The organism is Lentzea sp. NPDC055074, from assembly GCF_053608005.1.
In genome coordinates, this window is record NZ_JBSGUQ010000015.1 from 112,994 (window position 1) to 170,115 (window position 57,122).

Below are 57,122 nucleotides of genomic sequence, written 5' to 3' on the forward strand. Positions count from 1 at the left end.
GATCGTCGACCGCGAGGAACCGCTGGAAGACGCCGTCCGCGTTCTCGGCACGGTCGGCGTGCCCCGCCGGGACGGCATCGCGTGTCTCTCGACCGCCGCGACCACCGGCTCGACCGCAAACCCGAACGTCTCGCCGCGCCGGCGAAGCTCGCGGCCGACGGCGTGGTCGAGCCCGTCGTCGGCCGCGAGGTGCCGCTGGAGGACGCTCTGCGCGAGGTCAGGGGGACGCTGGGGACGACGGTGCTGCGAGTCGCTGCCTGATCTCGGCCTTCAGCACCTTGCCCACCTTGGACCGCGGCAGGTCGGGCCAGATCTCGACCTGCTTCGGCGCCTTCACGCTGCCGATCTGGTCCTTCACGAACGCGATCAGCGCGGACGGGTCGGCGTGGCCCGCGGCACGCAGCTGCACGACCGCCGTCACCCGCTCGCCCCACTTCGTGTCGGGCAGCCCCACCACCGCGCTGTCCTGGACCGCCGGATGTGCCCGCAACGCCTGCTCGACCTCGGCCGAGTACACGTTGAAACCGCCGGTGATGATCATGTCCTTGGCACGGTCGACGATGAACAGGTAGTTGTCGTCGTCGAGGTACCCGATGTCCCCGGTGTGGTGCCAGCCGAACGCGCTCACCTCGGCCGTCGCCACCGGGTTCTCGTGGTACCCGGCCATCACCAACGGACCGCGGACGACGATCTCGCCGCGTTCACCCGTGGGCAGCAGCGTGCCGTCCGCCGCCATGATCGCGACCTGGGTCAGCGGTGACGGCCTGCCCGCCGACGACAGCCGGTCGGTGGCGATCGACCCGTCCGGCAGGAAGTGGTCCGCGGGGGAGAGCGTCGCGATCATGTTCGGCGCCTCGGTCTGCCCGAAGAGCTGTCCCATCACCGGACCGATCCGTCGCAGCGCCTCGGTGAGCCGTACCGGGGACATCGGAGCGGCGCCGTACCAGAGGCACTGCAGCGAGCCGAGGTCCGTCGAGTCGAGCGCGGGGTGGTCGAGCAGGCCGTAGATCACGGTCGGCGGGAGGAACGCGTGCGTGATCCGGTGGCGCTCGATCAGCGCCAGGAACTCGCCGAGGTCCGGCGCCGGCATGATCACCGTCTCGCCGCCGAGTGACATGATCGGGAACGTGAGCACGCCCGCCGAGTGCGTGAGCGGGGCGAGCGCCAGGTAGCGCGGCCGGTGGCTGAACGGATAGCTCATCAGCGTCAGCGCGGTCGCGGTCTCCAGGTTATGCCCGGTCAGCCGCACGCCCTTGGGTCGTCCCGTCGTGCCGCCGGTGCCCGCCAGCACGCAGAGGTCGTCGTCCGCCACCGTCACCGGGTCCGGCTCACGTCCGTGCTCGGCGAGCCAGGCGTCGAACGTGACCGCGCCCTCCACCTCACCGTCGAGGCACACCAGCGTGGTCAGCGCCGGCAGGTCGCCCCGGATGCGGTCGACCAGAGGGGCGAACCTCGCCTGGAAGAACAGGCAGCGGCACCCGAACAGGTCGAGCAGCTCGCGGTTCTCCGCCGCCTCGTTGCGGGGGTTGACCGGGCACCACACCGCCCCGGCCCGCGAGATGCCGAACACGCAGGTGAGCGCCAGCGGGTCGTTCGCCGACAGCACCGCGACCCGGTTACCCGGCGCGATCCCGCTGCCCTGCAGCGCTCCCGCGATCTCCCGGGAACGCCGCTGGACCTCGGCGTAGCTCTGCGTCGAGCCGCCAATGGTCAGGCAGGGCGCGTCGCCCCCGAGCGACGCGCCCTTGTCCAGGTAGTCGCAGAGGCGCATCAGCGGTGCACTTCGACGATCGGGTCGAGGACCAGGCCGAACGACCGCAGCGCGCCCAGCAGCTCCCGGTGCCCGAACGCCTGGCAGCCGGACGCGAACCCGACGCGGCGAGGCGCGTCCTGCAACAGGTGCACGGCGGCGTGGACGTTCAGCAACGCCGTCTGCTTGTAGTTGCAGTTGCCGTGGATCACGCAGCTCGCCCGGCCCAGCGGACCCGAGGCGTGCACGGAGTCGAGCGAGATGTTGATCCGCGGGTTCTCGCGCGGTGGCATCTCACTGCGCACCTGGGCGGAGAACGCGTCGACGATCTCGTACTTCTCCTTGTCCGACTTGCCCTCCATCTCCTGGAGGGCCGCCGCGACGATCTGCGGCACGCCGAGCATCAACGGCCGGTTGAACACGCCGCCGAGCGCTCGCACCGACGCCACGCGCGGATCCCTCTTGAACCACACGGGATGCGCGGTTCCGCCCCACGGCAGCGCGAGGCCCAGTTCGTGCTGGCCGGGCACGACGAGCTCGTAGAGCCCGGCGTCGGCCGGCCACTCCACGTACTCGTTCTGCTCGAGGTAGTACGCCTTGGAGAACGCGGCGTTCGTGAGGATGGTGTTCGTGGAGGCGACGGTGGGATACCCCTTCCAGAACACCCCGATGTCCAAAGTGTCCAGTCCGGGCTGCTCCAGGCAGATCTGCGCGGCGATCTCGCCCACCGTGTACATCTGCGCGATGCCGGGGGAGATCAGCAGGCCTTCCTCGGCGAACGCGGCGCCGTACTGCGCGTCGGCGTCGATCATCCAGTCCTGCTCGCCGTTGGTGTCGGTGTAGTGCGCGCCGACGTTCAGGCTCGCCCGCACCGCCTCGTGGCCGTAGCGGGAGAACGGGCCGACGGTGTTGAGCACGACCTTGGCGCCGGTGAACGCCTCGGTCAGCGCTTCCTCGGTGTGCTCGACCTCGAGGACGTCGTAGGAGACGGTGTCGATGCCGGGCACCGCGTCGACCGCTTCCTTGACCCTCTTGCCGTCGCGGCCGACGGCGAGGAACGGGATGCCGTACTCGCGCAGGTACTCGCAGATCAGCCGTCCGGTGTAGCCGGAGGCGCCGTAGACGACGACGGGCTTGTCAGTGGGCATCGGTCACATCCCCATTCCGCCGTCGACCGGCAGACCCGCGCCGGTGATGAACTTCGAGGCGTCGGACGCGAGGAACACCACCGCGTCGGCCATGTCGTCGACCTGGCCGAGCCGGCCGAGCGGCGTCAGTTCGACGACCGCGCCGACCGCCGCCTCGACGGACGGGAACAGGCCGAGCCGGGCGCAGTCGACGGCCAGCTGGTTGCCCATCGCGGTGGGCGTGAGGCCGGGGTAGATGCAGTTGACGCGCACGCCGTAACCGAGCTTGCCCGACTCCGCGGCCGCGACCCTGGTCAGCCGGTCGATGGCGGACTTCGTGGCCGAGTAGACGCTGATGCCGGGGAAGGCGATGGTCGCCGCGACGGACGCGACGCTGATGATCGAGCCGCCGTTGCCCGCGGCGCCGCCGGGACGCATGGCGCGCAGGCCGTGCTTCATGCCGAGCGCGGTGCCCAGCACGTTCACGTCCAGCATCTTGCGGACGTCCTCGGTCTCGAGCTCGGTGATCAGGCTGGTGATCTCGATGCCCGCGTTGTTCACGAGGATGTCGAGGCCGCCGATCGCGTCGACGGCCGTGCTCACCGCGGAGGCCCAGCTCGCGTCGTCGGTGACGTCCAACGGCACGAACTCCGCCGCCGCTCCCGAGTCGCGCAACGCCTGGGCGGTCTGCTTGCCCTCGTCCTCCAGGACGTCGCCGATCAGGACCGACGCCCCGGCCGCCGCGAGGGCCTGCGCCATGCCCGCTCCCAGGCCGCGCGCACCGCCTGTGACCAGCGCTTTTCGTCCGCTCAGCTGATAACTCGTCATTGAGTCGCCTCCTCGGTGAGTTGGCTCACACACTAGCTATTCCTTGACAGTCGTCAAGTTTTTCCTTGACGACTGTCCAAGATTTTTTGGACGAATGGTCAAGGTTTGTCGCAGTGAGCGGTAGGCTCCGGGGCGTGACAGAAGTCGCTTCGCGCAAGCAGGACCGCATCGCCCGCCGGCAGGTCGACAAGTTCGACGCCCGGCGGACCGAGCTCGCCGTGGCGACGCTGCACACGCTCGCCGAACTGGGGTACGCGCGGACGAGCCTGCGGGAGATCGCGCAGAACTCCGAGTTCTCGCACGGCGTCCTGCACTACTACTTCGAGGACAAGCGCGACCTGATCACCCAGGCGGTGCGCCAGTACGAGGTCGTGTGCGTGACGCGCTACGACGAGGTCGTGGCGACGTCGACGACGGCGGAGCAGCTGCGCTCCGGTTTCGTGGCGATGTTCTTCGACACCCTCGGCCAGGACGCGACGCTGCACCGCCTCTGGTACGACCTGCGCAACCAGAGCCTGTTCGACGCGTCGTTCCGCGCCGACGTGCTGGAGATCGACGGCCACCGCGAGGACATGGTGTGGCGGGTGGTCGGCCGCTACGCCGAGCTGCTCGGCGGCGTGCCCGCCGCGTCGTCCGGCACGATCTACGTGACGCTCGACGGAATCTTCCAGCGCGCGTTGCTGCACCACTTCACGGGTGACGCCGACACGGTCGCGCAGTTGCGCGCCGAGCTTCCGGGCGTGATCGACATGCTGGTGACGAAGGCGGAATAGCGCTGTATCGCGGGTGTGTCGAAAAGCGCATACCCGCTCGCAACGGCGTGCCTCGTTGACTGTGAGGCATGGCAACAGGCATCACGATCTACGGGTGCGATCCGGACGAGGAAGTCCTGTTCCGGGAAATGGCGCCCCGCTGCGGTGTCGCGCCGACCATCACCTCGTCGGCTGTCTCCGAGGCCACTGCTGAACTGGCGCGAGGAAATCTCTGCGTCAGCGTCGGCCACAAATCGCGGGTCACTGGTTCCGCTCTGCTGGCTTTGAGCCGTGCGGGCGTCCGGTACGTCTCGACCCGGAGTGCCGGCTTCGACCACATCGACGTGGAGCACGCCGAGAGCCTGGGCCTCACCGTCGGGAACGTCGCCTACTCGCCCGACAGCGTCGCCGACTTCACGGTGATGGCGATGCTGATGGCGGTGCGCGACGTGAAGTCCGTCGTCAGGCGCGCTGACCTGCACGACTACCGGTTGAACGCGACGCGCGGCCGGGAGCTGCGCGACCTGACGATCGGGGTGATCGGCACCGGGCGCATCGGCGTCGCCGTGCTGGACCGGCTGCGGGGCTTCGGCTGTGGCGTGCTCGCCCACGACAGCAGGCCTCGCAACTCCGCGGACTACGCACCGCTCGACGAACTGCTGCGGGTGAGCGACGTCGTCACGTTGCACGTGCCGTTGAATCCGGGAACACGCCATTTGCTCGACCGCGATCGAATCGCGCGGATGAAAGACGGCGCGATCATCGTCAACACCGGACGCGGCCCGCTCATCGACACAAAAGCTCTGGTCGAAGCGTTGGAAAGCGGGAAGCTCGGCGGGGCGGCGTTGGACGTCCTCGAAGGCGAGGAAGGAATCTTCTACGCCGATTGCCGGGCCCGGGACGTCGGCGGTGACCTGACCCGGTTGCAGGGAATGCCGAACGTGCTGATCACCCCGCACACGGCTTATCACACGGACCACGCCCTGAGCGACATCGTGGAGAACACGCTCGTCAATTGCCTGGGTTTCGAAGAAGGGGGAGTGCGATGACCAAGAGGAAGATCGGGATCATCTTCGGCGGGTCGTTCGAGGAGCATCCCGTCTCGGTGAAGTCCGCGCAGGAGGTCGCGCGGAGCCTCGACGAGACGACGTACGACCCGTTCTGGGTCAAGATCACGCGCGGTGGCGACTGGAGGCTGTGCTCGGGACCGGGCGCGGAGGACGGCCGCCCGGTCGTGCTCTCGCCCGACGGCCTGCTCGTCCTGGACGACGGGCGGTTCGAGACGATCGCCCTGGACGTGATCTTCCCGGTGCTGCACGGCAGGCACGGCGAGGACGGCGCGGTGCAGGGTCTGCTGGAGCTGTCCGGCATTCCGTACGTCGGCTGCGACGTGCAGAGCTCCGCGCTGTGCATGGACAAGTCGCTCACGTACCTCGTCGCCCGCGGTGCCGGGGTCGCGACGCCGCGCTTCTGGACGGACGTGCCCGACGCGCCCGCCAACCCGCTCTTCGTCAAGCCGGCGCGATCGGGGTCGTCGTTCGGCGTGACGAAGGTGTCCACCGAGGACGAACTGCGCGTCGCCCTGGAGGTCGCCCGGCGGTACGACTCGAAGGTGGTGATCGAGGAGGCCGTGGCGGGCAGCGAGATCGGCTGTTCGATCCTCGGCGACGGTGACGAGCTGGTCGTCGGAGAGCTGGACCGGGTGGCGCTGACCCACGGGTTCTTCCGGATCCACCAGGAGAACACGCCCGAGACGGGGTCGGAGAACTCGACGTTCATCGTGCCCGCGGACATCCCTGCCGAGTCGCGCGCGCTCGTCCGGGAGACGGCGGAGGTCGTCTACCGCGCGTTGGGCTGCACAGGGCTGGCTCGGGTGGACATGTTCCTGACTCCGGAAGGGGAAGTGGTCCTCAACGAGGTCAACACCATGCCCGGCCTCACCTCGTACAGCCGCTACCCGAGGATGATGGCCGCGGCCGGGCTGTCGCTCGGCGACGTGATCGACCGGCTGGTGTCCCTCGCGCTGACGGGAAAGCTCCGGTGAACGCCGACTTCGTCTTCGTGGACGTGCCGGGGATCCGCTGGGACGCCAAGTACGCGACGTGGGACAACTTCACCGGCAAGCCCGTCGACGGTTACCTCGTCAACCGCGTCGTCGGCACCCGCGCGTTGGTCGCGGCACTGGAGAAGGCCCACGAGAAGGCCGAATCACTCGGCTTCGGCCTGCTGCTGTGGGACGGCTACCGCCCACAACGCGCCGTCGACTGCTTCCTGCGCTGGGCGTCGCAGCCCGAGGACGGCCGTACGAAGGCGAGGCACCACCCACGCATCACCAGGGCCGAGATGTTCGAACAGGGTTACGTGGCAGCGAAGTCCGGCCACAGCCGCGGCAGCACCGTCGACCTCACGCTCTACCGCCTGGACACCGGCGACCTCGCGCCGATGGGCGGCGACCACGACCTGATGGACCCGATCTCGCACCACGGCGCCCTGGTCGGCGAGGCCGAGACGGCCAACCGCGAGCACCTCTGCTCGATCATGGAGGCCTGCGGTTTCCGGCGCTACGACAGCGAATGGTGGCACTACACGTTGATCGACGAGCCCTACCCGGACACGTACTTCGACTTCCCGATCGCCTGACCTGCTCGGCCGTCCGCCCGCGGAACCAGCACTCCGTCACGCGGCTCACCTCGGTCAGAGGAGGCTGGACACCACGGCACCCCGCTCGTCCAGCACGCGAATGCTCGGCACGTCCTGGGCGTCCACCGAGAGGACGATGCGCGGCCGGCCGTGAGAGTCGTTGAGCGCGAGCACGGCACCGTCCCCGGTGGACCAGACGAGCTCGACCCTGGTCGGCATCGGAGGCGTCTGCCCGACCGGTAGCCGCGGGTCCGGCATCTGCTTGAAGAACAACGCCGCAGCACCGTGCTCGCCCTCCCACTTCGTGCCGAGCGTGAGCGCCTGCGCGTTGACGTAGTCGAGCGAGAGGCTGGCCTCCGACGCCCCGGCGACGACGCCGCCGCGTTCGGAGCCGTTCTCGTCGTTGAAGATGAGGTAGGTGCCGCGTTCGGGACCTCGGCGCTGCTCGGCCGGGATGACCTCGCCGCCGGTGAGGACGGGCGGGCGCCGGGTGTCGGCGAGGACGCGTTGCCTGCCTCGGTTGTCGCGCACGGTGAAGGAGTCGCGGACCTCCCTGCCGCGGGACTCGGTGTGGGCGGCGGGGGTGGCGACGGCCGCGGTGGTGACGGTGACGGCGGTGGTGGTGGCGAGGGTGGCGGCGCGCAGGGCGGTGCGCCGGGACACGGGTGAGGTCATGCGGGAAGTCAACCGGGGTCGGCGCGGATGATCACTGGGGTGGGCCGGAGTGCTGGTGGTGGGGAAGGCCCCCGCGTGAGCCGTGCAGGGCTGGTGCGGCGGGCTTTCCGGTGTCGCGCCCGCCGCCGGCCGTTGAGCTGTCGGCCCGCCGGCTGTCACGGGTGTAAGCCCGGCCCCGGCTCCGTGCTCGGCGCGATCGGCGTAGGGCTGAGCGCCGTGTCGTCCTCGCCCTCCTCCAGCAACGTCGCCGCCGGCCCCACGATGCGGACGTCCGGGGTGCCGACCACCTCGAAGTCCTTGTCGTCGTAGTCGAAGCGGGCGAGGACGCTGCGCATCGCCTCGATGCGGGCGCGCTTCTTGTCGTTGCTCTTGACCACGGTCCACGGCGCGATCTCGGTGTCGGTGGACCGCAGCATCGCCACCTTGGCCTCGGTGTAGTCGTCCCAGCGGTCCAGCGACTTGATGTCGTTGGGGCTGAGCTTCCACTGGCGCACCGGGTCGATCTGGCGGATGACGAACCGGGTCCGCTGTTCGTTGCGGGACACGGAGAACCACAGCTTCACGAGCAGCACGCCGTCCTCGACGAGCATCTGCTCGAACAGCGGGGCCTGCCGCATGAACAGGTCGTACTCGTCCTTTGTGCAGTAGTCCATGACGTGCTCGACGACGGCGCGGTTGTACCAGGAGCGGTCGAACAGCACGATCTCACCGGCCGTGGGGAGCTCGCGGACGTAGCGCTGGAAGTACCACTCGCCGCGTTCGCGTTCGCTCGGCTTGTCGAGTGCCACGGTGCGGGCGCCGCGGGGGTCGAGGTGTTCGGTGAACCGCTTGATGGTGCCGCCCTTGCCGGCGGCGTCCCTGCCCTCGAAGAGGATCACGAGGCGTTGGCCCGTCTCGGCGACCCAGTGCTGGAGCTTGAGCAGCTCGATCTGCAGCACGCGCTTGAGGTGGTCGTACTCGGAGCGGGGCATCCGTTCGGTGAACGGGTAGTTCTCCTGCCACGTGAGCACCTCGCGGCCGTGCGCGTCCAGAAGGATCGGTTCGTCGGCGTCGGGGAACTCGGCGGTGTAGCCCTCAGCGAGCAGCTCTGCGGAATCGACGGTCACGAAATCGTACATACCCGACGTATCAAGGCTAAAACCGACTCGAACCGCTGTGCTGGCGTCGTTGTGCCGAAAAGACGTGAGGCGCCCGCCAGGGTGGTGGTCGGGCCCCGCAGTCGACACGTCCTCGGGGTCTCCGCAGCCACGGCATCTCACCGTCACGGGCTTCGCCGACGCCGAGACCGCCGCCCTCCGGCACCGCGAGATCTACGGCGCCTCCGTGCCCGCCGAGCGTTGCTCACGGCATGGATCGTCGGCCACCGCGGCCGTCCTGGTGGCGAAGGACCGCGTCAGGACCTCCGGAACAGCAGCTTCCACGGCATGACCGCGGACTCCACCTGCACCGCGAAGCTCATCTTCGACGCGCCCTCGGCCCGTTCCTCGAACCGGATCGGGACCTCGGCGATCCGCATCCCGCGCCGGACCACGCGGTGGTTCATCTCGACCTGGAACGCGTACCCGTTGCTGCGCACCGACGCCACGTCGATCCGCCGGAGCGTGTCGGCACGCCAGGCCTTGAAGCCGGCGGTGGCGTCCTTGACGCGCAGCCGCAGGACGGCGTTGACGTAGAAGTTCGCCCAGGCTGACAACGCCTTGCGGTGCCACTTCCACTCGTCGGCGACCGAGCCGCCCGGCACGTAGCGGGAGCCGATGACGACGGCGGCGTCGGTGGTGCGCAGCACGTCGAGCATCGCGGGGATGGCGCCGGCCGGGTGGGAGAGGTCGGCGTCCATCTGCACGACCACGTCGGCGCCGTCGTCCAGCGCCTTCAGGATGCCCGCCACGTAGGCGCGGCCGAGGCCGTTCTTCTCGGTGCGGTGCAGCACGGTGAGCGGGAGCGGGCCGTCGAGCGCCAGGTCGTCGGCGAGGGCGCCCGTGCCGTCGGGGGAGCCGTCGTCGACGACGAGGACGTGCAGGTCCGGCACGTCCAGCCCGGCGAGCAGGTCCACCAGCACGGGCAGGTTCTCGCGCTCGTCGTAGGTCGGCACCACCACGGTGACCTTCCGGTCCATCGTCATCCTCGCGAGTCGGAGTAGGAGCGCAGGGCGCGCAGGAAGTCCAGGTACCGGAAGCCCGGCCAGTGGACGTCGCAGAAGTGCAGTTCCGCGAAAGCCGCCTGCCACAACAGGAAACCGGACATCCGCACCTCGCCGCTGGTGCGGATCACCAGGTCGGGGTCGGGTTGCCCGGCGGTGTAGAGGTGCCGGGCGATGTCGTCCGGGGTGATGCTCGCGGCCAGCTCGTCGAGGCTCGTCCCGGACTCGAGCAACGAGCGCACCGCGTCCACCAGCTCGTAGCGGCCGTCGTAGCCCACGGCGATGGTGAGGTGGAACTCGGCGTCCCGGTCGCGGGTCTCCTCCTCGGCGAGCTTCAGCGCGTGCCGGGTGGTGTCGGGCAGGAGGTCCACGCGGCCGGCGACGTGCGTCTGCCAGCGTGCGGACCCGACGGCCCGCGGGACCACGATCCGCTCGACGACCTCCTCCATCAGGAACCGCATCTCGGCGTCGGCGCGCTTGTGCAGGTTGTCCGCGGAGGCGAGGTACACCGTCAGGTGGCGGATGCCCAGGTCCTCGCACCAGTCCATGACGCTCCGCAGGTGCTCGCCGCCGCGCCGGTGGCCCGCGCTCGCGTTCTCCAGGCCCTCCTGCCTGGCCCAGCGCCGGTTGCCGTCCATGATCACGGCGATGTGCCCCGGCAGCACGGCGTCCTCCAGCCGCTTGCGGAGGCGGCGCGCGTAGAGATCCTGCAGAACGGCACGCATGATCATCACGAAACGCACGCTAACACCGGCACCGAGGCGGCAAGGGCGGACTCGGGGCCGTCCGCCCGAACCTTCACAGATCCTCCACACCTCGCGGCATCGGGTGCGCCCGCGTCCAGTCGTCGACGTGGAACGGCGAGCCGCCGACCGCACGTGCCGCGTGCGAGACCACGGCGGACGGCAGCTCCCCGTCGGTCATGTCGAGCCGCTCGCGGTAGTCCGCCACGAACGCGGCGGCGACCTCGTCCGAGGTCAGCGCGGGTTCGTAGTCGGCCAGGCCCGCGATGGAGCTCTCCCGGAGGACGTAGCCGAGCGCCTTCGAGACGTCCGTGATCACGGCCCGCACCCGGTCCGAGACGGCGACCTGGACGACCGTGCTGAACAGCGACCCGGTGGAGGTCACGCGCTGCGCCGAGCCGATGACCTTCGTGTCGCCCCCGACGTTCACGCTGAACTCGCCGGGGCAGTACTCGCCCTCCACCTCGCCGACGCGGGCGTCGATGGCACCGAGCCCGCGCAGCACCAGGGCGTGGCTCTCGGCGTTCGCGGCGAACGTCGCGCTGCCCGCGTGCCGGATGTCCGTGGTGCTGTCGAGGTGGTCGATGACGACGGCGCCGCTGTCGTAGGCCACCATCCGGCCGCCCGGCGACCGGACCACCGGCTCGAACCCCGCCGCACGGGCGAGCGCGGTGGCCTCGGTGATGCCGGGCGAGCGGAGGTCCCGGCCGCTGAACGCGACGGTGGGACCGTCCGGCACGTAGACGTGGACGAGCTGGGACCAGGCCGCGCCGGGTGTGCGCAGCAGCAGCGCCGGGACCACCAGGTCGGTGACCGCGTGCCCGGTGGTCCCGGTGACCAGCAGGCGGGGGTTCGTCGCAGTTGACACGCCGTGATTCTCGGCCACGACGGATCAGCCCGCGGCGCGGTACGCCTCACCGGCCTCGTTCGGCGTGCCGCCTGCCTTGTAGAGGCCGGTGCCGGGCTTGCCCTCGTCGGGCAGCGCGAACCAGGCGTAGCGCTCGACGTAGGGGAGACCCTCCATCATCGCGCTGGAGCCGCGGGCGAACGCCGCGAGCTTGGCCTGGGTCGGGAACCGCGCGGTGCCGCCCGAGAAGTCGATCAGCGCGTACTCGGTCAGCCAGATCGGCTTGCCGTACCGGGCGTGCACCGCGGCCAGGTAGTTCTTCAGGTGACCGACGGCCGCGTCGCTGAAGTCCGAGCCGTACCAGTGCACCGCGATGAAGTCGACGCGCAGGCCCCGCTGGGCGGCCCCCGTCATGAACCGGTCGAGCCAGCCGCCGGCCTTGTCCCCGCTGTGCGCGACGGCGGGGCTGCCGAGCCGCAGACCGGTCGCCTGGAGCTTCGGCCACAGGTCGAGGGCCTGCTCCGGGGTCATGTTCGCCTGCTCGGGGAAGTCCGGCTCGTTGAACCCGAGCAGCACCTTGCCGTTCGCCTTGGCCTTCGCGAGCGTCGCGTCGTCGGTGGACTTCGTGCCCCAGATCATCGGCACGAACTCGACGTTCGGCGGCGTGGGGATGCCGTCCGGCTGCGCCGCCCAGTTGTAGTACCAGCCGGCGCGGACGTCGGTGAGCGCCTTGCCGACCCCGGTGAAGTTCCAGGTGCTGACGCCCTTCTTCACCGACGCCGTCACGGGTACGGCGGGCGGCGGCACGGGCTTGGCGGGCGCCGTGGTCGTCGAGGGCGGCACCGGCGACGAGGAGGTCAGGGTGGTGGTGGGAGCGGTGGTCGTCGTGGTGCTCTGGGTGGAGGCCACGGGGAGCGCGCGGGCGACCGGCTCCTCACCGGAGGGCAGCACGGCGATCACGACGCCCGTGGCCACCACCGCGGCCGCGGCCGCCGCGAGGGGCTTCACGAACGCGCCCTTCACCAGCAGGCTGAGCTTGCCGCCGGTGACGGGGGCGGAGGTGACCTGGGTGACGGCCACCTGCGACCCGGTCAGCGTCGCCGGGTCGAACCCGAGCGCGGCCGGCAGCGGTACCAGCGGCAGCCGCGCGAGCAGCCCCTCGACGGACGCGAGGTCCTGACCGCAGCGTGAGCACTGGACGCAGTCGCGGCTGTGCCGGGCGATCCGCTTGCGCCACAACGGGCTGGGCACGCCGTCCCACTCCGCGACGACGTAGGCCAGCTCGGGGCAGCGCGACGTGCGCTCCAACGTCCGCACGACGACGCGTGCGGCGTCGAGCTGGGCCTTGACCCGTTGCACGCGCACGGCGGTGTGCTGCGGGGTGAGCTCCAGCGCGTTGGCGACCTCCGTGCGGGTCAGCCGCCCGGCCGCCTCCAGCCACCACAGCGACAGCAGCTCGCGCTCGTCCTCGCTGAGCCAGCGGGTGGCCGCGACGACCTCGCGGCGCTGCCCGGACAGCTGCAGCCGCATGATCGTGAGGTCGACGAAGTCCGCGCCGGGGTCGGCCACGTCCTCCGGGACCGGTCCGGTGACCGGGACGCGCTGGTGGTCGCGGTGCCGCAGCCGGATCTGGTTCATCGCGATGACGACGAGCCACGACCGGAACCCGGCGGGGTCGCGCAGCCCGGGCAGCCCGTGCACGGCCCGCAGCATGGTCTCCTGGACCACGTCGTCGGTGTCCGGGTGGCCGCCGAGCGCGTGCCCGACGATGTTGTAGACGAGGGGCAGGTACCCGCTCACCAGGTCGTCCAACGCCCGCTGGTCACCGTCGCGCGCGGCCACCACCGTCGCGACGCCGGGTTCCTCGGTCATCGCCATGCCCACCTCACTCGCCAGTTCGGGTCCTCTGACCAGGAGATGTCCCGGGCGTCCGGCGATAACGGAAAATTTCGACCGGGTTGCACCCTACGGCGTGCGCCGATGTGTGCGGAGGCGATCACATCGGCGGTCGTGTGAAGGACCGGACGGAACCGGATTGAACCCCTTTCGTCCCTTGACGGGGGCCGGACCTGCGGCAACACTGCCCCGGACAACGACGACCGAAGCCAGGAGTGCTCTTTGCCCCACGCCTCCGAGCCCACGACGCCCGCGCCGAGTCCGGGGATCGTTCGCCGCTTCTGGTGGCGCAGCGGCCAACGGGCGAGGCTCGCGATCGCGTGCACCGGTGTCCTCGGGGTGCTCGCGGTCACGGGCGCGGCCGGCTTCAGCGGTCAGGACCGGCCCGGCGTGCTCGCTCCCGCCGCCGCTGCCGCCGTGCACCGGGGCGACTCGTTCGAGGTGACCGTCCGCGCGGTGTCCGACGTGGACTCCTTCGAGGGCGTGGAACCCGACACCGGACGTGCCTTCGGCGCCCGTGTCGCCGGGGTGAGCCCGGCGCCGTGCTGGCAGTCGCAGTCCCTGGCGGTCGCGGAGAACCTGCTGCGCGGCAAGAAGGTGCGGCTCACCGTCAAGAAGGAGGGCGAGACCGCGACGGATCGCCTGGTGGTCGACGTGCGGCTGCCGGACGGCTCCGACTACGCGAAGACGATCGTCGGCGACGGCACGGCGTCCGCGGACCTGGCCGCGCGCGGCGACCTCGCAGCGGACGAGACGGCCGCCCGCCAGCAGCGCCGCGGCCTGTGGTCGACCGGGTGCAAGGGCTACCAGGACGACCTGCTGGGGACGACGTCCAGTGTCCCGCTCACCTCGTCCACCACGCCGGTCCCGACGACCACCACGACGACCCCGCCTCCTCCGCCCCCGCCGACGCAGAAGCCCACCCCGAAACCGCCGCCGCCCCCGGAGACCACCGAGCCCGACGACGACGCCGAGTGGCTCGGGCGGTTCGTGGGCAAGCGGTGCTTCCTCAAAGGGGCGACCAAGACGTCGCCGAAGGGCTCCCAGGTCGTCTGCACCCGCGGCGCCCGGGATCAGCTGAGGTGGCAGCGTGCCGACTGAGGAGCACGTCGACCTGGTCACCGCGCGCGGTGGGACGGTCGGCCCAGCGCCCGCGCCGGCCGAGGAACACGACCTGATCACCGCGGCGGATGGGCCGGCAGCCTGGCCGACCGAGGAGCACGACCTGATCACCGCAGCGGAGTGGACGACAAGCTCGGCACCCGCGCGGCCCGAGGAGCACGTCGACCTGTTCACCGCACCGGACGAGACGGTAGTCCTCGCACCCGCGCCCGCGGACGACATGACCGGCCCCGCACCCGCCCTGGCGGACGGCGGACGGCCGCGCGGCCTCACCGAAGACGGCTGGGTGCGCACGACCGGCTGGCTGCAGGTCGGCGACCACCCCGTGAGCTCGGCCCTCCTGGCGACGCTCGCGGGCCTGCTGTGGGCACTGGTGGGAGCCGCCGCGCTGGTGACCGAGCGACCGGTCGCCGCGGGAGTCCTCACGTTGGCGCTCCCGGTGCTGTTCGGCACGTCGTGGTGGCTCCTCACCACCCGGCTGCGTCCCGCCTCGACGGCCCGCAACGTCGGCACCAGCCGGGCGGACGAGCTGGAGCCGGGCGATCTGGTCCGGCTGCACGGGTCGATCGGGCCCGTCGGCCGGGTGACCGACGTGTCGGTGGGGGAGGACGTGCAGGTCGTGTTCCACGGTGCGCGGCAGCGGCGCACGTGGCCTCGCGACCAGGTGGTCCACCTCGCCGAACTGCTCGCCTGAATTGCCGGTTCCGTCCCACGATCAGCGCTGCCACCAGCGCATTCCGCGAGCTAACGTAACGCGGTGTGCTGAGAACAGGTGGCGAGGTGAGGATCCTCGGTCCGGTCGAGGTGTGCGGCCCGCACGGTCGTGCGGTGCTGACCGGGACCAGGCAGCGCAGCATCGTCGCCGTGCTGGCCCTGCGCGCCGGCACACCGGTTCCCGTAGATCGTCTCGTGGACGTGCTGTGGGGTGAGGACCCGCCGCGCACGGCCGTGCGGTCGTTGCACAGCCACGTCGCGCGGGTGCGGCAGGCGCTCGCCGACTGCGGCATGCCCGGCGCGCTGATGACCAAGCCCGGCGGCTACCAGCTCGACGCGTCCGTCGACGCGGTGACGTTCGACCGGACCAGGGACCTGGGGCTGTGGCGGGGCGAGCCGCTGGAGGACGTGGAGCTGTTCGGCTGGGGCCGCGCGGAGATCGACCGGTTGCGGGAACAGCGGGTCGCCGCGCTGGAGTCGTACTGGGGTGAGCGGCTCGACCGGCGGAACGCGGTCGAGGAGCTGGAACGGCTGGTCGTCGTCCATCCGACGCGGGAACGGCTCGTCGGCCTGCTGATGCGGGCGTTGCACCTCGACGGACGGCAGGCCGACGCCCTGGAGGCGTTCCGAAGACTCAGACACCGGCTCGCCGACGAGCTCGGCGCCGACCCCGGACCGGACGTCACCGCCCTGCACACCGCGATCCTGCGCCGCGACCCGTCACTGCACAGCGCGAGACCCGCCCAGCTGCCGGCCCGCGCGGGCCACTTCACCGGCCGCGCCGCCGAGTTCGCCTCGCTCGCGGGCCTTCCCCCGATCGTCGTCGTCTCCGGTGTCGCCGGGGTCGGCAAGACCACGTTCGCCGTCGAGTGGGCCCGCCGCGTCGCCGACCGCTTCCCGGACGGGCAGGTGTTCCTCGACCTGCAACGGCTCACCCCGGCCCAGGCGCTCACCGAGATGCTGCACAGCCTCGGCGTGCCGGCCGACCGGGTGCCCGCCGACCCGGCCGCGACGTACCGGACCCTGTTGCACGGCAAGCGAGTGCTGATCCTGCTCGACGACGTGCGCCGCGCGCGGGACGTGCTGCCGCTCGTGCCGGGCGACCAGGGGAACCTGCTGCTGATCACCAGCCGGGACGCGCTCTCGGCGCTCGGCACGCGCCACGCCGTGCACACCGTCAGCCTCGGCCTGCTCAGCGAGCCCGAGGCGCACGACCTGTTCGCCGACATCCTCGGCGAGTCCAGGGTGCGCGCCGAGTCCGACGCCACCGCGGAGCTGGTGGTCCACTGTGGACGGCTGCCGCTCGCGTTGCGCATCGCCGCCGCCCGGCTCGCGATCCGGCCTGGCAGGCGGATCGCCGACCTGGTGCGGGAACTGACCCGCAACGACCCGCTGGACGTCCTGTCGGTCGACGGCGACGACCGCACGGTCCGCACCGTGTTCGCGAGCGCGCACCGCACGCTGAGCCCGCAGGCCGCCCGATTGTTCCGGATCCTCGGCGAGCACCCCGGCGCGAGCTTCCCCGCCGACCTCGCCGACGCGATGGGCCCGGGCCTCGACGAGCTCGTCGCCTCGCACCTCGTCAGCGAGATGGGCAACGGCCGGTACGCGCTGCACGACCTCATCCGGTTGTTCGCGCGGCAGAGCGGCGACATCGGCGACGGCGTGGAGCGCCTGCTCGACCGGTACCTCACGATCGCGCACGCGGCGGGCGAGGTCCTCAACCCGCGCCACGACCTGGTGGCGCGGCCGCGCTGCGACGACCTCCCGTTCACTGCGGACCGCATCGAGGTGCTGGCCTGCCTCGACGCCGAACGCGACAACGTGCTGCACATGATCCGGCTGGCCGCGCGCTCCGGCCTGCACCGCGAGACGTGGCAGCTGGCCTACCTGATGACGGCCTACTTCGAAGCGCGCGGCAACTGGGCGGCGCGCGTCGAGCAGTGCGAGCACGCCGTCACGGCCGCCCGCGCGCTCGGTGACCAGCGGGCCGAGGCGGAGATGTTGCGGGGACAGGGCATCGCGTTGCAGATGACCTCCCGCATCGCCGAGGCCATGGTGGTGCAACGACAGGCGCTCGCCCTCGTGCGCGAGGCAGGCGACCTGCGCGGGGAAGCCAGGCTGCACAACAACATCGCGAACGCGCACTCCGAGCTGCGCGAGTTCGACCTGGCGCTGGACTCGTACCGCGCGGCGATGGACGTGCACGGCGCGGCGGGGGACGAGGTGGGCGTGGCGCTCGCCCGGCGCAACCTCGGCTACACCTACGTCCGGATGGGCAGGCCCGAGCTGGCCACCGAGCCGTTGTTCGCGGCGCTGGAGACGTTCCGCGCCGAGGAGAACCTCCGGCTGGAGGCGGCGACGCTGATGTCGCTCGGCAACGCGCACCACCGGCTCGCCGACCTCGCACCGGCGCTGCGGTACTTCGGCGACGCGCTGCGGATCAGCCGCGAGGTCACCGACGACCGCTTCGAGGCCGACGCGCTGACCGGGCTCGGCGTCACCCACCTCGCGCTCGCAGATCCCGCAGCGGCAAGGGAATGCCTGAGCGCCGCTCTCGTCGTGTGCCGCGCGCTCGGTGACGGCCACCGCGAGGCCTCGACCCTGCGCGACCTGGCCGAGGCAGACCTGGCACTCGGGGACCTCACGGCCGCCCGCGAGCACCTGACGGCCGCGCTGGAGGCGAGGACCCTGGCACCGGACGAGTTCGAGCGGGCCAAGGTCCACCGCACGTTCGCCGACCTGGAGGGCCGGAGCGGGCGGTGGACCGAGGCTGCCCGGCACCTGGCTCAGGCCGTCACGCTGGTCACCTCTTGCCGGCGATCATGAACACGGCGACGCGCTTGCCGATCTGACCGGGCTTCACCGACGTGATCTCCAGCGTGAACGTCTTCTTCTCCGGTGTCACGAGCAGCACCTCGTACGGCACGAGCGCCTGGCTCTCGCCCGCCTTGATGGTGACCGTGCCGCGCGGCGTGGCCCTGTAGTCCTGGCCCTGCTTCGCGGTGCCGTCGACGAACCTGTAGGCGACCTCGACGTTCTGTTGTGCCGCCGCGGTCTGCTGGGCCGGTCCGTAACGCAGCTTCAGCACCGCTGTGTAGGAGTCCGCCGACTCGTGCACCGGCCCGTCGATCGCGTCCACGACGACCGGGCAGTCCGGCGGGTCGCAGTCCGCTGCTCCGTGCGCGGGCACGATCCCTAGCAGAAGCAGCAACAACACCATGATGGTCTTCATTGACAACCCTTTCGGTGGGTCCGTCTCCGCAATGCGGAGACGGACCCACCGGGGTTGATACTCAGTCCTTCTCGTTGATCAGGTATTGCGCTCCGCCGAGATCCGTGCCCTGCGCGTCGGTCTGGCGCACGTGCAGCTCGGCCGGACCGGTCTCCCTGTCGGTCGCGAACGTCAGCGCGGTCTCGACGCGCTCGTCACCCTTGAGCGTCAGGTTGTCGAACCGGGCCTTCGCGTCGGCGAGCTGGAACTGCGTCTCGCCCACCTGCTTCACGCCCGTCGCCCGGCCACCGGCGGCCTTCCACCGGGCCGTGAGCTCCTGGCCGAGGTCGATCGTGATCGTGCCGGCGAACGCGCGGGTCTGCTCGAGGATCAGGTTCTGCCGGGCGTCGGCGCGCTCGGGGTTGCCGATCGTGTACGGCACGCGGACGGGCTCGAACGGCCGCACCCGCACGGAGTCGACGTTGCGCCACGCGATGTTGTTGTTCCGCTGCGCGTTCTGCTGGGTGTTGCTGCCCTCGGCGAACGTCATCGGGTCGGCGTTCGACACCCACCGGGCGAGCAGGCAGAAGTGCGCCGGGCCGGGCACGTTCCAGCCGGGCCAGGTGATCATCACCGTCGTGCCGCTCACCGGCACGGTCGAGCCGGCGGTGCCGATGTAGGTCCAGCCGCCCGGCCACGCCGTGCCGCCGCCGAGGTTGCTGCGGTAGAGGTGGAGGCTGCCGTCGACGGTGCCGATGGCGCCGGCCTTCCGTCTCAAGGTGACGAAGACGTAGTTGTTCACGCCCACCACGGGGTTCTGGGACACCGCGCACGGCACCGGCGTCGAGCACACCTTGATGTCCGGGCTGTAGTAGATGCTGCCGGTGCTGGGCTCGTTCCCGACGTCGGCGACGTTGTCGCGGACGAACACGTCGCGTTGGAACGGCGTCGCGCTCACGGTGGGCGCGATCAGCGTCGCGACCGCCAGCAACCCGGCCAGCACCGTCGCCAGTTTGGCTTTCACCATGTCCTCCATCGGTTGAGGTCTGCCGAGGGAAGAAGTACCGGCGCGACGTTGTGGCGACGTTGTCGCGCGGTTGTCGAGCCTTGACCGGTTTGCCTCCTCCTGACCGGCCTGTCCGGAGCAGACGATCTAGGCTGTCGCGGTGATCACCGGGTGGCGGCACCCAGCCCGCCTCGTCGTCCTCGCCTTCCTGGCGGCCACCGCGGCCGGCACGGTGCTGCTGATGCTGCCTGTGTCGGCCGAGTCCGGGCAGGCCACCGGGTTCATGCGGGCGCTGTTCACGTCGGTCTCCGGCATCACCGGCACGGGGCTCGCCGTGGTCGACACCGGGTCGCACTGGTCGGTGTTCGGCGAGGTCCTGCTGCTGGTGCTGTGGCAGATCGGCGGCTTCGGCATCATGACGCTCGCGTCGGTGCTGGCGTTGCTGATCCAGCACCGGCTGGGCCTGCAGCTGCAGCTCACCGTGAAGACCGAGACGAACACGCTGAACCTCGGTCACGTCCGCGGGGTCGTCGCCGGTGTCGTCCGGATCAGCCTGATCGTCGAGGCTGTCGGCGCGGTGGCGCTCGCGCTGCGGTTCTGGCTCGGGTACGGCGAGTCGTTCGGGCGAGCGCTCTACTCGGGGGTCTTCCACTCGATCTCGGCGTTCAACAGCGTCGGCCTGTCGCTGTACGCGGACAGCCTCATGAGGTACGCGACGGATCCGTGGGTCTGCCTGCCGATCGTGCTGGTCTCGGTGACGGGCGGGCTGGGGTTCCCGGTGCTGTTCGAGCTCCTGCGCCGCAACCGCAAGCGGTGGTCCCTGCACACCAAGATCACCGTGCCGGTGTACCTGGGGCTCATGGCGTTCGGGATGCTGGCCATGCTCGTCTTCGAGTGGGCGCGCGCGGGCACGCTCGGGCCGTACGGGGTCGGCGAGAAGCTCCTCATCGGACTGTTCCACGGCGTCATGCCGGGCAGCGCCGGGTTCAACACCGTCGACGTGGCCCAGCTGCAGCCCGCCACGATGCTCGTCGGCGACGTGCTGATGTTCGTCGGCGGCGGCAGCGCGGGCACGACCGGCGGCATCAAGGTCACGACGTTCGCCCTGCTCGCGTTCGTGATGCTGGCGGAGGTCCGTGCCGAGCCGAGCGTGCACGTCATGGGCCGCCGGATCAGCAACGAGGTGCAGCGGCAGGCCGTCACGGTCGCGCTGCTGGGGATCGGCGTGGTGATGGCCGCGACGCTGATCCTGCTGAGCACCAGCTCGTTCCGGCTCGACGACGTGCTGTACGAGACGACTGCCGCGTTCGGTGGCGTCGGCATGTCCACCGGCATCACCGACGACCTGTCCGTCACCGGCCAGCTCGTCATCATCGTGCTCATGTTCATCGGCAGGGTCGGGCCGATCACCCTGGTCTCGTCCCTCGCGCTGCGGGAACGCCGCCGGCGCTTCGAACTACCCGAGGAGCGACCCATTGTCGGATAAGCACCCGTCCCGCGTCGTCGTGCTCGGACTGGGCCGCTTCGGCCGTTCGGTCGCGCTCGAACTGGTCGCCCTGGGCACCGAGGTCATGGCGATCGACTCGGACCCGAAGCTGGTCCAGCGCTACGCCGACGACGTCACCCACGCCGTCGTCGCCGACACCACCGACGCCGAGGTCATGCGCCAGCTGGGAGTCGACGAGTTCCAGCGCGCGGTCGTCGGCATCGGCAACAACCTCGAAGCCAGCATCCTCACCACCGCCGTGCTGGTCGACTTCGGCGTCGACGACATCTTCGCCAAGGCCATCAGCCGGGAACACGGCCGCATCCTCGAACGCATCGGTGCCCACCACGTCGTGCTGCCCGAACACGAGATGGGCGAACGCGTCGCGCACGTCGTGGCCGGCCGCGTGCTCGACTACATCGAGATCGAGAACGACTACGCGATGATCAAGGCCCGGCCGCCGGAGGAGGCGGTCGGCAAGCCGCTCGGCACGAGCAAGCTGCGGGCCAAGTACGGCGTGACCGTGGTGGGGGTGAAGCGTCCCGGAGCCGACTTCACCTATGCCACCGCGGAGACCGTGGTCGAGAGCGGTGACGTGCTGATCCTCGCCGGGAAGGTCGCCGACGTGGAGCGGCTCGCGGCCAAGACGTGACCGGTTCGTTCTGGTGGGACCTGCTGATCGGCGTCGCGGCGGCCCTGCTGCTGACCTGGGTGGTGCTGCTCGTCGCGCTGGCCGTCGTCCGCCCGCGCGGAGGCCTGCTGCGCGAGGCGCTGCGCCTGCTGCCCGACGTGCTGCGCCTCGTGCGCCGGCTCGCCGCCGACAGGTCGTTGCCGCGCGGGACCAGGGTCCGGCTGTGGCTGCTGATGGCCTACCTCGCCCTGCCGATCGACCTGATCCCCGACTTCATCCCGGTGCTCGGGTACGCCGACGACGCCATCATCGTCACGGCCGTGCTGCGCAGCGTCGTGCGGCGGGCGGGGATCGACGCGGTGCGCGCGCACTGGCCCGGCACGGACGACGGCTTCGCGGCCGTCGTCCGGCTCACCGGGTTGTGACCGTCACTCCGTCCCTTCGAACGTCACCGCCGCGTCGGTCCGCGCGGGCTGGCCCCACACGAAGTCCCGCGCCGCCGCGTCACCCGCGAGGTAGAAGCGGAACCACGACGTGAGCACCCTCTTCGAGGCGACGAGCTGCGCGGCCCTGGTGACGGACCCGCTGTCGCAGAAGATCCCCGAGGAGTCCATGAAGCCGCAGTGGAACCCGCCGGTGACCGTCCGGAGCTGCTTGGCGGGCTGCTTCGCCGCGAACATCGGCCGCTGGTGCTCACCGACCGGGGTGATCGTGTCCTGCGACCCGGCGAGGAACTGCGCCGGCACCCGCAGTGTCGCGGCCGCGGCCTTCGCCGAGGGGTTCGTCTCCGCCGCCGCGTAGGTCGAGATCGTCTTGATCTGCGGGTTGCGCGCCGCTGCCAGGACGGCGGCACCGCCTCCCATCGAGTGTCCCGAGGCACCCAGTGCCGTGGTGGTGATGTGCTCGCGGAACCGGGAACCCGTCGTGCCGTCCTGCGCCACGAGCCAGGTCAGACCGGTGTTGAGGTCGTCGGCGAACGCGCTGTGGCTCGGGCTCAGGCCGCCCTGGGTCGTGGGCACCACCACGACGAAGCCCCAGGACGCGAGGTGGTTGCTCGTGCTCGTGTACTTCGACGTGGCCTGAAAGAAGCCGTGGCCGAAGGCGATCGCGGGGAACCTGCCCGCGGCGACAGGCTGGTTCGTGCCCGCGGCCGTCGCGGGGTAGTGCACCCGTGCGGAGACGGACCGGCCGTTCGCGACGGCCGTGACATCGCTGTACGCCACCGGGTACGTGCCGGGCAGGCCGTAGTCCGGTGGCGCGGCTAACGCGGGGGTGGCGACCGTGGAGGCCACCAGGGCGAGCGTGATCGCGAGAACGCGCATGAGCTTCTCCTCATGAGATCAGGAAGATCCGAACCGCATGTGCAGGGTGGAGACGGCCACGTGCAGGCGTGGCCGCGCCGCCCCGAGCCAGCCGAACTCGCTGTCCGGCGTGAAGTGCCAGCGCAGGCGGGTGAGGCCGATCCGGGCGGACGTGCGTAGTTGCGTGCGTGTCGTCTTGCCGTGCAGGGCCTGCCAGACCGAGGTGGTCAGCCGGACCGGGAAGGCTCGTGAAGGCTTGCGGGTCTCGCTGGCGGACGCGATGACGTCGCCGTCCTCGTGAGCTGTCGCCTCCAGCCGCGTTCCGGGGGAGAAGGTGAAGCCGGCCAGCAGTTTCGGGATGCCCCACAGTTCTCGCGCGCCCTGCTGGGAGGTGCTGTCGTCCACCAGGATGTCCAGAATGGACAGACCGAGGCCGGCCTTGCGGCGGACCAGCACCGCGGCCATCACCTCGTGGTAGCTCAGCACACCCGGCGGCTGGTAGTCGACGAACGCCGACACCACGATCACGCGGCCGAACAGCGTCAACGGCACCACGTCCGGCGGTGGCAGGGGCACGGCCGAACGTGGTGCCGTCCACACGGTGAGCCAGCCCCGTCCGTGCAGGTCCCACGGCTCAGCGGGCCACTCACTTGGCATAGCGCACCTCCAAGGCACCGGGGGCGTCGGCCGGGACCACGGGGTTACCCGGTGGCACGGCGCGGACGCGCTGGTAAGGGCTGCCCGGGGCGGGACGCGGGTCGGGCTCGCCCTTCTTGGGCCACAACGACATCGCCCGCTCTGCCAGGGCGGTGATGGTGAGCGCCGGGTTCACCCCGAGGTTCGCGGGGATCGCGGACCCGTCGACGACGTGCAGGCCGGGGCAGCCGTACACCCGCTGGTACGGGTCGAGGACACCGGTGGCGGGGGAGTCGCCGATCACGCAGCCGCCGATGAGGTGACCGGTCAGCGGGACGTTCACCAGGTCCGGCCACGATCCCCGCGCCACCCCGCCCGCCTTGGCCGCGAGACGCCGCGCCACCTCGTGCCCTGCGGGGATCCAGGACGGGTTCGGAGCACCCTCGCCCTGCGTGGTGGTCATCCGGCCACGCCGGAGCACCGTGGTGAGCGAGTTGTCGAGACTTTGCATGACCAGCAGGGCGATCGTCTCCTCCGACCACGCGCGCGGGGTGTGCATCCGCAGCAGCGAGCCGCGTTCGCGCAGGAGCTGGGCCAGGCCGCGCCGCAACCTCGCCGGGCCGCCGTCGACGAGGGTCGTCATCAGCAGGCCCATCAGGTTGCTGCCCCGGCCGTACCGGACCACCTCGACGTGCGTGTCGGCGTCCGGGTGGATCGACGACGTGATGGCGAGACCGCGGGACTGGTCGACCCGGCCACCCGGCACCCGCACGGCCACGATCGCCTCGGAGTTGGTGCGGCACAGGAACCCGAGCCGCGGCGAGAGACCGGGCAGCCCGCCGCGGTCGCGGATGCGGTGCAGCAGGCGCTGCGTGCCCAGGGAGGCCGCGGCGAACACGACCTGACCGCTGGTGAACGTGCGGGTCGCCCGTCCTCCGGTGCGTCGTGCCGTGACCTTGTACCCGCTCAGGTGCGGACGCACGTCGACCACCGTGGTCAACGGCCACACCTGCGCACCCGCCTTCTCGGCGAGGTACAGGTAGTTCTTCGGCAGGGTGTTCTTCGCGTTGTGGCGGCACCCGGTCATGCACGAGCCGCAACCGACGCAGGTGTCCCGCAGCGGACCGGCGCCGCCGAAGAACGGGTCGGTGCCGCCGGGTCCGAAGTGGACACCGACCTGGGACGTGCGGAACGTCGGTGCGACACCGAGGTCGACCGCCACGTCCCGCAGGTGCCGGTCCGCCGGGGTGCGGCACTGGTTGGCGGTCACGCCGAGCATCCGGGACGCCTGGTCGTAGTGCGGTGCCAGCTCGTCCTCCCAGTCGGTGATGTGCCCCCACCGGGAGTCGCGGAAGAAGGCCTGCGGCGGTTGGTACAGGGTGTTGGCGTACACGAGCGAACCACCGCCGACGCCCGCGCCGCTCAGCACGGCGACGTCGCGCAACGCGGTGATCCGCTGGATGCCTGTGCAGCCGAACGCCGGTGCGAACAGGTAGTCGCGCACCTGCCAGGAGGTCTCGGGGAGGTCGTGGTCGGCGAAGCGCCGCCCGGCCTCCAGCACGCCGACCCGGTAGCCCTTCTCGGTCAGCCGCAGCGCGGTCACCGCACCACCGAACCCGGACCCGATCACCAGCACGTCGTAGTCCACCGGTCACACCCTCACACGAGCGGGCTCGAAGTCGGCCGGCCGGAGCCGGGCGCGGCGCAGGTACTCCCACGTGGTGCCGGGCCAGTTGGTCGTGATCGACCCGTCGGCGGTCCGGTACCAGGAGGAGCACGTGCTCCACACGCCTCCCGCCAGCCTCCTGGTCATCTCGGAGTCGAACGCCGCCGCGACCTCGGGCCGCACCTCCAGCGCCGTGCCGGACCGCGCGAGATGACGCACGGCCGACACGACGTACCGGCACTGCGCCTCGATCATGGTGACCACCGAGTTGCCGCCGAGGTTGGTGTTGGGGCCGTAGACCAGGAAGAGGTTCGGGAAGCCGGGCACGGTCAGGCCCAGGTGGGCACGCGGGCGGCCGGCCCACGTCTCCGCGAGGTCCCGGCCGTCCCTGCCGGTGATCCGCAGGCCGAACCCGAAGCCGGACACCGTGAACCCGGTGCCCCAGATCAGCACGTCCGCCCGGTGCTCGCGGCCGTCGGCGGTGCGCAGGCCGTGCGGGGTGACCTCGGTGATGCGCTCGGCCACCACGTCGACGTCCGGCCTGGCGAGGGCGGGGTACCAGTCGTTGCTGAACAACACCCGCTTGCAGCCGGGCCGCGTCGTGGGCTTCAACGCCGCCCTCAGCACGCGGTCGCGGACCTGCCGCCGCCGGTGAGCCGCCGCGACGGCGGAGACGAGCGAACGGGACAGGCGGCTGTTGAGCAGCCTGGTCAGCGTCTCGCCGGCGAGCCACACACCGCCCCGTGCGGCGCGCAACCTCGCCGGGTGGGACCGGCCCGTCAACGGCGCGTCGGGCTTCGGCAGGACGTGCGGGGCCGATCGCTGGAACACCGTCAGGTGCTCGGTGAGGGGCGCGATCTCCGGCACGAACTGGGCGGCGCTCGCCCCCGTGCCGACCACGGCCACCCGCCTGCCGCGCAGGTCGACGTCGTGGCGCCAGCCGGCGCTGTGGAAGACCTCCCCGGCGAACCGGCCTAGTCCGGGCAGGGCGGGGATCGACGGGGTGGTGAGCTGGCCGACCGCGCAGACCAGCACGTCGGCCTCGACGACGTCGCCGTCCGCGAGAGCGACGCTCCACCGGTTCCGCGACTCGTCGAACGTCGCGGCCACCACCTCCGCGCCGAACCTGATGTGGTCGCGCACGGTCTCCGCCGTGGTGCGCAGGTAGTCCAGGATGTCGGGCTGCGCCGAGTACCGGCGTGGCCACGAGGTGCTGGGGGCGAAGGAGTACGAGTAGAGCGACGACGGCACGTCGCACGCGGCGCCCGGATAGGTGTTGTCCCGCCACACCCCACCGGGCCCGCTCGCCCGCTCCAGCACGGTGAACCGGTCGAACCCGGCTCTGTGCAGCGACAACGCGACGCCCAGCCCGCCGAATCCGGCTCCGATGACGATCACTTCGGGGTTCGCGTCCACGTCGTCGACGCTAGGAACAACCACCCGTTCGCACCAGGACAACACCGGCCGGGCAGTTGACAATCGCGGCCATGAGGTCGTTGGCCGAGCCGGTCGTCCGGCACTGGGACTTCCCGCGGGGCATCGCGAGCGTCGCACTCCTGCTGCGCTTCGGCGCCGAGCACGGGGTCGAGCTGGACGTGCTGCTGGAGGGCAGCGAGATCGACGCCGGGATCCTCGCCGACCCGGCCGCCGAGATCGACGCCCGGCAGGAGCTCACGGTCGTGCGCAACCTCGCGCGCCGCCTGCCGCACGCGGGCGTCGCCGTCGGACGTCGTTACCACGCCACGACTTTCGGCGTGCTGGGCTACGCGTTCCTCAGCGCGGCCACGCTGCAGGACGCGATCACCACCGCGCTGCGCTACCTGGACCTCAGCTTCGCGTTCACCGCGCCCTCCGCCGTGATCGACGGCGACCGGCTCGTGCTGGCGCTCGACACCACCTCGCTGCCCGCCGACGTGGTCCCGTTCCTCGTCGAGCGGGATCTCGCTGCGATCCACACCGTCGTCGGAGAGCTGCTGACCGGCGCGGTCCCGGTGCTGGGCGTGGACTTCGCCCACGCCTGCCCGGCGGACGTGCGCGAGCACGAGGAGGTGTTCGGCGTCCGCCCGCGCTTCGGGGCCGGCTCCGACCAGTCCGTTGTGGACGTCGCCGTGCTGGCCGAGGCGTTGCGGCTGGCCAGCCCCGAGACGACGGCCGTGTGCGAGGAGCAGTGCCGCGTCCTCGCCGAACGCCGCCGGGAGAGCCCTGGAGCGGCGCAGGAGGTGCGGCGGCTGCTCGAGTCGTCGGACAGGTTCGGGGAGAGCATGCCCGCGGTGGCCCGTGCGCTCGGCACAAGCCCGCGGACGTTGCGGCGGCGCCTGGCGTCGTCCGGCACGAGCTACCAGGCGTTGCTCGACGAGGTGCGGTCGAAACGGGCGGTCGCGCTGCTGTCCCGCGGCGACCTCTCGGTGGAGGCCGTCGCGGAACGGCTCGGGTTCGCCGAGGCGGCGAGCTTCATCCACGCCTTCCGCCGCTGGTTCGGCGTGACGCCGAGCAGGTACGGCCGCCCGCAGCGGTGATCAGCCGTAGCAGGCGCCGAACGAGATGTTGACCTGCGTCGAGGTGATGCTGCGGCCCTGCTCCGACGCGACGAACGCGGCGACGTTGCCCACGTCGGCCATCGTCGCGGCGCGCTTGAACGGCGAGGCGTCGAGGATGCCCTGCCGGGGGACCTCCATCTCCGGGATGTCCGGGAACGTGTCGATGATGCCGCCGGTCAGCAGCGTCACCGTGCGGACGCCGTGCGGCGCGAGCTCGACGGCCCACTGCTTGCGCAACGACTCGACGGCGTCGAAGCCGATCTGCACGTTCCCCATGCCGGGCAGGACGTTCGCGTGGTCCGAGCCGCCGAAGAACAGCAGCACGCCGGACTGCTGCTTCACCATGTGCCGGGCCGCGGCCTTCGTGGTGATCAGCTGCGTGGTCAGGCCCCTGCCGACGGCCGCGACGAGGTCCGTCGTCGAGATGTCGGCGAGCGGCTGGAAGAGTCCCTCGCCGGTGATGACGTTGACCGAGATGTCCACGCCGCCGGACTTCTCCGCGACGGCGTCGACGTGGTCGTTGACGGCGGCGGCGTCCGTCGCGTCGACGACGGCGGTCTCCACCTGGCCGCCCACGGCGCGGATGCGGTCCGCGACGGCCTCGAGCGACGCCGGCGTCCGGCCGGCCAGGAAGACCCGCGCGCCCTGGGCGGCGAAGGCGTCCGCCATGGCACCGCCGATCTTCCCGCCGCCCCCGTAGATCACCGCGGTCTTGTTCTCCAGCAACATCGTCTTCTCCTTGTCGTCGGAGGAGACGCTAGGCGGGGTCGCGCCGGTCCACATCGGTCACGTGACTGGCGTGCGACCGGCGGACAGGCCCGCGGGTAAGTCATCCGAGTCCGAGCTGCGCCAGTTCGATCCGCCTGGTGACACCGAGCTTGGGGTAGGCGCGGTACAGGTGGTGGCCGATCGTGCGCGGGCTCAGGAACAGCTGGGCGCCGATCTCCTTGTTGCTGAGGCCGGCCGCCGCCAGCCGGACGACCTGCACCTCCTGCGGCGTCAGGTTCTTCAGCACGTCGACGGCGGCCGGTTCGAGCGGACGTTCGCCGAGCTCGCTCGCGGCGCGTGCCTCCCAGACCGAGGCGCCCAGCCGGGCGAAACCGCTGAGCGCGGCGGTCAGTTCCGTTCGTGCCTCTCCGCGACGGCGCCGGCGGCGCAGCCATTCGCCGTACAGCAACCGGGTCCTGGCCTCGTCGAACCGTCCGGCGGGCAGGCCGAGCGCCGCGCGGTACCGCTCCTCGGAGTCGTCGAGCATCGCGTGGCAGCGGTGGGACAACGCCGTCGAGACAGGACTGTCCACGTGCGCCGCCCAGTGGTCGAACGCCTTGACGTGCTCGGTGACGCGGTCCGGGTCGCCGTCGCGGACCGCCGCCTCCACCAGGTCCGGGACGGCGCGGATCAGGAAGTCGTAGCGGGCGGGACCCGTGCAGACGGCGTGCAGCGCCTCGAACGCCGCGCCGTAGCGCCCGGCGGCGAGGTCGAGCAGGCCGAGACCCCACCGCACCAGCGCGGTGCCGACGGCGTGCCGTCCTTCCAGGACCGGCAGCACCTCGGCGGCGAGCTCACGGCAGCGCTCCTCCTCGCCCGTCACCGCGGCCAGCCAGACCGAGGCCGACCGCAGCACGGCGACCTCCACGTCCAGGCCGAACTCGGTGCCGAGGGCGACCGCCTCGGCCAGACAGGTCTGCGCGGTCAGGAAGTCACCGCGCAGGGCGTGGGCGAACGCGAGGACCTCCTGCGCGTAGGGGATCCACATCAGGGCCCCGGCGGCACGCGTCTCGGCCACCATCGTGTCCATCGCCGCGACGGTCGCGTCGTCGTCGGCCAGCATCAGGCCGCTGAACCCGGCGACGACCCGGTGCATCACGTCCTCGCCCGGCAGGTGCCCGATCTCCAGCACCGCGCGCAACGGCCCGGGCTCCGGCCGCCCGCTCAGCAGGCCGCCCCAGCTGGTCAGCGCGTCGGCGGCCAGCCGCGACCGCGAACCCGGCTCCAGCGCGAGGCCCTTCATGAGCTCTCCGCCCTCGGCGATCAGCGGCAGCACGCCCGCGTCCCGGCCGGCGCAGATCATCTCGGTGAGCATGACGACGGCCCGTTCGGGGTCGCTGTCCTTGATCAGTCGTGCGGCCTCGGCCGCGAGGGCGGCGTCGGCCTCGGGGGACGTCCGTTCGTACTCGATCTGGCCGCGCAGCAGCGTCACGTCCGCGAGGACGGCCGGGTCGCGGGTGAGGGACGTGACCTCGACGGCCAGGCGGGCCGCGCGGTCGGGTCTGCCCGCGTCGTAGGCGGCGAGCGCGGCCTTGGCGATGCGCCGCGCCTTGAGCTCGGGATCGACGCTCAGCCGTCCGGCCCGGTCGTACGCGGCGGACACCGCCATCGCGCCGCCCCGGCGTTCGGCCCGCAGCGCGGTGCGTTCGAGCTCGGCCGCGACCTCCTCGTCCGGTTCGGTGGTGGCGGCCGCGAGGTGCCAGGCCCGGCGGTCCGGCGTGGTCAGCGCGTCGGCGAACGCCCGGTGCACCGCGATCCGCTGGTGGTGGGTGGCGCACTGGTAGGCGGCGGCGCGCACCAGGGGGTGCCGGAACGCCAGCTCACCGTCCGCCACGCTGATCAGCCCGGCGCGTTCGGCAGGCTCCAGGTCGGCGGTGTCCGCGCCGACCGCGCGGGCGACCCGCAGGACCGCGTCCATCCCGGCGAACCGGTCGGCCGCTGCGACGAGCAGGATCGACTGGGACGCCCGGGGGAGTCCGACGATCTGGTCGCGGAACGTGTCCTGCACCCGCCGCGTGACCGGCAGCGGCCCGACCTGGTGCGCCGGTTCGGCCCGCCCCTCGCGCTGGGCCGCCAGCCGGGCCGCGCCGAGCTCGAGCAACGCGAGCGGGTTCCCGTCGGCCTCCTCCAGGACGCGTGCCCGCATCGGCGCCGTCAGCCCGGCACAGCGCTCGTCGAGCAACGCGCCCGCCGCGTCCGGCGAGAGCCTGGACAGCCGCAGCTCCTCGATGCCGGGCGTGCGGAACGGCACGGCGGTGTCCCGGACGCCGAACAGCATCACCACCGGATCGGCCTGGAACCGCCGCGCCGCGAACAGCAACGCGTCCGACGACCCGCGATCGAGCCACTGCGCGTCATCGACCACGCACACCAACGGCCGTTCGGCCGCGAGCTCGGCGAGCAACGTCAGCGTCGCCGCGCCGATCAGGAACGGCGTGGCCGTGTCCCCGCTCAGCCCGAACGCACCGCGCAACGCGGCGGCCTGCGGACCGGGCAGCAGGTCGAGCCGGTCGAGGTGGGGGTAGAGCAGCAGGTGCAGCGCGCCGAACGCCAGCTCGGCCTCGGACTCGATCCCGACGCCGCGCAGCACCCGCGCGTTACCCGCCGAGGCCACGGCGTGGTCGAGCAGGGCGGACTTGCCGATCCCCGCGTCACCGCGCACGGTCAGCGCGGTGCTGTGCCCGTGGGACGCGTCGCGCAGCAACCGCTCCACGTGAGCGCGTTCGCCATCCCGGCCGACCAACATGGCCCAGGAGCCTAGTTGCCGGGGATCACCCGAGTGAGCGACCTTCGCGGTTGCCGGACTTTCCGGAGGTGCGAATGGTGGCCCGATGCCGGGACCGGGTTCGGGGAGGAGCTCGACGCACGCCGTCACGAGCCGACCAGCGCGTCCGCCCGGAACACCTGCCGGACAACGCCGATCCACCACAGGAACGTGAGCGCGATGACGGTCGGGTTCTTGAGGAACAGCAGGACGGCCAGGTAGGTCTGCCTGGCCTCGGGAGGCAGCAGCGCCGAGACGACGTGCTCGGCGAGCACTTCGAACACGGCGAACGCCACGCCGAGGAAGACGACCTGCCACACGAGGCTGGGCCAGTGCCGGCGCGCGAACTCGCGGCCGGCACCCCAGCGCAACGTCAGGCCGGCCGTGGCGATCCGCCACACGAGCACGACGAGCAGGATCCGCGCGGCCAGCACGACGAGCTCGGAGGCCGTCGCGAGGGCGGGGTCGATCTCGTCCGTCCAGTTCACCGTCACCAGCCGCTGGACCGACGCGACCAGCGACAGTCCGACCACCAGCCAGAAGTGCCGGGTGTAGCAGTGCCACGTCCATCTCGGCACCTCGAGTGCCAGTCTCCACTCGCTCACGCGTCCCCCTTGATGCTTCAGTCGACTGAACAATTTAGTTCAGCATACTGAAATATCGACTGAGGTAAAGTGGCGGCGTGGAAGGTCGAGATGCCGGACGTGAGCTGAGCACCGCCGTGGTCGCGTTCCACGAGGCGGTGGGCGCGAGCCTCGGGGTGACGGCGGTCGACCAGCGCGCGCTGGCCGTGATCATGGGCGCCGGGTCGGTGTCGGCGGGGGAGCTGGCCAGGGAGATCGGCCTGACCCCCGGCGCGGTCACGGGCGTGGTCGACCGGCTGGCGCGGGCCGGGCTCGCCCGCCGCGAACCGCACCCGGAGGACCGCCGCAGGCTGGTGATCACGGCGGCCCCCGGCGCCTTCGGCGACGCCTTCGCCGGGCTGGCGAAGGCGATGGCCGGGCTGACCGAGCGTTACTCGCCCGCCGAGCAGGCGGTGATCGGCGACTGGGTGGCCAGGACGATCGAGGTGCTGCGCGAGCAGACCCGGATCCTCACCGAGCGGTCAGCGTCACCTCCCAGTCGCCCGTGACGCGTTCGGGGACGACGGTGAGCTTGACCGTCTGCCCCTCCTTCAGGTCGAGCCCGTAGTGCTTCTTCCAGTCCATGGGGGAGTTCTGCGCGCTGCGCGCGTCGTAGGACCAGCTGGAGAAGTCGAGGACCAGGACGTCCTCGACGAACACCTGGATCCTGCCGGGGGTGTTCATCTGCCCCAGCACCGAGGCGGTGCCGGGCCAGCGCACGCTGAGCTCCTTGCGCCGCAACGGGTCCGCGTCGGACTTCAGCTCGACGAGCGGCTCCGGGAGGTGCTCGACGAACGTCGCGGGCGTCGGCGGGCGCGTCGGGAACGGGTACTCGCTCACCGGCACGGGTTCACCGATCCCGACGGCGAACGTGCCGCTCGGCGGCGCGCTGTCCACGGTCAGCGTGATGACGGACGGTTGTCCCACCACGATGTCGAAGCCTTCCCAGCCGGGCACCTTGTGCGAGCCCCCGCACGAGTTGCCCTCCTGGAGCAGATGACCGTTGATCGTCACGGTGATGTGCATGACCTCGTGGGGAGGGGTCTCGCACCGGGTGAACACCAGGAAGTCCATCGACTCCGGCACGAACCGCGTGCTGGCGCTGGTCGTCGGGAGGTCGCCCCAGGCCTGGGCGACGAGCCGGGTGCCCTCCTGGTACTGCGGCAGGCTGCGCGGCGGCACGGCGGGTTCGGGCTGGTCGGCACGGGGGAGCACCGCGTAGACGATGCCGACGAGCGCGAGCACGACGCCCGCGACACCGGCGACGGCACGCCGCCGCCTGGTGGCGGACACCCTGGCCCGCACTCCGGCCATGCGTGCCTCGTGGGACGAGTCGGCGAGGTCCGCCCGCTCGCGCAACACCTCGGTGAGGTCGCTCAGGTTCATCGCCACACACCTTCGAACGTGATCGTGTCGTCGAGCCGCAGCTTCGCGAGCGCCTTGCTCGCCTGGCTCTTGACGGTCCCGACGGAACAGCCGAGCAGCCCGGCCACCTGCGCCTCGGTGAGGTCCTCGTAGAACCGCAGCACGAGCACCGCGCATTGCCTGCGGGGAAGCCGGCCCAGCGCCTGCCAGAGCCACTCGCGTTCGTCGACGGCGTTCTGCGGTGACTCGCCGACGCTTTCCGGCAAGTCACCGGTCGGGTCCTCGCCTCTCCAGCGCCGCCGCCACCAGGTGGCGTGAGAGGTCACGATGATCCGCCGCACGTACGGCTCCGGGTCGCCGTCGACGCGGCTCCACGCCCGCCAGGCCTTGGCCAGCGCGGTCTGCAGCAGGTCCTCCGCGTGACCGGTGTCCCGCGTCAGCAGAAAAGCCGTTCGCAGCAGCCGTGGCGACGCCTCCGCCACGAACTCCTCGAATCCCTCGGGTGAGTGCAGCAACTTCAGGGCCTTTCGCTGTGTCCGTCACCGCTACTACCAGTCGGGAGGCGCGAATGGTTGCCCTGGTGGCTGATCGCTCTAGTACGCCCCGAGCGCGTACTGCTGAAGTGTCCAGATGACTACTGCCAGCTAACCCGAATCGAGATGCAATGGACAAGGCATCCGTCGCGCGCTTCCTGCTGCTGGCGCTGCTGTGGGGAAGCAGCTTCACCTTCATCAAGGTGTCCCTCGAAGGTCTGACACCGGGACAGCTCGTGCTCGGCAGACTCGTCCTCGGCGCGGCGGTGCTGCTCTCGATCGCGGCCGTCCGCAAGGTCACCCTGCCGCGGTCCGCGCAGGTCTGGGGCCACATCGCGGCCGCCGGCCTGTTCGGCAACGTGATCCCGTTCCTCCTGCTGTCCTACGGCGAGAAGACCACGGGCGCGGGCATCGCGGGCGTGCTCATCGGTGCCACCCCGTTGCTGACGCTGGCGCTCGCCACGGCCGCGCTGCCGACCGAGCGGGCCACGTCGCGCAAGGCGATCGGCCTCGCGCTGGGGTTCGTCGGCGTGGTGCTGCTGATCGGGCCGTGGCACGAGTCGCTCGGCTCGCTCAACGGCCGGATGGCCTGCTTCGGCGCGGCTGTCAGCTACGCGATCGGCTTCGTGTACGTGCGGAAGTACCTGTCGCCGCTCGGTGTGGCGCCTTTGGCGCTCGCCGCGTCGCAGCTCGTGGCGGCGGCCGTGCTGCAGGCGGTCGTGACGCCGTTCCTCGCCTGGCGCACGCCCGGCTTCACCGGTCCGGTGACGCTGAGCATCGTGCTGCTCGGGGTGTTGAGCACCGGGTTGGCCTACGTGCTCTACTTCCGCCTCATCGGTGACGTCGGTGCCACCACGGCCTCCGCCGTCAACTACGTGGTACCGGTGTTCGCGGTGCTCGTCAGCGTGCTGTTCCTCGGTGAGCACGTCACGTGGAACCTCTTGGCCGGTGGCCTGGTCGTGCTCGTCGGCGTGGCCTACGCGGAGAACCGGGTCGGTCAGCTGCGCAAGGAGAAGGCCACCGCGGGAGCGGTCCGATGAACCCGCGGGCGCTGTTCCGCACGATCACCGCCGACCTCGACATGGTCATGGACCGCGACCCGTCGATCCTGTCCCGCAGCGAGGCGTTGCTGCACCCCACTGTCATCGCGCTCTGGGGTCATCGCGTGTCGCACGTGTTGCACCTGCGGGGACACCGGCGCAGCGCCCGGCTGGTCATGGTCGTCGCGAGGTTGCTGACCGGGGGCATCGAGATCCACCCCGGCGCGACGATCGGCCGCGGCTTCTTCATCGACCACGGCGCGGGCGTGGTGATCGGCGAGACGGTCGTCATCGGTGACGACGTCACGATCTTCCACCAGGTGACGCTCGGCGCCGTCGGGTGGTGGCACGACAACCAGCGGCCCGAGGGCTCGCGGCGGCACCCGAAGCTCGGCGACCGGGTCGTCGTCGGGGCCAACGCCACGATCCTCGGCCCGGTCACCATCGGCCACGACTCCGTGGTGGGCGCCCAGGCGCTCGTGATCCGGGACGTGCCGGCGGACTCCCGCGTCCTCGCCCCGTTCTCCGTCCCGAACCTGAGGTCGAGCCGCAGCGTCGCGAAGGCGGCCCGGCCTCGCCAGTCCGTCGTGGTCGCGGGGCAGAAGCACAAGGGAGCGGCAGTCTTCCCCAGCTGGTGACACCTAACCGATCGGAGTGCTCGTGAACACCCGACTCAGTCAGCCCCTCACCAAGCGGCCGCCCGCCGACTCGCTGGTCGACCTGATCGGCGGCACACCCACCGTCAGGCTCGACCTCGGCGTCACCACCGCGAACCTCTACGCCAAGCTGGAGATGGCGAACCCGCTGTCCAGCGTGAAGGACCGCGCCGCGCTCTACATGATCAACGGCGCGGAGGAGCGCGGGCAGCTCACCAGGGGCTCGGGCACGATCGTCGAGGCGACGTCGGGCAACACCGGCATCTCCATGGCGGCGATCGCGGCCGCGCGCGGCTACAAGTGCGTGATCGTGCTGCCGGACAGCGCGACCAGCGAACGCCTCCAGCTGCTGCGCGCGTTCGGTGCCGAGATCGTCCTGACGCCCTACCAGGACGGCTACGTCGCGGCGATCGCCAAGGCCGAGGAGATCTACCGCGAACGGCCCGGCTCGTGGTTCGCCTGCCAGCACGAGAACTCCGACAACGTGGCCGCGCACCACGCCACCACCGGGCCGGAGATCTGGAACGACACCGACGGCGAGATCGACGTCTTCGTCTGTGGCGTCGGCACCGGCGGCACGCTCAGCGGTACCGCGAAGTACCTGAAGGAACGCAACCCCGCCATCCGCGTGGTCGCGGTGGAGCCGGAGGGGTCACCGGTGCTCAGCCAGGGATGGGGCGGCCTGCACCGCATCCCCGGCCTCAACGGCGGTTTCGTCGCGGCGACGACCGACGTCGACCTCATCGACGATGTCCTGACCGTGTCCAATGAGGACGCTTACGCCACGGCGCGCGAGCTCGCCAGGACGGCGGGACTGCTCGTCGGCGTCTCCTCCGGCGCGGCCGCCCACGCCTGCCGAGTGCTGGCCGGACGGCCCGAGTACGCGGGCAAGAACCTGGTCACCGTGTTCCCGGACACGGGCGAGCGCTACCTCTCGTGGTTCAACCAGGACGACATCGCCAGCAACGAGGCGTGACCAGGAGTACTTCCGAGGCCTCTCCGAGATTTGCGTGGACGGCAACCAGCCCGGCGAGGACGAGCTGCTGACGCTGTTGGCGAAGTGCGACCAGTTCGAGGTCACGATGAACGGCTTCGACGTGCCGAACCGGGGTCGGCACCGAGGTGAGACGCGCCCCTGGGCAGGGCACGACGAAAGGAACCCGCGACGGCGGCCGGACGCTCGAAACGGCCGCCGTCGCGGCGCTTTCCCGCTGGTGCCGCGAGTCCTCGCCTCCCGAGCTGGAGCCTGGTCAGCGGCCCGCTCGTGTCTCAACTGGTGGTTTGACGGTTGACAGTCGGGCCACGGGTGGAATATTCCAACCCCGGCAGAGTGTCCGGCGCGGTCTGGTGGGCGGGGCCACCCGACCGGCGCCGCCGGCGACGAGGTGACGAATGACAGAGGAGTTACCGGAGATCCCCGGGTTCCGGTACGTCCGACCGCTGGGCAAGAACGTCCACCTGTACCGCGCCGCGGACGGCGAGGTCGCGGTGAAGCTGCTCGTCGACCCGCCGCGGGCAGGCGAGATCAGGACGGTGGCGGGCCTGGGGCATCCCGGGATCGCGAGCGCGGACCGCGCCGGACGGACCCGCGCGGGTCTGCCGTACCTGGTCATGAGGTACTTCCCGGACGGTGACCTGGCCGCCGCGGCGCCGTTGCCCTTCGCGCGGGTGCTGGAGATCGGGATCGAGGTCGCCGACGCGCTGCACGCCGCGCACAGGGCTGGTGTCCTGCACCGGGATGTCAAGCCCGCCAACGTTTTTTGCGGCGAGCGCGGGCAGGTGTACCTGACCGACTTCGGCACCACCGGCGGTGACCACCTGCTGTGGTCGGCGCCCGAGGTGATCAGCAGCGGCACGCACTCCGTCCGTGCGGACGTCTTTTCGCTCGGTGCGACGCTGTGGCACCTGCTCGCGGGCTACTCGCCGTTCGTGGTGCCGCGCGGGGACAACTCCCGTGCGGCTATCACGCAGCGGATCCTGCTCGGCGCCACGCGGCCGTCGGGCCGGGCACCGCAGCCGCTGGAAGACCTGCTGCGCCAAGCGATGGCAGCCGACTCGGCCGTGCGACCGGCGTCGGCCGGTGAGTTCGCCGAACGGCTCCGGCGGATCCACGAGGAGTCGGCTCCCACGGCCGCGCTGGCGGCGGTCGTCGTCCCGGCGGCGGATGTGCCCGCGCGCAGGAGGGCCCGGTGGCCGGTGTACGCCGGGGTCGCCGGTGCCGTCGCCGTCGTCGGAGTGACGAGCGCGCTTCTCATGCAGGAAAAGGGTTCCCTGGAGGTGCCGGTCGGTGCACAGCCGGACAGCGCCGCCGGGAGCGGAGCCCCCGGCAACGCCGTGGTCACCGCGAGCCGGGTGAACCCGCAGACGCTCCGCTTCGCGTGGACCTACCCGTCACCGCGGCCCGGTGACACCTTCGTCTGGCGTACCAACGACGAGCTGAAGACCGGCACCGTCGGCGAGCCGTCGGTCGAGCTGCCCGCGTCGGGCACGCTGTGCGTCGAGGTGCGGGTCGTGCGGGCCGGCGGCGAGTCGGACGCGCGTGACTGGTCGCCGGAGGGCTGCGGCTTCTGACCCGCGGGGCCGGGCAACGCCGTCGTCGCCCGGCCCGTTCGGCCTACCCGGCGGCCACGACGGTCGTCTCGACCACGCGCTCGTTGTCGACGGGGTTGTTGTCGTCACGGCCGTCGAGGCGCACGCGCGCCTTCAACGTCGCCTTGCCCAGCGCCGCGTCGTCCGCCGAGTAGGTGTAGTCGAACGGCACGACCAGCGTGCCGTCCTCCGCCACCTGCCCGCGCACCGTGCCGACCACGTCGTGGTAGCCGTCCCACCTGCGGCGGAGCAGTTCGACGACGACGGCCTCGGCGTAGCGGGTGCTCGTGACCGACACCGCGACCCGTCCGGTCTCGCCGACCGTCGCGGTGGCGGGCCCGGCCACGTCCGACACCATCACGTCGTGCGTCTCCACCTTCAGGGTGCGGGTGGTGGAGCCGGAGCGGCCGTCGGCCGTGTAGCCGGAGATCGTCACCTCGTACTCGCCATCGGTGGTGTACCGGTGCCGGACCTCCGGCGTGCCGGGCACCGCCGGGATCGGGGCGGTCGCGCCGTCCCCGAACCGCACCTCGCCGCCCGCGAGCCAGCGTACCGCCGGGTCGCCCGGATCGATGCCGAACCGGACGTCGTCGAAGACACCGGGCTGCTGGGGCGACACCCAGTAGGCGTGGGGCTCGATCCGCGGCGCCTCGGCAAGCCGCAGCGACAGCGGCCCCGAGCCGTAGATGCCGTCCGAGACGCGCACGTAGTAGGTTTCGCCGGGCGTGGCGGCGAAGATGGCCGGGTCGTGGGAAGTCTGCCGGCAGTCGACCTCGGTCAGCGCGCTGCCGCGGAACACGGCGACACCCGGCCCGTTCAGGTCCTGCGTCACCTTCGCCGAGACGAAGAGGGCCTGGTCGGCCGTGTAGCGGTACCAGAGCGACCGGGTGGACGAACGGTCGCAGCTCGGCTTCGGTTCGTTCGTCTCCAGCGAGGCGGGACCGGTGTCACCGGCGGCGTCGGTGTCGAGCCGCACGTCCACGGCCGCCGAGAGGTCGTCGTTGGCCGACCGCGGTACGAGCTCGAGCCCGAACGTGACGGGCCCGGCGAACCGGTTGTCCTGCAGCAGGAAGTGGTAGGTGGTGCCGGCGGTGACCGCGAAGGTGTCCGAACCGCCGCCGTGCGGGTGCTGGCAGGCGCCCGGTGTCCAGGTCAGGGCGCCGCGTGCGCCGGTGTAGGCGGAGATCGAGGGCTTCTGGTCGTCCGGGCGATCGGTCGTCATCCGGGCGAAACCGTCGGCGGGAGCGGTGTAGCGGAACCAGACGCTGCCGGTGCTCCACCCGCAGTGGGACGGGTCGTCGGCGCCTGGTGTGGCGTCGCTGGTGTCCACTGTGGACGAGAACGGGAGCGAGGTGATCGCGGTGGCGCCGGCGAAGTCGTCGTTGGACGGTGCCGCCGAAGCGGCGCCGGGCGCCAGCGCCGCGGTCAGCACGACCGCGGCACCGATGGTCAAAGCACGCAAATGGAACCCCAGTTTCCACGGGCCGCTTCCGTGCGGCCCCTCGATGCCTGGAGACGCACCGGGCGGCGCTGGGGATGCTTCGTGTGGAAAGTTGCGCCTTGTGCCGCAGGGAAGTGCGGCCAACAGGTCACTTGCGTTGCTCGGCCACCAGCCAACAGAGGCAGAACGGATGCCCGGCGGGGTCGGCGTAGACCTGGAAGTCGTCGCCCTCGGTCCTGCCCAGCGCCGGCCTCAGCACCGTGGCGCCCAGGGCCATGACCTGCTCGTGCGCCTCGGCGAAGTCCTCCACCCACAGGTCGAGGTGGATCTGCTGCTTGGTCGGGCCGTCCGGCCACTGCGGCGGCGTGTGGTCGGGGGCGAGCTGGACGCCGACCCGCGGCACGCCGTCGACGACCACCATGTGCCAGTCGTCGTCCTCGTCCACCTTGCCGCCGAGCACTCCGGCCCAGAACCGGCTCTCCGGCGCGAGATCGGCAGCGTCGAAGGTGATGACCTCGAATTTGATCCGCATCACCGCATTCTGCCAACGGCCGCGGTGTCCCGCACCGCAGCCGGCCGGGCAAGCAGCACGAAGCGCCCGAAAACCTCGCCCGCGTCCATCTTGCGGTGGGCGAGCGCCGCGTCCTCCAGCGGCAGCCGCTCGTGCACCACGGTCTGCAGCTCTCCGCGGGCCGCGGCGGCGAACTGCGCGGCACGCACCGCACGTCTGTCCGCTTCGGACACGCTGGCGGCACTGAAGGTCGCGAACGACAACGACTTCTGGAACGCCGCCATCATCCGGCCGCTGATCTCCGGTGGCATGCCGCCGACGGCGCCGACCACGACGATCCGTCCGTTCGGACTCAGCCTGTCGACGAACGACGGCAGGTCCGGCCCGGCCACGACGTCGATGATCACGTCGAATCCGCCGGGAAAGCCCGCGCCGGACCGGTCCAGCACGTCGGTAGCGCCGAGTGCGCGGAGCCGGTCGCCGCGCGCGGCCGACGACGTGGTGACCGCGATCGTCCCGGCACCGCCCAGCGCCGCGAGCTGCACCGTCGTGATGCCGAGGCTGCCCGCCGCGCCGCGCACCAGCACGGACTCGCCGGGGGAGAAGCGGGCGTGGGCCAACCCGAAGTGCGCCACCACCCCGGCGCTCCCGAGCGCCACCGCGTCGACGGCGGTGAGGCCGCCGGGAAGCTCGACGAGGTCGCCGGCCGAGGCGACGGCCTGCTCGGCGTACCCACCCCCGGTGCCGGTGGACGCCCACACCCGCCTGCCGACCCAGGAGCCGTCGACGTCGTCGCCCACGGACGTCACGGTGCCCGCGACCTCACCACCCGGAACGTGCCCCTTCCGGAACCCGTAGGAGGCGAGGTCACCACGCCGGACCACGGCGTCGACACCGCCCACCCCGATCGCCTCGACGTCGACCAGCACCTGCCCGCTGCCGGGCACCGGGACCGCGACGTCCACGACCGCCATGCCCTCGGGCCCGCCGAACTCCTGCACCGCAACGGCTCTCATGACACCGAAGCTAGCCGGACGCCCCCGTCCGTTTCGCTAAAGTGAGAGCGTGGCCGATCGTTTGTCTCGGACCGTGCGTTCCGACGCCCGGTACAACCGCGAGCACATCCTCGACGTGGCGCGGGAGGTGTTCGCCGAAGAGGGCCTGACCGCGCCGATGCGGGAGGTGGCCCGCCGCGCCGGAGTCGGTCCCGCCACCCTGTACCGGCACTTCCCGACGAAGGAGCTGCTGGCGACCGAGGCGTTCGCCGACCGGATGCGGGCCTGCGAGACGATCGTGGCGGAAGGGCTCGCGGATCCCGATCCGTGGCAGGGCTTCTGCTCGGTCGTCGAACGGATCTGCGAGCTGCACGCCCGTGATCGCGGCTTCACCGCGGCGTTCACGGCGAGCTTCCCGCACGCGGGTGATTTCGCGGCGCGCCGTGAGGGCACGCTCCGGTCCGTCGCGAAACTGGCGCGGAAGGCCAGGAAGTCCGGCCGGCTGCGTGCGGACTTCGTGCTGGACGACCTGATCCTCGTGCTCATGGCCAACAACGGCATCCACGCCACCTCGACGGTCACTCGCGCCGCCGCGTCCCGGCGCTTCGCCACGCTCGCGATCAGGGCGTTCGAGGCTTAGTCCTCTGTGGACGCACCGTTGCCCGGTAGGTCGACCCGGCACTCCCTCGCGGTCCGCGAGCCGGTCAGGGAGCTGTGAGCGGGCTGATCCCGGCCACCGCCAGCGCGAACAACCGCTCGGCCGACCCCGCCGGATCCCGGTGGTGCTCCGTCACCGTCACGATGCCGACGATCAACGTCACGAGCTCGGCGGCCGTGACGTCCGCCGCGACCGCCCCGTCCGCCACCGCCCGGCGCAGCAACGGCTCGGCGGCCTCGCCGATCGTCGACGCGCAGGAGTTCCCGTCCACCGGATCGCCCTCGAACGCCAGCGCCGTCGCGAGCCCCTTCGCCGTCACGCAGTACGAGACGAGCTCGCCCAGCCACGTGAGCAGCGCCTCCCGCCCGTCGCCCGTCCCGGCCAGCTCCCGGGCCCGGTCGCACAGCACCTCGATCCGGTGCCCCAGCACGGCTTCCAGCAACGCCTGACGGGTGGGGAAGTGCCGTCGCACCGTCGCCGACCCGACCCCGGCCACCCGGGCGATCTGCTCGAGCGAGGCCGCGGCGCCGTGCACGGCGACCTCCTGCTCGGCGACGGCGAGGATCCGCCCGTGGTTGCGCCGGGCGTCGGCGCGCTGGCGATCGGTCATGGCACACCTCGGGGTTGATAAACGGCGGGGCCCGCCATATCGTAGCGAACACCAAAACGGCGGCCCCCGCCGTTTTGTGTCGAGTCCCCCGAGGAGAGCCATGTCCGAGCCAGTTCTGGTCACCGGAGCCACCGGCAAGCAGGGAGGTGCCGCCTTGGAAGCGTTGAAGGCCGCAGGCGTCCCCGTGCGCGCGTTGGTCCGCGATCCCGACCGAGCCACCTCACTGGGCGTGGAACTCGTCGTCGGTGACCTGCGCGACCGCGCCTCGCTGCTCGCCGCGACCAAGGGCGCCGGCGCCGTGTTCTCCGTGCAGATGCCCGAGTTCACCGCCGACGGCTTCGACTTCGAGGGCGAGGTCGCCCAGGCGAGGAACCTGATCGACGCCGCACGGGAGTCCGGCGTCCCGCAGTTCATCCAGACCACAGTCGACGGCGCCGGCGCGCACACCGTGGACGAGCTCTACCCGGTGCGAGCGGCCTCCATGAACGCCAAGGCCGCCATCCAGGACCACCTCCGCGCCGCCGGCTTCGAGCGGTGGACGTTGCTCAAGCCGGGCTTCTTCATGGAGAACTTCCTGCCCTCGTCGGCCTTCCTGTTCCCGCGCGGCGTCGAGGGAGGTCTGGTCAGCTTGCTCAAACCCACCACCCGCCTCTCGCTGGTCGCCGTCCAGGACATCGGCACGGCGGTCGCCGCCGCCGTCGCCGACCCCGGCCGGTTCGACCGCGTCGAGCTGGAGCTCGCGAGCGACCACCTGTCGATGGCCGAGATCGCCGAGGTGCTCTCCGACGCGCTCGGCGTCCGTCTCAATGCACCGGACCTGACCCTGGACGAGGCCCGCGCCGCCGGGATGCCCGAGATGGCCGCCGGGCACGACCGGATGAACGAGACCGGGATGGCGGGCCGTCCGGAGTATGCCGAGGCGCTGGGTCTGCCGCTCACGAGCTTCAGGCAGTGGGCGGAGGGTTGCTTCGGGCCGACCGGGTCGGGTGCAAGGAACGTAGTTGAGTCTTAGCTCGTGCCGTTCTTGAGCGAAGGTGAAATTTACACGCGATTGCTGGCTCGTCGTCAATACCGTGCAGTGCCGATGATCACCTCGTCACTCAATGACCTCGATCGCGTTGGCTCTCGGATCGCCTGGCGTGTCGTGGAGGTCGTTGTGCCAGCCCGGTGGCGATGGGCCAAGGGCGAGATGGGTTGACCGCCTGCCGCGCCGCACGTGGTGTCTTCGGAGCGGGTAATCGGCGGAGATGTGCGCGAAGCAACCCAGTGCGGTCGCCAGGTCCCTCGTGAGGAGCCGGCCGTGCAGCGGTCGAGCGTGGGCCGCCGAGATCGTCAGCTCGGCGTATACGGCCGCACGATGTCGCCCTGAAAAATGGTCCGAATGTGTCGCGGAACGCTGGTCCTGTTTTGGGAAATGTCCACTTAATGTCACGAATTCGTGGAACTCGTCCATTTGTCGGGCGCGCGTACGAGTGAAATAGTTCGACGGAGTGCGAACGCTGTAGATACTCGATGGATGAGCACGATCCGTCTACCTGAGTTCTTGACCGTCGAGTCGTGGGAACGCAACCTCGGCGTCGACGACGGCCCGCTGAACAACGACGGATCATGGAGCGACGAAGCGTTGTACGAGGGTATTCACCTCGATTTCAGCGTGGTGGAGTTCGCCTACCTCGGTGCTTTGGCGCGGGCGTTGCTCCTGTTGGATGCCGCCGTCCGGGACGGTGTTCCGGTGACCGTGATGCTGCCGAACGGGCCGCACGAGGCGGCGGGCATCGAACCGTTTGCAGTCGAGGTGACCGACGGTTCGGTTGAGCGCCGTTGGGCGAGAAAAGCCCGCGCCCGGGCGGAAGCGCTCGCATTCATGAGTGACGTGGGGTTCACGAAGGCCCTGCATGCAGCGCACTGGCCTTCCGGTGCTGTGGAGGTCACGGACGCGGACGGGACCCATGACAACGCGGCCGAGTCGACAGGAAACTACGACCACGCGTTCGACCTGGCGTCCAGGTTGGACGGAGAAGAGTTCCGGCCGCGTCGTATCGTGCCGTTCCGCTGGCTGAGCCGAGATCATGACGTTGAACAGATGTTCAAGAGCGCCACCCGGCGGTTGCTGGACATCGGGTTGTCGGCGGCGGACTCGAGAGCTGTTGGCCATGCCCTGATGACTGAGTTGTTCGACAACGTCGACCGGCACGCCGGGACCGATCGTCTGGAAGTCCCCCACGCCCTGGTAGCGGGTGTGCTGGTGGGGGACTGGCTGTACGCGTCCCGGCAGACGCAGTTGCCGCCTGCCGCCGATCCGCTCATCGACCTGCTGCGCCAGGGGACCGGCAGGTACGTCCTCGACCTCGTCGTGGGCGACAGCGGGCAAGGCCTGGTGAGGAGGCAGACGGGCGACGAAGCCACGAGGGAGGCGGCGAACCGCGTCGTGCTCGCGACGTTCGACGGCAGGCTCACCGCCACAGATGGTCACCGGCGCGAGGCGAACGGGCTTTGGCGGGTGGCTCACCTCGTCCGCGGCTACCGGGGCACTGTTCAGGTGAGCACGGCGGGCATCATCGCCGGCAAGGTGTACGCGCTGCCCGGTGCCCCCGACGTGCAGAGCTACCTTCCGGCGACGGCTCCTGGCACGTTGGTGGAGGTCACTCTGCCGATCGCGGAGACTGCGCCTCGTGCCGAACATGCGCCGTGGCTAGGTCGTTCCAGCCTTGGTGAAGCCGCTCGGCTGGGTGTGCTGGCGTGCAAGTTCGACACCGAGCACGGGCTCGGTCACAACGATCTTCGCCTCGCCAAGATCGCACACGGTGCGGAAGACACGGAGGGTGTCGTTCTCACGGTTCCGGTGCGAAGCGCTCGTGCCTGGCTACCTGACGGCGCGATGAGCATGGCGCTTACACGCGTGGTCGATTTGGCGCAGGAACCGCCACTCAGGTTTGTCGCGGTCCTGTTTCCCGACGCAGATCCGCAGATCGTCGATCTGACCGTTGCGGGCGTCAACGCCACCAGGGCTGAGGACACGAGTCCTGTGCTCGTGCTGGGCGCGGCTGGGCCACCGCACTGGTGTGGTGGCCCAAGTCCGATGCGGAACGTGCTGGACGCCCTGACCGCTGCAGGGGGCGTGCTGACGGCGGAGCTGGTGGAGCGAGCGTGGAAGGACGGCGGTGGTTCTCTGGACGATCTCGCCGCAGGGTTGGCAGCGCACGCACATCTGATCTCCGCTGGGGAGACCGAAACACTGCTCCGCGTATCAGCGGCGGACGTGGTCCGCGCGACGCGGGAGTGGGCGGCGGTGAAACTGGCGGAGCAGGTGGGCCACGGCGGTGCCGGTGTGGCAGTGGGACACTTCCGCACCCCGACGTTGCGTCGCACTAACCGGTGGATCTCGGCAGATCCTCTGGTCGCGGCGACGATCGGAACCGAGCTCACGGCCTGGCTGCTCGCTCGTCAGGTCGAGGAGTGCGTGGTGCTGCCGGCTCGCTCTGGTGATCCGATGGCGGTCGCACGTGTCGCCGCCGCGGTCGAAAGCATCTCGAGACTGCTCAGCGAGTGCCTGTCGGTCGGTGGCAGGTTCTACGAGATGCCGGGCGAGCTCGACCTCGAGGGCATTCAGGTGAGCGACCAGGTGCCACACCACGCGAACGTGGTGTTGTGCACCGACATCGTGTCCTCGGAGAACGCCGTGCGCAGAGCGGTGACCGCAGTGGTGAACAAGGGTGCCGTGCCCGTCGCGATCGTGTGCGTTGTGGACAGTCGTAGCGATCGCAAGCCCATCCGGATGTTCAACCGGGACATCCCAGTCCTGTCGCTGGTGGCGGCAGACCTCGCTGCTGGTGGCGACGAGCGGTCAGATCCTGTCGACATCGACCCACTGCTGCTGGACCCGGTGCGGGTAGCCCCCCAGACGACCGGTCGGACCTTGATAGACGAGGAGACAGTCCTCGACTGGTGCCGCGAAGCCGACTGGCTTCGCTTGGGGCACGTGGAGAGGGTGCCCGGAACACGGCACTTCAGTGCCTACCTCCAGTTCGCGAGCTTGTTCAAACAACCGGCGATCGCGTCCCAGCTGCGCGAGGTCGTGCGCTCGGCCATCGGGGAGGTCGTCCAGCTGTGGAGCAACGGCACTCAGACCGCGGACCCCTTCGGTGAGTGTCAGATCTGGTATCCCGGTCCAGAGGTCGACTACGCCGCACTGCTCGCGCAACTCGTGAGCGACGTGCTGACGGCAGACGGTCGTGAGGTAGACGCGCTCAGAGCGGTCCCTCGTGCGATGGCGGGTGTTCGCTGGACGTTTCCGGCGAGCCTCGACGTGCGTCCCGCACCCGGCACGGTGATCGTCGTGGACTGGGGAACCCAGAGTTCTACCTCGCTGAACCAGATGATCAGGCTGGCGACCGAGTCGGGGGCGACCGCGATCCTGGTACTGGTCCTGCTGAACCAGCTCGACGATCAAGAAGCCGACGCGTTGCGCGGGATCGGGGCCACGCAATCGACACGGTCCGGCGTGTTCGGGCCGATGGTGCCCACCCAGGTGCGGTTCCTCGCAACGAGCAGCCTCGGAGGCGTCTCGGCGCAGAACTGCTCCCTGTGTGAGATGCGGCGCCGGGCAGCGATCATCATCGAGAACGCGCCTTCCGCCTTGCGTGAACATGCCAAACAACTGCGTGAGAGAACCAGGGTCCGCAGTCGTAAGCAGGTCTTCTCCTCTCCTGCCGCCGACGTGTTCAACGTCCCGGTCAATAGCCATGACCTCGCTGACTACCTGCGTTGGCGAGGCCTGTTCGTGCGCGCGCTGCGTGTCACCGAGGCAAGGCAAGAGGTGATGGAGCGGCTGAAGCTCCTGGAGAGTCGTGACGCAGCCAGTCTCGACGGCCTGAGATGGACCCGCAGGAACCTCTTGCGCCTCGCTGCCGCCGAGGAACAGTGGTTGAAGCTTCCTCCGCTGCGTTTTGAGGAGGCCCGTGACCTGCTCGCACGGATCTGCACGGTCGTACTTCGGCAACCTCCGACAACGTCACCGTGGCTGCGCGCTCAGGCGGTGATGGTGATGGTCGCGTCGGCGCCGGGCGAGCTCGTGCGCCTGCTGCCGAGACTCATCGCCCGGACGATCGACGAACCGGTTTTGATCAACCACCTGCTGCTGGAGTGCCACCGAATCCTGGATCGCTCCGCCGCCGACTCGCCGGTGGACCTCGACGAGATGCGGCTGTGCCTTCAGCGATGCCGCAACACACTGGAGAGCATGCTCGACGAGCACGACTCGGTCGTGCGCAAGTACCTCAGAGTGCTCAAGCAGCTCATCGCGGTGCTGGACGCGCAGACGAAGCGCAAGCCACGCAGCGCACAGGAAGCCTGGTACCTGCTGCAAGAGGACTTCCAGCGTCACGTGGAGACCCACAGCATGGAGGCAACGGTTCTGCGGGTCCGGGATTTTGTCGAGGACCTCGTCGTCAGGCCGGCGCCGTCGCACCGGATCGCGGAAGCTGCTGCGGACTGGGAGCGGTGCGCCACCCAGTTGCGTGAACGGGTCATGGTGAGTCTGTCGGCACTGACCGAGGTTCTCGCGGGTGACTACGTGGGCGACCGGCTCGGATTGCAGGAACAGCGCAACGTGCTGGCCATCGCCGAAGGGAGCGGGGTGCGGGAGTTGCGTGAGGTCGAGGACCTGCTGCACGAACTCGAGGAGCTCCCGTGGGACAACGCGAACGAGGAGTGGAGTGCCAAACGAGCGAAGCTGCACGCGAAACTCCTTTGGTGGCACCAGATGTTCATGGCACCGCACGTGAGCGGAACCACCTCGGCCCCTGTGGTCGAGCTGGTGCGCTCGATGCCCGCAGAGCCTGCTGAGAGCGTTGAGCGGATCCTGAGGCCCAAGCACCCCGGGCTCTCTGTGGTGAACCCAGCGGCGGGCATGGGCAACCGGGTCTTCTGCCCGGTTCCCCTGCTGGACAACATTCTCGAACACGTGCTGAACAACCTGAGCCGGCATTCTCAGCCTGGGCAGGTGGTGAACCTCGAGGTGGAACACGGTGTGCGCGACGGGCTCGTCGACCTGGTGGTGCGCAACAGCGGCACCCGCCCGCGGCTACCGGCGGGCCACGGAATGCGGGCGCTCAACGAGAAGCTGCGACCGTTCGGCGGTTCACTGGAAGGCATGCCGAGCGACCGCGGCGTTTGGTCTTTCACCACGAAGGTGACATTTGCGCTCTGGCGAGGAGTGTGATGACCCAAACCATCCGAGGATTGATCGTCGACGACTCGAAGCTGAACTTGAGCAACGTCGTGAACAGGCTGGACACCTATCTCCACCAGCTGGAGTGGATGGTGGACTGGGAGAAGCTGACCGATCCGGACGAGGCTTTCCGGTCGCTTTCCCGTCGCGACGGGTTCGACCTGGTGGTCATCGACCTGCTCTTCGAACGTCCCGACATGGAGTACGAGGAGGTGCGCGGACACGAGCTCGTCGAGCTCGCGAGGCAGAACTCTCCCAACGCCTTCGTGCTCGTGATCAGCAGCGGAGACAAGAACAGGCCGGATCTGTTCTCCGAAGCGGAACAGGCGGGCGCCCACAGAGTGCTGCGCCGACGCGAGTTCACCACCGACTCGAAGGACAAGCACCCTGCGGTCATCGCTCGTGACATCCGGAAGCACCTGCTGGAGAACGGGTCGGTCCGGGAGATTCCCGTTACCGCGGACCGCCACGATCCATCCGTGCAGTCGTTCCTGTTCGACATCGGCGAAGCCACGTTGCCTCTCCTGCACCAGCAAGTGCTGGATGCGACGAAGGACTTGGCGACCACGATCGAGGTGCGCTACCTGGCGCCGGGGGCTTCGGGTGCGTCGGTGTGCGAGACCGTCGCTCGGCTCAAGCGGGGTCAGACGGTCCACCACGTGCTCAAGGTGAGCCGCGCGCTGAGCGCCCTGCAGACCGAGACGGACAAGGCACTGCTCGCGAGGCAGTCTTTACCGTCTCGCTTCTTGGTTCCGATTCACCCCGACCGCCCGGTGGGGCCGATCAACGGCTGGTACGCGACGGGCGCTCCCCGTGACCAGAAGGTGGTGACGCTGAGACAGTGGCTAGCCAGCGGCCCCGCGCCCACTCAGGTGGAGGAGCTGTTCGAGGCGTTGTTCGCCCTGTGTCTGGGGCCGATGTACCGCGACACTCTTGAGCAGGTGCGCGAACAACCGCTGGACTTCCTGGACTTCAAGCATTACAAGCAGCGGCTCATTTTGTACGCGATCGAGGAGCTCGTTCCGTGCTTGGTCCGGCCAGAGGGTGGGGGTATCGGTGAGGCGACAAAGCTGCGGGCGGATCTCAGTGCGTTCGTGACAGAACGACGGATGACAGGCGTCCTGACCCGGCAGGTACCCGCGACGTGCTTTCTCACCTACGCACACGGTGATCTGCACGGTGGCAACATCCTTCTGTACGACGGGAAGCACCCTGCTCCGGCGCTGATCGACTTCAGTGAGTTCGGCCCGGCACATTGGGCGACCGACGTCGCACGTCTGGCTGTGGACCTGGTTCTGCGGGTGGTCGACACGGGAGCAGAGTCGATGTTCTTCACGGGCATCGGTTCGTGGCGGAGACTGGTCGATGCTGTCGGTGACCTGTCGCCTGACCTCACCGCCGCTTCACGTACGCCGGCGACGAGCGCGGCGCTGGCGGGTCTCAAGTGGATCGTGGAGCACCTGCGAGAGATCTGTCCGCCGTTGCAGGAGAACTTCGACGCGCACGTGTGGGAGTGGCACGCGGCGTTGTCGGTGTACCTGCTAAGAGGGACCTATCGGCACGAGATACCGGGACCCAAGAGGGCATTGGCCCTCCTGGCTGCCCATGACCAGCTGCTGAAATCAGTCTCAGCGTTGCGCCGGGCAGAGGCGTTGTGAGCACCGGGGACGTCACGCACAACATTGCCAAAGGACGGATCGAGAAGATCGTGCAGGCGGGTACGGTGCACGGCGGAGTGCATCTTCACGGTGGCGGGTCGCTGCCAACTCCTCACCAGCTTCCTCACGACATCACCGCGTTCAGCGGTCGCGAACAGGAACTACGTGCGCTGGACGCCCTCGTCGGCAGGCGAAGCACGGTGTGCCTGGTGACCGGGCCACCGGGAGTCGGCAAGACCGCGCTGGTGGTGCGTTGGGCGCACAGGGTCAAGGCAGACTTCCCCGACGGACAGCTTTACGTCAATCTCGGCGGTTTCGACCGGTACAACGCCCCTGCGAATCCCAGTTCAGTGTTGGACGACTTCCTCACTGCGCTCGACATCCCGCCTGATCGGATCCCGTCAGTGCTCGACGGCAAAGCAGGACTTTTCCGGTCGCTGCTCGTCGATCGGACGATGTTGCTCCTGCTCGACAACGCTCGCTCACCCGAGCAGGTTCGGCCGCTGCTGCCGGCCGCACCGCCGAGTCTGGTCGTGGTGACGGGACGCGGCGTGATGCCGGGCATGGTGGCCGAAGACGGGGCGGAGTCCATCGAAGTGCGTCCACTGTCGCGCTCGAACGGCGCCCTCATGCTGACGATGGTGGTCAGCACTCGCCGCGACAGCCACACGGATTCGGAGCTCGCGCGGCTGTCTGAACTCTGCGGCGGACTTCCCCTCGCCTTGCGGATCGTGTCGCAACGACTCGTTGTGTCGCCGTACCTTCCGCTGAGCGAGATCGTGGACGACCTGGCTGCAGAAAACTCGAGGCTGGGGGAACTCGTTTCCGAAGATGACTCGTCGGCGGTGCGGACTGCGTTCTCGTGGTCGTACGAGGCGCTAGCGGCTGAACCCGCGAGGATGTTTCGCTTGTTGGGCTTGCACGGCGGCCCGCATTTCGACGCGGCGACCGCGGCCGCTGTCGCTGACCGCCCGATTGCGGGCACACGCCGGTCCCTCGCCTCACTCGTGGCAGCGCACCTGGTCGAACACGGTGCCCGGAACCGATACCAGTTTCATGACCTGCTGCGGTTGTACGCGCTGGAAAGGGTGACGACCGAGTGCACAGCGGCTGAGCGAGAGGCGGCTGTGCAGCGACTCGTTCAACGCTATCGAGCTGTCGCGGGTGGTGCTTGTGAGGTCATCCGATCGGTTCGTCCTCCGTTCAAGGCAGAACCTCGATCACGAGAGTTCGAGGACTACGACAGTGCGTTGACGTGGCTGGACGACGAGCGCGAGAACCTGCTTGCAGCGGTGAGGCAGGCGTCGATTCTCGGATCTCCGGAACTCGCCTGGCGGTTGGCGGGAACGTTGTGGGCGTACTTCGACCTGCGCAAGGCATTCGGCGCCTGGGGAGAGATGCTGGAGACCGGACTCGCTTGTGCCCGACTTTGCCGGGACGAGCTGGGGATCGGCCTGATGTTGCTGGATCTGGGAACCGTCCGCCGTGACCAGGGTGATTTCGAAGCGGGTGCCGCACTTCTCGCTGAGGCACTCGCCGCGTTCGAGCACCTCGGCGACGCCTGGGGTGTCGGATCGTCCCTCATGAAGCTCGGAGACGTGCACCGTGACCTGGCGAGCTATGAGACGTCCCTCAGGTTTTCCGAGCGCGCACTCGAGGTCTGGCGCTCCGGCGCGGATCTGGGAGGCGAGGCGTGGACGCTGCGCAACCAAGGCTTGGTCTACCGGGACCTGGGACGTGATCGTGAGGCATTGGATGCTTTCCGGCGGTGCCGTGAGTTGTTCGAAGAACTGGGTGATGTGCGCGGCGCGGGATCGGCGTTGCGCAACGAAGGAGTTGTGCAACGCGCGCTCGGGGAGCTCATGTCCTCACGACAGAGCCTGGAGCGCGCGCTGGCTGTTCAACGAGCGGCTGGAGATGCCTGGAACGAGGCCTGCACGTTGGAACGCCTCGGGGAGACGTTGCGAGATCTCGGGGAAGATCCACATGAGGTGTGGGTCTCCGCGTTGCTGATCTTCGAGGGCCTGCAGGATCGTCGGGTACCCCGGGTTCGAGCTTTGCTCGACCGTCTTGGCAAGTGACTGAGAAAGGAATTCTGTTCTCGTTGCGCCTGCAAGACGGAGGCTCGGAAAGGATGCGACGTCGACGCCTCCGGCAACTCGATGTCCGATCGAGTCCGATGGTCCGTCCGGTAGGGCTCAGAGCCTCTCCCCGGCGGTCACGAACAGCCGCTCGGCCGCGTCCAGCAGCACCTCGCGCAACGCCGCCGAGGTCGTCGCCACCGCTGCCGCCCGGAACCGCGTGCCAACGCCCATCAGGTCCACCCGGGACAGTCGTTCGCCGTGGTCCCAGTGCGGCGGCACCGGCACGGGCGTCACGGACGGGACGACGACCACCATTCCGCCGATGACCACGGTGACGCCGTGCGGGCCGGACTCGTGCAGGTGCAGCGAGTCGAGGTCGGCGCGGAAGGTGAAGCTCCGGGGTTCCAGCGGCTCGGGCTGGTCGGTGTGGTCGCCCGCCGGGTCCTCCGGCATCTCCCTGGTCCGGACGGACTTCTCCGGTGTCAGTTCCAGCCTGTCACCGGCCGCGTGTAGGTGCCTTCTTGGGTGCGGCGAAAGACGAACCGGCCCGCGGGCACGTTGTGTTCCATTGCTTCCCGGGACGCGTACCGGCCGTCGGCCGAGAAGCGGTGGCGCATCTCGGTGCAGACCCACTCGCCGACGATCCGGGCAGGGCTCGAATCGCCGGCGGGCGGGGGAGGGGCGCAGGCAGGACCCGCGCTCGGCGGTGGTGCGGACGAACTCGGCGGACGTCGTGGCGGCGCGAACGGGCCCGTGCACCCCGGCCTGGGAAAAGACGGTGAAAACCACGATGAATGCGACGATAAGACGCCTCGGCGCAGGTGCTGCCATGGCGGCGACTATACGTTCGTCACGCGGAAGAAGGCATGGAGAATATTTGTCTTGGCGTTCGATTGGGATATCTGTTGCGGAACTGAGAAATCGCCGGAAATGGCTTTCCGTTCACGACGCGGTCAGCCGATGGTCACCACCCTCGCCCACGACGGCGGAGCGTCCGGCCGGTAGTCGGGATCGTCCTCGTCGACCTGGGACGGCCGCGGGAACAGGCCCACCACCGTCCGGCAGGAAGGCGCCGCCTCGGGCCAGGGCGTCTGGCCGTCGGTCAGGACGACCACGACGTCGGGACGGGAGTGCAGGGCCTTGGCGAATCCCTCGCGCAGGTCCGTGCCGCCCCCGCCCACCAACGGGATTCCCTCCGCCCGGCACAGCGGACCGGTGACGTGGGCGGCGGCGTCGCACGACACCACCGAGACGAGGTCACGCCGCCCGCCGACGGCGCGGACGATCTCGGCGATCTCCAGGATCGCGCTGCCCAGCTCGGTGTCGCTCACCGAGCCGGACGTGTCGACGATGACGACGACCCGCGGCGGCCGGCGCCGCAGGCTCGGCATGATCACCTTCGGGACACCGGCAGACCTGCGCGAAGGCCGGCCGTAGGTGTAGTCCTCGCCCACACCAGGACCGGAGACGGCCGACCGGACCGCCGCTCCCAGCAGCACCCGCCACGGCTGCGGCGGGTGGAACACCTCCTCCGCCCAGCGCAACCAGCCCTGCGGGACGGAGCCGGGATGGCCCTTGATGCTCTGCGCCACGCGGAACCGGACGGCGTCCTGCTCCTGCGCGGTGAGCACCTGCGCGCCGTCCGGCCCGAGGTCCCACGCGCGTTCCAGACCGTCGGCACCGCTGCCGCAGTCGAGCCAGGCGAACGCGTTGGTGTGCGGGCCGAGCCGGAACTGCCGCAGATAGTCCTCCATCAGCTGTCCCGGCGTCAGCCTGAGGTCCGCCGGGCGCACCGCGTCCTTCGGGCACACCAGGCCCTCGCCGAAGACGTCGTCGTTGATCTCGCAGTCCGCCGCGATGTTCATCCGCAGCCGTTCGCCCGGCCCGGACAGTTCGTGCCGCGCCCCGAACCGGTCGCCGCGGCCGTGGTGGTCGCGGATCAGGTGGGAGACCTCGTGCACCCAGATCCCGGCGAGCTCCTCCACCGGTCTCCTGTCGACGAACGCGGGGGAGACGTAACAGCGCCAGTGCCGGTCCACGGCCATCGTCGGAACGTGCCTGGACTCCACCACTTTCAGCGCGAACAACGCCGTCGCCAGGTACGGCTGGCACCGCACCGCGTACAGCCGGGCGGCGAACAGCTTCTCCTCGTCCAGGGTTCCCGCCGTCATCGGCGGGCACCCGACAGGGCCGCGGTGCGGTCCGCCCGCTGCGACAGCGACACGGCACCGGCCAGCAGTTCGATCTCCGCGGGCACCTCCCAGTCCTCCTGGCGAAACGAGGCGAGCGTCGCCGCCGGGACCACCACCAGATCCGGGGCGCCGGTCTCGACGGCGAGGGTCAGCAGGGTCCACGCCGCCTGCCAGCGGGCCTCGTCCGGCCGGTTGCGCACCGCCGCGACCACCCCGTCGAGCACGACCTGCCGCAGGTCGCCGCGTTCGGGCAGCACCGCGGACGCCGGGTCCGCGAGCAGGTCCTCGGGGTCCGGCAGGTCCATCCGGTCGAGGCTCGCCAGCAGCTCCAGTCCGGGACCGTCGCCCACCGTGCCGCGCACCAGCATCGACAGCACGTCGCGGGAGGTGTCCGCCGCGGTCGCGAACGCGATCAGCCGCAACGCCATCTCCCAGCTGCGCGGGGAAGGCCAGGCACCGCCGCGCAGCGTCTCGTTCTTGGGCATCTGGTGCACGAGGTTCGGCCGCGCGGCCAGCAGTTCGCACACAGCGCGGCGCGCGAACGCCACCGCGTCCGTCAGCCGGTGCGGGGCCAGCGGGGGAAGCGCGGCGACCGGCCAGGTCCCGCCCAGCCCGCGCACCACGACCTCGTGGTCGAACGTCCACTGGAGATGGACGAACCGGTTCGCGAGCGGCGGGCTCAGCTCCCAGCCGTCGGCGGCCGAGGACCGCGGGTTCGCGGCCGCCACGATCCGCACGCCCGGCGGCAGTTTCAGGGCGCCCACCCGGCGTTCGAGGACGACGCGCAGCAACGCTGCCTGGACGGCCGGCGGTGCGGTCGACAGCTCGTCCAGGAACAGCAGACCGCGTCCGGCCTCGACCAGGCGGACCGCCCAGTCGGGTGGCGCCATCGGGACGCCCCGGGTCGCCGGGTCGTCCCCGACCACCGGGAGCCCGGAGAAGTCCGAGGGCTCGTGGACGCTGGCGATCACCGTGGTCAGCGGCAGTTCGAGGGTGTCGGCGAGCTGGGTGAGGGCCGCGGTCTTCCCGATTCCCGGCACACCCCACAGCAGTACTGGCAGGTCGGCGGACACGGCCAGCATCAGGGCTTCGAGCTGGGGGTCGGCCCGCGGCTCGGTGGCCGTGTCGCCGAGCAGGGCGAGCAGATCGGCGGCCACGTCGAGCCGGCGAACGGTTGACACTCCATTGTGGACAGTCATTTCAGGCATGCTTCTTCTCGCCTCGGGTCAAGTCGTGGGCCGTGCTCCGGCCGAAGGGAAAGTGAGTCAGGGGCGGCGGAAGGCCGCGTTGCGACGGGCACGGGTGCCCGTGTGGAGGCAGTCCCCGGCGGGTGGGAGTGCGCGGACGTCGTGGAGTTCCGCCCGGTACAGCCCGTGCACGACCTTGCGCTCGGCCGCCGTCACCAGCTCGTCGCGCAACGGTCCGCTGAGCAGCGGCGCGTCGGGTCCGAGCAGGTCCTCGACGACCGCCAGGGCACCGGCCACGTCGCCGTGGTCCAGCCGGGCGCGGACGTCGTCGAGGTCCTCCGGATGCCGGTGTACGGCGTCGATCGCCTGCAGGCAGGGGAGTCCCCGCCCGCCCAGCGCGACCAGCAGTGCCTCGCGGCGGAGGTCGTCGGCGTCGTGGTCGAGCGGGGTGAGCACCCCGTCGACCACGCCGATCCGGTGCGTGCTGCCACGGCAGTCGACGAGCCGCGGATCCCTTGTGCCGCCGGGACTTCGCGGCGGTCCAGCCGGGTGGTCCGGAAGCAGTGCGGACCTGACGAGGGGGTGCAGCCGGTCGGCGTCGATCGCGCCGGCGTGCCACAGCTCCAGGTCGGGCAGCACCCACGTGGCCGCGTCCGGCAGGACCGGCAGAGCGCTGGTGCGCCGGGAGGCGGTGGCCGCCGACGAGTCCGGGCCGAGCACGATCCGGCGCCGGGAACCGAGCCGGACGACCACGGCGCTGTCCGCACGTCCCTCGGCGCGGAGCAGCAGCTCGGCCTCGGCCGCCCACCGGTGCGTGGCGAGGCCGTCCGACGCGTCGAACTGCTCGACGCCGCACCGTTCTCGCAGCTCCGAGGTCCTGCGCGCGTCCCAGAGGTGACGGTGCAGGTCGAGCCGGAAACGCCGGTCGGGCCGCGGGTGAGGATGCCCGCCCGCCCTGCAGAGCGACCCGGAGCGCTCCCACAGCGCGAGGCTGATCCGTTGCCCCGCGTCAGCCCAGGCCGGCGGTGTGCGGGCGACGAGGTGCACGTCGCCGCCGTCGAGGCGGTAGCGGGCGAGGGAGACGGTCAGACCGGGCCGCAGCAGGCCGTCGGGCCTGATCCGCGGGAAGTGCCACCGGAGCAGGTCCGGTGCCAGGTGACGCAGGTCGGCGCGGACCACGTCCGCGAGCGGCCTGCCGTGGGTGCGGACCAGGCCGCGGAGGGGGATGTCGACGTCGACCCGCGCGGCGGCACAGGCTGCCGACCAGTCGCCGGCCTGACGGCGGGCGGTCGCGGACTCGATCATCGATGCCGGCACGGCGAACTCGCGCACGTGCGACCAGAAGGTGAGGCGGGACTGTCCGTTCACGGTCGAGTGGTGCATCAGCACTCACCTTCGGTGAACGTGACCCCCGATCTGCTCGAGTTGGTGATCATCGAGAAGACCGTAGCAGGCCGCGCAAGAGACTTTCCGGCGCTCGCCGTGCCGATCGCGTCGCCACCGCGTCC

50 protein-coding genes are annotated in these 57,122 nt (G+C 70.5%); 22 read left to right on the forward strand and 28 right to left on the reverse strand.

Annotated features, from left to right (window positions below; translation table 11 throughout):
* Positions 1–81 precede the first annotated feature (81 nt).
* Positions 82–261 carry a hypothetical protein gene (locus ACWF7A_RS29930; RefSeq protein ID WP_452253833.1) on the forward strand — a complete coding sequence of 60 codons (180 nt, stop codon included), beginning with the start codon at positions 82–84 and terminating at the stop codon, positions 259–261.
* Here ACWF7A_RS29930 and ACWF7A_RS29935 read toward each other — a convergent pair.
* Genes ACWF7A_RS29935 through ACWF7A_RS29945 form a run of 3 tightly spaced genes read right to left on the reverse strand, consistent with a single transcriptional unit; the run spans position 218 to position 3,705 of the window.
* Positions 218–1,771, reverse strand: a complete 1,554-nt coding sequence (locus ACWF7A_RS29935) for an acyl-CoA synthetase (RefSeq protein ID WP_452253834.1) — start codon at positions 1,769–1,771, stop codon at positions 218–220. The genes ACWF7A_RS29930 and ACWF7A_RS29935 overlap by 44 nt on opposite strands.
* Positions 1,771–2,898, reverse strand: coding sequence for a DUF5938 domain-containing protein (locus ACWF7A_RS29940; protein WP_452253835.1), 1,128 nt, complete (start codon positions 2,896–2,898; stop codon positions 1,771–1,773). Before ACWF7A_RS29940 ends, ACWF7A_RS29935 begins: the two co-directional genes overlap by 1 nt.
* 3 nt (positions 2,899–2,901) lie before the next feature.
* Complete coding sequence (locus ACWF7A_RS29945) at positions 2,902–3,705, reverse strand: SDR family NAD(P)-dependent oxidoreductase (RefSeq protein WP_452253836.1); 804 nt, start codon at positions 3,703–3,705, stop codon at positions 2,902–2,904.
* A gap of 134 nt (positions 3,706–3,839) precedes the next feature.
* On the opposite strand from ACWF7A_RS29945, the gene ACWF7A_RS29950 reads away from it, so the two are divergent.
* From ACWF7A_RS29950 to vanX, 4 genes are all read left to right on the forward strand, one after another.
* Positions 3,840–4,478 carry a TetR/AcrR family transcriptional regulator gene (locus ACWF7A_RS29950; RefSeq protein ID WP_452253837.1) on the forward strand — a complete coding sequence of 213 codons (639 nt, stop codon included), beginning with the start codon at positions 3,840–3,842 and terminating at the stop codon, positions 4,476–4,478.
* Between the two features lie 68 nt (positions 4,479–4,546).
* Positions 4,547–5,506 (forward strand): D-isomer specific 2-hydroxyacid dehydrogenase family protein, encoded by a 960-nt coding sequence (locus ACWF7A_RS29955; RefSeq protein ID WP_452253838.1) that lies wholly within the window; start codon positions 4,547–4,549, stop codon positions 5,504–5,506.
* Positions 5,503–6,501 (forward strand): D-alanine--D-alanine ligase family protein, encoded by a 999-nt coding sequence (locus ACWF7A_RS29960; RefSeq protein WP_452253839.1) that lies wholly within the window; start codon positions 5,503–5,505, stop codon positions 6,499–6,501. Before ACWF7A_RS29955 ends, ACWF7A_RS29960 begins: the two co-directional genes overlap by 4 nt.
* Positions 6,498–7,097, forward strand: a complete 600-nt coding sequence (gene vanX / locus ACWF7A_RS29965) for a D-Ala-D-Ala dipeptidase VanX (RefSeq protein WP_452253840.1) — start codon at positions 6,498–6,500, stop codon at positions 7,095–7,097. Before ACWF7A_RS29960 ends, vanX begins: the two co-directional genes overlap by 4 nt.
* A 54-nt stretch (positions 7,098–7,151) precedes the next feature.
* Here the strand turns inward: vanX and ACWF7A_RS29970 are convergent, their stop codons facing one another.
* The 6 genes from ACWF7A_RS29970 to ACWF7A_RS29995 form a co-directional block, all read right to left on the reverse strand.
* Positions 7,152–7,772: a hypothetical protein gene (locus ACWF7A_RS29970; protein WP_452253841.1), complete on the reverse strand. Its 621-nt coding sequence runs from the start codon at positions 7,770–7,772 to the stop codon at positions 7,152–7,154.
* Between the two features lie 155 nt (positions 7,773–7,927).
* Entirely contained in the window at positions 7,928–8,878 is a 951-nt protein-coding gene (gene ppk2, locus ACWF7A_RS29975) for a polyphosphate kinase 2 (protein WP_452253842.1), read from the reverse strand.
* Between the two features lie 287 nt (positions 8,879–9,165).
* Positions 9,166–9,888, reverse strand: coding sequence for a polyprenol monophosphomannose synthase (locus ACWF7A_RS29980; RefSeq protein WP_452253843.1), 723 nt, complete (start codon positions 9,886–9,888; stop codon positions 9,166–9,168).
* A gap of 2 nt (positions 9,889–9,890) precedes the next feature.
* Positions 9,891–10,637, reverse strand: a complete 747-nt coding sequence (gene uppS, locus ACWF7A_RS29985; protein WP_452253844.1) for a polyprenyl diphosphate synthase — start codon at positions 10,635–10,637, stop codon at positions 9,891–9,893.
* Between the two features lie 73 nt (positions 10,638–10,710).
* Positions 10,711–11,523 (reverse strand): hypothetical protein, encoded by an 813-nt coding sequence (locus tag ACWF7A_RS29990; RefSeq protein WP_452253845.1) that lies wholly within the window; start codon positions 11,521–11,523, stop codon positions 10,711–10,713.
* 24 nt (positions 11,524–11,547) lie between these two features.
* Positions 11,548–13,374, reverse strand: coding sequence for a sigma-70 family RNA polymerase sigma factor (locus ACWF7A_RS29995; RefSeq protein WP_452253846.1), 1,827 nt, complete (start codon positions 13,372–13,374; stop codon positions 11,548–11,550).
* Positions 13,375–13,620: 246 nt separating this feature from the next.
* On the opposite strand from ACWF7A_RS29995, the gene ACWF7A_RS30000 reads away from it, so the two are divergent.
* From ACWF7A_RS30000 to ACWF7A_RS30010, 3 genes are all read left to right on the forward strand, one after another.
* Positions 13,621–14,499 (forward strand): thermonuclease family protein, encoded by an 879-nt coding sequence (locus ACWF7A_RS30000; RefSeq protein WP_452253847.1) that lies wholly within the window; start codon positions 13,621–13,623, stop codon positions 14,497–14,499.
* On the forward strand, positions 14,489–15,214 hold the full coding sequence (locus ACWF7A_RS30005) for a hypothetical protein (RefSeq protein WP_452253848.1): 726 nt from the start codon (positions 14,489–14,491) through the stop codon (positions 15,212–15,214). The genes ACWF7A_RS30000 and ACWF7A_RS30005 overlap by 11 nt, the downstream gene beginning before the upstream one ends.
* Before the next feature lie 86 nt (positions 15,215–15,300).
* A complete protein-coding gene (locus ACWF7A_RS30010; RefSeq protein ID WP_452253849.1) occupies positions 15,301–18,063 on the forward strand; it encodes a BTAD domain-containing putative transcriptional regulator in 2,763 nt (920 codons plus the stop codon).
* Here ACWF7A_RS30010 and ACWF7A_RS30015 read toward each other — a convergent pair.
* The gene (locus ACWF7A_RS30015; protein ID WP_452253850.1) at positions 18,041–18,469 is read right to left on the reverse strand and encodes a Calx-beta domain-containing protein; all 429 of its coding nucleotides are present in this window, start codon (positions 18,467–18,469) and stop codon (positions 18,041–18,043) included. The genes ACWF7A_RS30010 and ACWF7A_RS30015 overlap by 23 nt on opposite strands.
* Before the next feature lie 61 nt (positions 18,470–18,530).
* Positions 18,531–19,472 carry a hypothetical protein gene (locus ACWF7A_RS30020; RefSeq protein WP_452253851.1) on the reverse strand — a complete coding sequence of 314 codons (942 nt, stop codon included), beginning with the start codon at positions 19,470–19,472 and terminating at the stop codon, positions 18,531–18,533.
* A gap of 142 nt (positions 19,473–19,614) precedes the next feature.
* Here ACWF7A_RS30020 and ACWF7A_RS30025 point away from each other — a divergent pair, with 142 nt between their 5' ends.
* From ACWF7A_RS30025 to ACWF7A_RS30035, 3 genes are read left to right on the forward strand one after another with little or no spacing between them, the layout of a single operon-like run.
* The gene (locus ACWF7A_RS30025; protein WP_452253852.1) at positions 19,615–20,940 is read left to right on the forward strand and encodes a TrkH family potassium uptake protein; all 1,326 of its coding nucleotides are present in this window, start codon (positions 19,615–19,617) and stop codon (positions 20,938–20,940) included.
* Positions 20,930–21,592, forward strand: coding sequence for a potassium channel family protein (locus ACWF7A_RS30030; RefSeq protein WP_452253853.1), 663 nt, complete (start codon positions 20,930–20,932; stop codon positions 21,590–21,592). The genes ACWF7A_RS30025 and ACWF7A_RS30030 overlap by 11 nt, the downstream gene beginning before the upstream one ends.
* Positions 21,589–21,996, forward strand: a complete 408-nt coding sequence (locus ACWF7A_RS30035; RefSeq protein ID WP_452253854.1) for a YkvA family protein — start codon at positions 21,589–21,591, stop codon at positions 21,994–21,996. The genes ACWF7A_RS30030 and ACWF7A_RS30035 overlap by 4 nt, the downstream gene beginning before the upstream one ends.
* A 3-nt stretch (positions 21,997–21,999) precedes the next feature.
* On the opposite strand, the gene ACWF7A_RS30040 is transcribed toward ACWF7A_RS30035, so the two are convergent.
* The 4 genes from ACWF7A_RS30040 to ACWF7A_RS30055 are packed head-to-tail and all read right to left on the reverse strand — an operon-like array spanning position 22,000 to position 26,590.
* The gene (locus ACWF7A_RS30040; protein ID WP_452253855.1) at positions 22,000–22,893 is read right to left on the reverse strand and encodes an alpha/beta hydrolase family protein; all 894 of its coding nucleotides are present in this window, start codon (positions 22,891–22,893) and stop codon (positions 22,000–22,002) included.
* A gap of 18 nt (positions 22,894–22,911) precedes the next feature.
* Positions 22,912–23,529 carry an acetoacetate decarboxylase family protein gene (locus ACWF7A_RS30045; RefSeq protein WP_452253856.1) on the reverse strand — a complete coding sequence of 206 codons (618 nt, stop codon included), beginning with the start codon at positions 23,527–23,529 and terminating at the stop codon, positions 22,912–22,914.
* A complete protein-coding gene (locus ACWF7A_RS30050; protein WP_452253857.1) occupies positions 23,519–25,156 on the reverse strand; it encodes a GMC oxidoreductase in 1,638 nt (545 codons plus the stop codon). Before ACWF7A_RS30050 ends, ACWF7A_RS30045 begins: the two co-directional genes overlap by 11 nt.
* 3 nt (positions 25,157–25,159) lie before the next feature.
* Positions 25,160–26,590: a flavin-containing monooxygenase gene (locus ACWF7A_RS30055; protein ID WP_452253858.1), complete on the reverse strand. Its 1,431-nt coding sequence runs from the start codon at positions 26,588–26,590 to the stop codon at positions 25,160–25,162.
* Between the two features lie 71 nt (positions 26,591–26,661).
* Here ACWF7A_RS30055 and ACWF7A_RS30060 point away from each other — a divergent pair, with 71 nt between their 5' ends.
* Positions 26,662–27,690 (forward strand): AraC family transcriptional regulator, encoded by a 1,029-nt coding sequence (locus tag ACWF7A_RS30060; RefSeq protein WP_452253859.1) that lies wholly within the window; start codon positions 26,662–26,664, stop codon positions 27,688–27,690.
* On the opposite strand, the gene ACWF7A_RS30065 is transcribed toward ACWF7A_RS30060, so the two are convergent.
* From ACWF7A_RS30065 to ACWF7A_RS30075, 3 genes are all read right to left on the reverse strand, one after another.
* Positions 27,691–28,440: an SDR family NAD(P)-dependent oxidoreductase gene (locus tag ACWF7A_RS30065; RefSeq protein WP_452253860.1), complete on the reverse strand. Its 750-nt coding sequence runs from the start codon at positions 28,438–28,440 to the stop codon at positions 27,691–27,693. It abuts the gene before it with no gap.
* Positions 28,441–28,540: 100 nt separating this feature from the next.
* A complete protein-coding gene (locus ACWF7A_RS30070) occupies positions 28,541–31,225 on the reverse strand; it encodes a helix-turn-helix transcriptional regulator (RefSeq protein WP_452253861.1) in 2,685 nt (894 codons plus the stop codon).
* Positions 31,226–31,350: 125 nt separating this feature from the next.
* Positions 31,351–31,848 carry a hypothetical protein gene (locus ACWF7A_RS30075; RefSeq protein WP_452253862.1) on the reverse strand — a complete coding sequence of 166 codons (498 nt, stop codon included), beginning with the start codon at positions 31,846–31,848 and terminating at the stop codon, positions 31,351–31,353.
* 77 nt (positions 31,849–31,925) lie between these two features.
* On the opposite strand from ACWF7A_RS30075, the gene ACWF7A_RS30080 reads away from it, so the two are divergent.
* A complete protein-coding gene (locus ACWF7A_RS30080) occupies positions 31,926–32,375 on the forward strand; it encodes a MarR family winged helix-turn-helix transcriptional regulator (RefSeq protein ID WP_452253863.1) in 450 nt (149 codons plus the stop codon).
* Here the strand turns inward: ACWF7A_RS30080 and ACWF7A_RS30085 are convergent.
* Positions 32,338–33,252: a hypothetical protein gene (locus ACWF7A_RS30085; RefSeq protein ID WP_452253864.1), complete on the reverse strand. Its 915-nt coding sequence runs from the start codon at positions 33,250–33,252 to the stop codon at positions 32,338–32,340. The genes ACWF7A_RS30080 and ACWF7A_RS30085 overlap by 38 nt on opposite strands.
* Entirely contained in the window at positions 33,249–33,746 is a 498-nt protein-coding gene (locus tag ACWF7A_RS30090) for a SigE family RNA polymerase sigma factor (RefSeq protein WP_452253865.1), read from the reverse strand. Before ACWF7A_RS30090 ends, ACWF7A_RS30085 begins: the two co-directional genes overlap by 4 nt.
* 149 nt (positions 33,747–33,895) lie before the next feature.
* Between ACWF7A_RS30090 and ACWF7A_RS30095 the strand changes: the two genes are divergently transcribed.
* The 4 genes from ACWF7A_RS30095 (at position 33,896) to ACWF7A_RS30110 (ending at position 38,031) form a co-directional block, all read left to right on the forward strand.
* Positions 33,896–34,804 (forward strand): DMT family transporter, encoded by a 909-nt coding sequence (locus tag ACWF7A_RS30095; RefSeq protein ID WP_452253866.1) that lies wholly within the window; start codon positions 33,896–33,898, stop codon positions 34,802–34,804.
* Entirely contained in the window at positions 34,801–35,442 is a 642-nt protein-coding gene (epsC, locus tag ACWF7A_RS30100) for a serine O-acetyltransferase EpsC (protein WP_452253867.1), read from the forward strand. Before ACWF7A_RS30095 ends, epsC begins: the two co-directional genes overlap by 4 nt.
* Positions 35,443–35,464: 22 nt before the next feature.
* The gene (gene cysK / locus ACWF7A_RS30105; protein ID WP_452253868.1) at positions 35,465–36,436 is read left to right on the forward strand and encodes a cysteine synthase A; all 972 of its coding nucleotides are present in this window, start codon (positions 35,465–35,467) and stop codon (positions 36,434–36,436) included.
* A 416-nt stretch (positions 36,437–36,852) separates the two neighbouring features.
* The gene (locus tag ACWF7A_RS30110) at positions 36,853–38,031 is read left to right on the forward strand and encodes a serine/threonine-protein kinase (RefSeq protein ID WP_452253869.1); all 1,179 of its coding nucleotides are present in this window, start codon (positions 36,853–36,855) and stop codon (positions 38,029–38,031) included.
* A gap of 43 nt (positions 38,032–38,074) precedes the next feature.
* Here the strand turns inward: ACWF7A_RS30110 and ACWF7A_RS30115 are convergent, their stop codons facing one another.
* The 3 genes from ACWF7A_RS30115 to ACWF7A_RS30125 all read right to left on the reverse strand — a co-directional run bounded on the left by ACWF7A_RS30115 (position 38,075) and on the right by ACWF7A_RS30125 (position 41,017).
* Positions 38,075–39,502 carry a hypothetical protein gene (locus ACWF7A_RS30115; RefSeq protein WP_452253870.1) on the reverse strand — a complete coding sequence of 476 codons (1,428 nt, stop codon included), beginning with the start codon at positions 39,500–39,502 and terminating at the stop codon, positions 38,075–38,077.
* A 136-nt stretch (positions 39,503–39,638) separates the two neighbouring features.
* Positions 39,639–40,022 carry a VOC family protein gene (locus ACWF7A_RS30120; protein ID WP_452253871.1) on the reverse strand — a complete coding sequence of 128 codons (384 nt, stop codon included), beginning with the start codon at positions 40,020–40,022 and terminating at the stop codon, positions 39,639–39,641.
* Positions 40,022–41,017, reverse strand: coding sequence for a zinc-binding dehydrogenase (locus tag ACWF7A_RS30125; protein ID WP_452253872.1), 996 nt, complete (start codon positions 41,015–41,017; stop codon positions 40,022–40,024). Before ACWF7A_RS30125 ends, ACWF7A_RS30120 begins: the two co-directional genes overlap by 1 nt.
* Positions 41,018–41,066: 49 nt before the next feature.
* On the opposite strand from ACWF7A_RS30125, the gene ACWF7A_RS30130 reads away from it, so the two are divergent.
* A complete protein-coding gene (locus ACWF7A_RS30130) occupies positions 41,067–41,636 on the forward strand; it encodes a TetR/AcrR family transcriptional regulator (RefSeq protein WP_452253873.1) in 570 nt (189 codons plus the stop codon).
* Positions 41,637–41,700: 64 nt separating this feature from the next.
* Here the strand turns inward: ACWF7A_RS30130 and ACWF7A_RS30135 are convergent, their stop codons facing one another.
* A complete protein-coding gene (locus ACWF7A_RS30135; RefSeq protein ID WP_452253874.1) occupies positions 41,701–42,264 on the reverse strand; it encodes a TetR/AcrR family transcriptional regulator in 564 nt (187 codons plus the stop codon).
* Positions 42,265–42,364: 100 nt separating this feature from the next.
* Here ACWF7A_RS30135 and ACWF7A_RS30140 point away from each other — a divergent pair, with 100 nt between their 5' ends.
* From ACWF7A_RS30140 to ACWF7A_RS30155, 4 genes are all read left to right on the forward strand, one after another.
* Entirely contained in the window at positions 42,365–43,276 is a 912-nt protein-coding gene (locus ACWF7A_RS30140) for an NmrA family NAD(P)-binding protein (protein WP_452253875.1), read from the forward strand.
* Positions 43,277–43,780: 504 nt separating this feature from the next.
* Positions 43,781–48,484, forward strand: a complete 4,704-nt coding sequence (locus ACWF7A_RS30145) for a hypothetical protein (protein ID WP_452253876.1) — start codon at positions 43,781–43,783, stop codon at positions 48,482–48,484.
* Complete coding sequence (locus tag ACWF7A_RS30150; protein ID WP_452253877.1) at positions 48,436–50,151, forward strand: phosphotransferase; 1,716 nt, start codon at positions 48,436–48,438, stop codon at positions 50,149–50,151. Before ACWF7A_RS30145 ends, ACWF7A_RS30150 begins: the two co-directional genes overlap by 49 nt.
* On the forward strand, positions 50,148–52,232 hold the full coding sequence (locus ACWF7A_RS30155) for an ATP-binding protein (protein WP_452253878.1): 2,085 nt from the start codon (positions 50,148–50,150) through the stop codon (positions 52,230–52,232). Before ACWF7A_RS30150 ends, ACWF7A_RS30155 begins: the two co-directional genes overlap by 4 nt.
* Before the next feature lie 117 nt (positions 52,233–52,349).
* On the opposite strand, the gene ACWF7A_RS30160 is transcribed toward ACWF7A_RS30155, so the two are convergent.
* The 4 genes from ACWF7A_RS30160 to ACWF7A_RS30175 all read right to left on the reverse strand — a co-directional run bounded on the left by ACWF7A_RS30160 (position 52,350) and on the right by ACWF7A_RS30175 (position 56,997).
* Positions 52,350–52,688, reverse strand: a complete 339-nt coding sequence (locus tag ACWF7A_RS30160) for a hypothetical protein (RefSeq protein WP_452253879.1) — start codon at positions 52,686–52,688, stop codon at positions 52,350–52,352.
* 500 nt (positions 52,689–53,188) lie between these two features.
* Entirely contained in the window at positions 53,189–54,406 is a 1,218-nt protein-coding gene (locus tag ACWF7A_RS30165; RefSeq protein ID WP_452253880.1) for a vWA domain-containing protein, read from the reverse strand.
* Positions 54,403–55,608: an AAA family ATPase gene (locus tag ACWF7A_RS30170; protein ID WP_452253881.1), complete on the reverse strand. Its 1,206-nt coding sequence runs from the start codon at positions 55,606–55,608 to the stop codon at positions 54,403–54,405. The genes ACWF7A_RS30165 and ACWF7A_RS30170 overlap by 4 nt, the downstream gene beginning before the upstream one ends.
* Before the next feature lie 84 nt (positions 55,609–55,692).
* Positions 55,693–56,997, reverse strand: coding sequence for a hypothetical protein (locus ACWF7A_RS30175; protein WP_452253882.1), 1,305 nt, complete (start codon positions 56,995–56,997; stop codon positions 55,693–55,695).
* Positions 56,998–57,122: the final 125 nt, after the last annotated feature.

What these genes read in the sequence shown, in the direction of transcription:
- ACWF7A_RS30060 (WP_452253859.1), top strand. Translation starts at nt 26,662, where the DNA reads ATGAGGTCGTTGGCCGAGCCGGTCGTCCGGCACTGGGACTTCCCGCGG.
- ACWF7A_RS29945 (WP_452253836.1), bottom strand. Translation starts at nt 3,705, where the DNA reads ATGACGAGTTATCAGCTGAGCGGACGAAAAGCGCTGGTCACAGGCGGT.
- ACWF7A_RS29955 (WP_452253838.1), top strand. Translation starts at nt 4,547, where the DNA reads ATGGCAACAGGCATCACGATCTACGGGTGCGATCCGGACGAGGAAGTC.
- ACWF7A_RS30140 (WP_452253875.1), top strand. Translation starts at nt 42,365, where the DNA reads ATGTCCGAGCCAGTTCTGGTCACCGGAGCCACCGGCAAGCAGGGAGGT.
- ACWF7A_RS29995 (WP_452253846.1), bottom strand. Translation starts at nt 13,374, where the DNA reads ATGACCGAGGAACCCGGCGTCGCGACGGTGGTGGCCGCGCGCGACGGT.
- ACWF7A_RS30135 (WP_452253874.1), bottom strand. Translation starts at nt 42,264, where the DNA reads ATGACCGATCGCCAGCGCGCCGACGCCCGGCGCAACCACGGGCGGATC.
- ACWF7A_RS30065 (WP_452253860.1), bottom strand. Translation starts at nt 28,440, where the DNA reads ATGTTGCTGGAGAACAAGACCGCGGTGATCTACGGGGGCGGCGGGAAG.
- ACWF7A_RS30015 (WP_452253850.1), bottom strand. Translation starts at nt 18,469, where the DNA reads ATGAAGACCATCATGGTGTTGTTGCTGCTTCTGCTAGGGATCGTGCCC.
- ACWF7A_RS30045 (WP_452253856.1), bottom strand. Translation starts at nt 23,529, where the DNA reads ATGCCAAGTGAGTGGCCCGCTGAGCCGTGGGACCTGCACGGACGGGGC.
- ACWF7A_RS30160 (WP_452253879.1), bottom strand. Translation starts at nt 52,688, where the DNA reads ATGCCGGAGGACCCGGCGGGCGACCACACCGACCAGCCCGAGCCGCTG.
- ACWF7A_RS30040 (WP_452253855.1), bottom strand. Translation starts at nt 22,893, where the DNA reads ATGCGCGTTCTCGCGATCACGCTCGCCCTGGTGGCCTCCACGGTCGCC.
- ACWF7A_RS30145 (WP_452253876.1), top strand. Translation starts at nt 43,781, where the DNA reads ATGAGCACGATCCGTCTACCTGAGTTCTTGACCGTCGAGTCGTGGGAA.
- ACWF7A_RS30095 (WP_452253866.1), top strand. Translation starts at nt 33,896, where the DNA reads ATGGACAAGGCATCCGTCGCGCGCTTCCTGCTGCTGGCGCTGCTGTGG.
- ACWF7A_RS30085 (WP_452253864.1), bottom strand. Translation starts at nt 33,252, where the DNA reads ATGAACCTGAGCGACCTCACCGAGGTGTTGCGCGAGCGGGCGGACCTC.
- epsC (WP_452253867.1), top strand. Translation starts at nt 34,801, where the DNA reads ATGAACCCGCGGGCGCTGTTCCGCACGATCACCGCCGACCTCGACATG.
- ACWF7A_RS29935 (WP_452253834.1), bottom strand. Translation starts at nt 1,771, where the DNA reads ATGCGCCTCTGCGACTACCTGGACAAGGGCGCGTCGCTCGGGGGCGAC.
- ACWF7A_RS29960 (WP_452253839.1), top strand. Translation starts at nt 5,503, where the DNA reads ATGACCAAGAGGAAGATCGGGATCATCTTCGGCGGGTCGTTCGAGGAG.
- ACWF7A_RS29940 (WP_452253835.1), bottom strand. Translation starts at nt 2,898, where the DNA reads ATGCCCACTGACAAGCCCGTCGTCGTCTACGGCGCCTCCGGCTACACC.
- ACWF7A_RS30165 (WP_452253880.1), bottom strand. Translation starts at nt 54,406, where the DNA reads ATGACGGCGGGAACCCTGGACGAGGAGAAGCTGTTCGCCGCCCGGCTG.
- ACWF7A_RS30125 (WP_452253872.1), bottom strand. Translation starts at nt 41,017, where the DNA reads ATGAGAGCCGTTGCGGTGCAGGAGTTCGGCGGGCCCGAGGGCATGGCG.
- ACWF7A_RS30110 (WP_452253869.1), top strand. Translation starts at nt 36,853, where the DNA reads ATGACAGAGGAGTTACCGGAGATCCCCGGGTTCCGGTACGTCCGACCG.
- ACWF7A_RS29980 (WP_452253843.1), bottom strand. Translation starts at nt 9,888, where the DNA reads ATGGACCGGAAGGTCACCGTGGTGGTGCCGACCTACGACGAGCGCGAG.
- ACWF7A_RS30070 (WP_452253861.1), bottom strand. Translation starts at nt 31,225, where the DNA reads ATGTTGGTCGGCCGGGATGGCGAACGCGCTCACGTGGAGCGGTTGCTG.
- uppS (WP_452253844.1), bottom strand. Translation starts at nt 10,637, where the DNA reads ATGCGTGCCGTTCTGCAGGATCTCTACGCGCGCCGCCTCCGCAAGCGG.
- ACWF7A_RS30175 (WP_452253882.1), bottom strand. Translation starts at nt 56,997, where the DNA reads ATGCACCACTCGACCGTGAACGGACAGTCCCGCCTCACCTTCTGGTCG.
- ACWF7A_RS29970 (WP_452253841.1), bottom strand. Translation starts at nt 7,772, where the DNA reads ATGACCTCACCCGTGTCCCGGCGCACCGCCCTGCGCGCCGCCACCCTC.
- ACWF7A_RS30120 (WP_452253871.1), bottom strand. Translation starts at nt 40,022, where the DNA reads ATGCGGATCAAATTCGAGGTCATCACCTTCGACGCTGCCGATCTCGCG.